Source organism: Pseudomonas triticicola (genome assembly GCF_019145375.1).
In the GTDB taxonomy this organism is placed as follows: Bacteria; Pseudomonadota; Gammaproteobacteria; order Pseudomonadales; family Pseudomonadaceae; genus Aquipseudomonas; species Aquipseudomonas triticicola.
In genome coordinates, this window is the sequence record NZ_JAHSTX010000002.1 from 245,436 (window position 1) to 302,630 (window position 57,195).

51 protein-coding genes (2 of these 51 running past the window's edge) are annotated in these 57,195 nt (G+C 61.8%); 24 read left to right on the top strand and 27 right to left on the bottom strand.

Annotated features, from left to right (window positions below):
* Positions 1-177 carry the start of an endonuclease/exonuclease/phosphatase family protein gene (locus tag KVG85_RS22930; protein WP_056790768.1) on the bottom strand. 621 nt of this gene lie to the left of the window's left edge, so only the first 177 of its 798 coding nucleotides appear in the window; its start codon is at positions 175-177; the stop codon falls past the left edge of the window.
* Positions 174-1,100, bottom strand: coding sequence for a DUF72 domain-containing protein (locus KVG85_RS22935; protein ID WP_217865106.1), 927 nt, complete (start codon positions 1,098-1,100; stop codon positions 174-176). The genes KVG85_RS22930 and KVG85_RS22935 overlap by 4 nt, the downstream gene beginning before the upstream one ends.
* Before the next feature lie 345 nt (positions 1,101-1,445).
* On the opposite strand from KVG85_RS22935, the gene KVG85_RS22940 reads away from it, so the two are divergent.
* Entirely contained in the window at positions 1,446-3,548 is a 2,103-nt protein-coding gene (locus tag KVG85_RS22940; RefSeq protein ID WP_217865107.1) for a mechanosensitive ion channel family protein, read from the top strand.
* Between the two features lie 114 nt (positions 3,549-3,662).
* Here the strand turns inward: KVG85_RS22940 and KVG85_RS22945 are convergent, their stop codons facing one another.
* Positions 3,663-7,949, bottom strand: a complete 4,287-nt coding sequence (locus KVG85_RS22945) for a DEAD/DEAH box helicase (RefSeq protein WP_217865108.1) — start codon at positions 7,947-7,949, stop codon at positions 3,663-3,665.
* Between the two features lie 276 nt (positions 7,950-8,225).
* Here KVG85_RS22945 and KVG85_RS22950 point away from each other — a divergent pair, with 276 nt between their 5' ends.
* On the top strand, positions 8,226-9,110 hold the full coding sequence (locus tag KVG85_RS22950) for a sugar nucleotide-binding protein (RefSeq protein ID WP_039761912.1): 885 nt from the start codon (positions 8,226-8,228) through the stop codon (positions 9,108-9,110).
* The gene (locus KVG85_RS22955; protein WP_217865109.1) at positions 9,103-10,035 is read left to right on the top strand and encodes an NAD-dependent epimerase/dehydratase family protein; all 933 of its coding nucleotides are present in this window, start codon (positions 9,103-9,105) and stop codon (positions 10,033-10,035) included. The genes KVG85_RS22950 and KVG85_RS22955 overlap by 8 nt, the downstream gene beginning before the upstream one ends.
* 358 nt (positions 10,036-10,393) lie before the next feature.
* On the opposite strand, the gene KVG85_RS22960 is transcribed toward KVG85_RS22955, so the two are convergent.
* The 6 genes from KVG85_RS22960 to KVG85_RS22985 all read right to left on the bottom strand — a co-directional run bounded on the left by KVG85_RS22960 (position 10,394) and on the right by KVG85_RS22985 (position 15,276).
* Entirely contained in the window at positions 10,394-11,092 is a 699-nt protein-coding gene (locus KVG85_RS22960) for an OmpW/AlkL family protein (RefSeq protein ID WP_024014503.1), read from the bottom strand.
* Between the two features lie 221 nt (positions 11,093-11,313).
* Positions 11,314-11,832 carry a DUF3299 domain-containing protein gene (locus KVG85_RS22965; RefSeq protein ID WP_217865110.1) on the bottom strand — a complete coding sequence of 173 codons (519 nt, stop codon included), beginning with the start codon at positions 11,830-11,832 and terminating at the stop codon, positions 11,314-11,316.
* 11 nt (positions 11,833-11,843) lie between these two features.
* The gene (locus tag KVG85_RS22970) at positions 11,844-13,109 is read right to left on the bottom strand and encodes an ABC transporter permease (RefSeq protein WP_217865111.1); all 1,266 of its coding nucleotides are present in this window, start codon (positions 13,107-13,109) and stop codon (positions 11,844-11,846) included.
* A gap of 1 nt (position 13,110) precedes the next feature.
* Positions 13,111-13,821 (bottom strand): ABC transporter ATP-binding protein, encoded by a 711-nt coding sequence (locus KVG85_RS22975; protein WP_217865112.1) that lies wholly within the window; start codon positions 13,819-13,821, stop codon positions 13,111-13,113.
* A 139-nt stretch (positions 13,822-13,960) separates the two neighbouring features.
* The gene (locus KVG85_RS22980) at positions 13,961-14,554 is read right to left on the bottom strand and encodes a DUF2796 domain-containing protein (RefSeq protein WP_217865113.1); all 594 of its coding nucleotides are present in this window, start codon (positions 14,552-14,554) and stop codon (positions 13,961-13,963) included.
* A gap of 155 nt (positions 14,555-14,709) precedes the next feature.
* On the bottom strand, positions 14,710-15,276 hold the full coding sequence (locus KVG85_RS22985; RefSeq protein WP_217865114.1) for a hypothetical protein: 567 nt from the start codon (positions 15,274-15,276) through the stop codon (positions 14,710-14,712).
* A 128-nt stretch (positions 15,277-15,404) separates the two neighbouring features.
* On the opposite strand from KVG85_RS22985, the gene KVG85_RS22990 reads away from it, so the two are divergent.
* Entirely contained in the window at positions 15,405-15,764 is a 360-nt protein-coding gene (locus KVG85_RS22990; RefSeq protein WP_217865115.1) for a hypothetical protein, read from the top strand.
* Positions 15,765-15,768: 4 nt separating this feature from the next.
* Here KVG85_RS22990 and trxA read toward each other — a convergent pair whose 3' ends face one another.
* The 3 genes from trxA to KVG85_RS23005 form a co-directional block, all read right to left on the bottom strand.
* Complete coding sequence (gene trxA / locus KVG85_RS22995; RefSeq protein WP_217865116.1) at positions 15,769-16,641, bottom strand: thioredoxin; 873 nt, start codon at positions 16,639-16,641, stop codon at positions 15,769-15,771.
* A gap of 187 nt (positions 16,642-16,828) precedes the next feature.
* Entirely contained in the window at positions 16,829-17,482 is a 654-nt protein-coding gene (locus tag KVG85_RS23000; RefSeq protein WP_217865117.1) for a class I SAM-dependent methyltransferase, read from the bottom strand.
* Positions 17,479-17,943 carry a YbaY family lipoprotein gene (locus KVG85_RS23005; RefSeq protein ID WP_071173724.1) on the bottom strand — a complete coding sequence of 155 codons (465 nt, stop codon included), beginning with the start codon at positions 17,941-17,943 and terminating at the stop codon, positions 17,479-17,481. Before KVG85_RS23005 ends, KVG85_RS23000 begins: the two co-directional genes overlap by 4 nt.
* A 128-nt stretch (positions 17,944-18,071) precedes the next feature.
* Here KVG85_RS23005 and nrdR point away from each other — a divergent pair, with 128 nt between their 5' ends.
* The 12 genes from nrdR (at position 18,072) to KVG85_RS23065 (ending at position 26,787) form a co-directional block, all read left to right on the top strand.
* Positions 18,072-18,536: a transcriptional regulator NrdR gene (nrdR, locus tag KVG85_RS23010; protein WP_007910946.1), complete on the top strand. Its 465-nt coding sequence runs from the start codon at positions 18,072-18,074 to the stop codon at positions 18,534-18,536.
* A complete protein-coding gene (gene ribD / locus KVG85_RS23015) occupies positions 18,533-19,666 on the top strand; it encodes a bifunctional diaminohydroxyphosphoribosylaminopyrimidine deaminase/5-amino-6-(5-phosphoribosylamino)uracil reductase RibD (protein WP_217865118.1) in 1,134 nt (377 codons plus the stop codon). The genes nrdR and ribD overlap by 4 nt, the downstream gene beginning before the upstream one ends.
* Before the next feature lie 47 nt (positions 19,667-19,713).
* A complete protein-coding gene (locus tag KVG85_RS23020) occupies positions 19,714-20,376 on the top strand; it encodes a riboflavin synthase (protein ID WP_217865119.1) in 663 nt (220 codons plus the stop codon).
* Positions 20,377-20,397: 21 nt separating this feature from the next.
* Positions 20,398-21,489, top strand: coding sequence for a bifunctional 3,4-dihydroxy-2-butanone-4-phosphate synthase/GTP cyclohydrolase II (gene ribBA / locus KVG85_RS23025; RefSeq protein WP_039761895.1), 1,092 nt, complete (start codon positions 20,398-20,400; stop codon positions 21,487-21,489).
* Positions 21,490-21,579: 90 nt separating this feature from the next.
* Positions 21,580-22,056: a 6,7-dimethyl-8-ribityllumazine synthase gene (ribH, locus tag KVG85_RS23030; RefSeq protein WP_003228649.1), complete on the top strand. Its 477-nt coding sequence runs from the start codon at positions 21,580-21,582 to the stop codon at positions 22,054-22,056.
* Positions 22,053-22,553 (top strand): transcription antitermination factor NusB, encoded by a 501-nt coding sequence (gene nusB, locus KVG85_RS23035; protein ID WP_024014489.1) that lies wholly within the window; start codon positions 22,053-22,055, stop codon positions 22,551-22,553. The genes ribH and nusB overlap by 4 nt, the downstream gene beginning before the upstream one ends.
* A gap of 27 nt (positions 22,554-22,580) precedes the next feature.
* Entirely contained in the window at positions 22,581-23,546 is a 966-nt protein-coding gene (gene thiL / locus KVG85_RS23040) for a thiamine-phosphate kinase (RefSeq protein ID WP_217865120.1), read from the top strand.
* Positions 23,543-24,046, top strand: a complete 504-nt coding sequence (locus tag KVG85_RS23045; protein ID WP_039761886.1) for a phosphatidylglycerophosphatase A family protein — start codon at positions 23,543-23,545, stop codon at positions 24,044-24,046. Before thiL ends, KVG85_RS23045 begins: the two co-directional genes overlap by 4 nt.
* A gap of 25 nt (positions 24,047-24,071) precedes the next feature.
* On the top strand, positions 24,072-24,809 hold the full coding sequence (locus KVG85_RS23050; RefSeq protein ID WP_217865121.1) for a substrate-binding periplasmic protein: 738 nt from the start codon (positions 24,072-24,074) through the stop codon (positions 24,807-24,809).
* Positions 24,810-24,953: 144 nt separating this feature from the next.
* A complete protein-coding gene (ribA, locus tag KVG85_RS23055; RefSeq protein WP_024014485.1) occupies positions 24,954-25,571 on the top strand; it encodes a GTP cyclohydrolase II in 618 nt (205 codons plus the stop codon).
* On the top strand, positions 25,568-25,987 hold the full coding sequence (locus tag KVG85_RS23060; RefSeq protein ID WP_217865122.1) for an MFS transporter: 420 nt from the start codon (positions 25,568-25,570) through the stop codon (positions 25,985-25,987). Before ribA ends, KVG85_RS23060 begins: the two co-directional genes overlap by 4 nt.
* Entirely contained in the window at positions 25,987-26,787 is an 801-nt protein-coding gene (locus KVG85_RS23065; RefSeq protein WP_217865123.1) for a cobalamin-binding protein, read from the top strand. The genes KVG85_RS23060 and KVG85_RS23065 overlap by 1 nt, the downstream gene beginning before the upstream one ends.
* Before the next feature lie 105 nt (positions 26,788-26,892).
* On the opposite strand, the gene KVG85_RS23070 is transcribed toward KVG85_RS23065, so the two are convergent.
* The 5 genes from KVG85_RS23070 to KVG85_RS23090 all read right to left on the bottom strand — a co-directional run bounded on the left by KVG85_RS23070 (position 26,893) and on the right by KVG85_RS23090 (position 33,275).
* Complete coding sequence (locus KVG85_RS23070) at positions 26,893-28,779, bottom strand: TonB-dependent receptor domain-containing protein (RefSeq protein ID WP_217865124.1); 1,887 nt, start codon at positions 28,777-28,779, stop codon at positions 26,893-26,895.
* 140 nt (positions 28,780-28,919) lie between these two features.
* Positions 28,920-30,818, bottom strand: coding sequence for a 1-deoxy-D-xylulose-5-phosphate synthase (dxs, locus tag KVG85_RS23075; protein WP_217865125.1), 1,899 nt, complete (start codon positions 30,816-30,818; stop codon positions 28,920-28,922).
* 91 nt (positions 30,819-30,909) lie between these two features.
* Complete coding sequence (ispA, locus tag KVG85_RS23080; RefSeq protein ID WP_217865126.1) at positions 30,910-31,797, bottom strand: (2E,6E)-farnesyl diphosphate synthase; 888 nt, start codon at positions 31,795-31,797, stop codon at positions 30,910-30,912.
* Complete coding sequence (locus KVG85_RS23085) at positions 31,794-32,036, bottom strand: exodeoxyribonuclease VII small subunit (protein ID WP_016772991.1); 243 nt, start codon at positions 32,034-32,036, stop codon at positions 31,794-31,796. The genes ispA and KVG85_RS23085 overlap by 4 nt, the downstream gene beginning before the upstream one ends.
* A 105-nt stretch (positions 32,037-32,141) precedes the next feature.
* Entirely contained in the window at positions 32,142-33,275 is a 1,134-nt protein-coding gene (locus KVG85_RS23090; RefSeq protein WP_217865127.1) for a Fic family protein, read from the bottom strand.
* A gap of 278 nt (positions 33,276-33,553) precedes the next feature.
* Here KVG85_RS23090 and KVG85_RS23095 point away from each other — a divergent pair, with 278 nt between their 5' ends.
* The 6 genes from KVG85_RS23095 to KVG85_RS23120 are packed head-to-tail and all read left to right on the top strand — an operon-like array spanning position 33,554 to position 43,736.
* Entirely contained in the window at positions 33,554-34,345 is a 792-nt protein-coding gene (locus KVG85_RS23095; protein WP_217865128.1) for a YfaP family protein, read from the top strand.
* A gap of 35 nt (positions 34,346-34,380) precedes the next feature.
* Positions 34,381-36,093 carry a DUF2138 domain-containing protein gene (locus KVG85_RS23100; protein ID WP_217865129.1) on the top strand — a complete coding sequence of 571 codons (1,713 nt, stop codon included), beginning with the start codon at positions 34,381-34,383 and terminating at the stop codon, positions 36,091-36,093.
* The gene (locus tag KVG85_RS23105; RefSeq protein ID WP_071173713.1) at positions 36,078-36,728 is read left to right on the top strand and encodes a DUF1175 domain-containing protein; all 651 of its coding nucleotides are present in this window, start codon (positions 36,078-36,080) and stop codon (positions 36,726-36,728) included. The genes KVG85_RS23100 and KVG85_RS23105 overlap by 16 nt, the downstream gene beginning before the upstream one ends.
* Entirely contained in the window at positions 36,725-41,299 is a 4,575-nt protein-coding gene (locus KVG85_RS23110) for an alpha-2-macroglobulin family protein (protein ID WP_217865130.1), read from the top strand. Before KVG85_RS23105 ends, KVG85_RS23110 begins: the two co-directional genes overlap by 4 nt.
* Position 41,300: 1 nt before the next feature.
* Positions 41,301-42,920 (top strand): DUF2300 domain-containing protein, encoded by a 1,620-nt coding sequence (locus tag KVG85_RS23115; protein WP_217865131.1) that lies wholly within the window; start codon positions 41,301-41,303, stop codon positions 42,918-42,920.
* A gap of 3 nt (positions 42,921-42,923) precedes the next feature.
* Positions 42,924-43,736, top strand: a complete 813-nt coding sequence (locus tag KVG85_RS23120) for a YfaP family protein (protein ID WP_217865132.1) — start codon at positions 42,924-42,926, stop codon at positions 43,734-43,736.
* 87 nt (positions 43,737-43,823) lie between these two features.
* Here KVG85_RS23120 and KVG85_RS23125 read toward each other — a convergent pair whose 3' ends face one another.
* The 10 genes from KVG85_RS23125 to exaC all read right to left on the bottom strand — a co-directional run bounded on the left by KVG85_RS23125 (position 43,824) and on the right by exaC (position 53,986).
* On the bottom strand, positions 43,824-44,177 hold the full coding sequence (locus KVG85_RS23125) for a hypothetical protein (protein ID WP_225926891.1): 354 nt from the start codon (positions 44,175-44,177) through the stop codon (positions 43,824-43,826).
* A gap of 407 nt (positions 44,178-44,584) precedes the next feature.
* Positions 44,585-45,331: a S24 family peptidase gene (locus KVG85_RS23130; RefSeq protein WP_073475694.1), complete on the bottom strand. Its 747-nt coding sequence runs from the start codon at positions 45,329-45,331 to the stop codon at positions 44,585-44,587.
* Between the two features lie 320 nt (positions 45,332-45,651).
* Positions 45,652-46,179, bottom strand: a complete 528-nt coding sequence (ppa, locus tag KVG85_RS23135) for an inorganic diphosphatase (protein WP_003205933.1) — start codon at positions 46,177-46,179, stop codon at positions 45,652-45,654.
* A 112-nt stretch (positions 46,180-46,291) separates the two neighbouring features.
* The gene (locus KVG85_RS23140; protein WP_217865133.1) at positions 46,292-47,104 is read right to left on the bottom strand and encodes a M90 family metallopeptidase; all 813 of its coding nucleotides are present in this window, start codon (positions 47,102-47,104) and stop codon (positions 46,292-46,294) included.
* Between the two features lie 4 nt (positions 47,105-47,108).
* The gene (locus tag KVG85_RS23145; protein WP_016773001.1) at positions 47,109-47,759 is read right to left on the bottom strand and encodes a DedA family protein; all 651 of its coding nucleotides are present in this window, start codon (positions 47,757-47,759) and stop codon (positions 47,109-47,111) included.
* A 228-nt stretch (positions 47,760-47,987) separates the two neighbouring features.
* Positions 47,988-48,449 (bottom strand): GNAT family N-acetyltransferase, encoded by a 462-nt coding sequence (locus KVG85_RS23150; RefSeq protein ID WP_016773002.1) that lies wholly within the window; start codon positions 48,447-48,449, stop codon positions 47,988-47,990.
* A gap of 115 nt (positions 48,450-48,564) precedes the next feature.
* Positions 48,565-49,389: an ethanolamine ammonia-lyase subunit EutC gene (gene eutC, locus KVG85_RS23155; protein WP_016773003.1), complete on the bottom strand. Its 825-nt coding sequence runs from the start codon at positions 49,387-49,389 to the stop codon at positions 48,565-48,567.
* A 5-nt stretch (positions 49,390-49,394) separates the two neighbouring features.
* Entirely contained in the window at positions 49,395-50,789 is a 1,395-nt protein-coding gene (locus KVG85_RS23160) for an ethanolamine ammonia-lyase subunit EutB (RefSeq protein WP_039761855.1), read from the bottom strand.
* A 52-nt stretch (positions 50,790-50,841) separates the two neighbouring features.
* Positions 50,842-52,293 carry an ethanolamine permease gene (gene eat / locus KVG85_RS23165; protein ID WP_217865134.1) on the bottom strand — a complete coding sequence of 484 codons (1,452 nt, stop codon included), beginning with the start codon at positions 52,291-52,293 and terminating at the stop codon, positions 50,842-50,844.
* A 172-nt stretch (positions 52,294-52,465) separates the two neighbouring features.
* A complete protein-coding gene (gene exaC / locus KVG85_RS23170; RefSeq protein WP_217865135.1) occupies positions 52,466-53,986 on the bottom strand; it encodes an acetaldehyde dehydrogenase ExaC in 1,521 nt (506 codons plus the stop codon).
* Between the two features lie 390 nt (positions 53,987-54,376).
* Between exaC and KVG85_RS23175 the strand changes: the two genes are divergently transcribed.
* Entirely contained in the window at positions 54,377-56,290 is a 1,914-nt protein-coding gene (locus KVG85_RS23175; protein ID WP_217865136.1) for a sigma-54-dependent Fis family transcriptional regulator, read from the top strand.
* A 265-nt stretch (positions 56,291-56,555) separates the two neighbouring features.
* Positions 56,556-57,195 carry the beginning of a UDP-N-acetylmuramate:L-alanyl-gamma-D-glutamyl-meso-diaminopimelate ligase gene (gene mpl, locus KVG85_RS23180; protein WP_217865137.1) on the top strand. Its footprint extends 710 nt past the window's final position, so only the first 640 of its 1,350 coding nucleotides appear in the window; it begins with the start codon at positions 56,556-56,558; the stop codon falls past the right edge of the window.

Consider the following 57,195-nt stretch of genomic DNA (forward strand, 5'->3'; position numbering starts at 1 on the left):
AAACACCACGTCGGCGGCGACGCTGCGCACCGCTTCACGCAGCTCCGGCAGAATGAAACGCCGGTTCAGCGCAGTGAAACCCTTGTGAGTGTTGACCGTCAGTACGGTGAAAGTGCGCACCGAGGGCGCAACCACGGAGCCTTCGTCGGTGAAACCGACCGGTTCGGGAATACTCATGACAGAACTCCTTCTGCGGCAACTTGCCCGGGAGTCGTGGCGAGGTCTCTATCGAGGTCGAAGCGCTGCAAGAGGTTGCGTGCGTCGTAGGGCGCGCGGACTTTGATGTCGTTGTCGAAGTAGCAGAACACTTCGCGGGATTTGCGCGCGCGGGGTTTCAGGCGTGGCGCTATCAGGTGGGCGTCCTCTGGCTGTTTACCGTGATGCCAGGCGTCGATGCGCTCGGCCCAGCGCTTGAGCGCTTGTTCGGAATAACCGCTGGCGTAGAGCTCTTCGGCGCCGTGCAGGCGCAGATAGACAAAGTCGCTGGTGAGGTCTTCGCGGTACGGCCATTTGCCGGCGGTGTCGGCGACCACCAGCGCGGTGTTATGGCGCTTGAGCAGGCGTACGAACTCCGGGTCGATAAAACTCTCGTGACGAATTTCCACGGCATGGCGCAACGGCTTCTTGCTCCAGGCTTTGACGCTGGCGTGGCCGGGCAGATGCGAGTCGTGCTGACGGGCGAGGGCGGCTGCGGCTTGGGTATCGTGGGGCAGTTGCGCGAGAAAGTGATCGAAGCGCTCGGCGTCGAATTTGAAATTCGGCGGAAACTGCCAGAGGATCGGCCCGAGTTTTTCCTTCAGTTCCAGCACACCCGAAGCGAAGAAATTCGCCAACGGTTTTTCGATTTCGCGCAAACGGCGCACGTGGGTGATGAAGCGCGGCGCCTTGACGCTGAACACGAAGTCATCGGGGGTTTCGTCGTACCACTGGGCGTAACGTTCGGGTCGTTGCAGGGCGTAGAACGATCCATTGATTTCAATGCTGTTGACCGCGCGGGAGGCGAACTGCAATTCGCGCTTCTGCGCCAGTCCCTTCGGGTAGAAATCCCCGCGCCACGGGGCGTAGCGCCAGCCTGAAATACCGATGTGAATCGTCGCCATCCCATCCTCCCGTAGAAAGTCCTCGTGTTGCCGATGTTCTGTGATGACTGCGGCGGGGGCGGGAAAGTTTCGGTGGTGTTACGGACGGTCGCGGGTGAAGCGAAGATCAAGAGCTTTCCCCCTCACCCCAACCCTCTCCCCCAAAGGGGGCGAGGGGGAAAGGGAGCAGATCTGCATGGTCTTCAGGACTTGAGTTCGACTCAAGACGTGCAGTTGGTGATTTTGGACATGCAACTCGGTCGGCTCCCTCTCCTGGGGGAGAGGGCTGGGGTGAGGGGGCTCTTGAACTTGCCGCGCAATTACCGATCAGTTCCTTACCAGGGTCAGCCACGGGAGATCGGAGCTTTGCGCAATTTCAGGATCGCCATTCTGCTGGGAGCGCTGCTGTGCTTCGGCGTCAACGCATCGCAAGCCGCCGCGCTACCGGGCGTTCCGGCTGCCGCCGATACGGCGGAAAAACCCGCCGAACCGGAACCGCTGGTGCAGGGTGGTCTGCTCGGGGCGATCAGTACGAGCATCGACGATGTGCAGGAAAAACTCGATCTCAACGAACACCTGGTCGATGCCTGGCGGCTGCGCGCCGACCGCGCGGCGGATGAGGTCGACAGGCTGGTCAAGCAGCCGTCGAACCGCTCGGGCTGGAGCGTGGCCGGGGATTTCCTCACGTTGTCGGGAGTGTGGCTGGGCAGTTTCGCCCTGCTCACCGTGCTCGGCAGTCTGTTGGCCAAGCGTCTGCGTGAGGGCCGCTGGTTGCGCACCCGCCAGCGCAGTCAGGATCTGCTCGGCTACGTGCTGCCGTACACCGTGCCGGCGCTGATCTGCCTGCCGCTGACACTGTACGTCAGCCATTTTCTGCAAGCTTCGGTGGGCCGTGCGCTGGCGCTGTGTCTGGCCTACGCCACCAGCAGCGGCATTTTTTCCACGTCGATGTTGCTGTGCGTAGTGGTGATGTTCAACGTCGGCCACAAGCGCACAGCCGTGCGAATCATCCGTGAATATTGCCCGCGCCCACTGTTCCTGATCGGCTTTCTCGCCGCCCTCAGCGATGCCCTGACCAGCCCGCAGATCGCCCGACAATTGGGCGGCAATATCACCAGCAGCATCGCCGTGTTCACCGGGCTGATCGCCTCGGTGATTTTCGGTTTGCTGGTGATTCGCCTGCGCCGGCCCGTGGCGCATCTGATCCGCAATCGCCCGCTCGCTCAGCGTTTGAAACAACCGTCGCTGCAGGAGTCGCTGCGGATATTTTCCGGGTTGTGGTACTGGCCGATCGTGCTGATGGTGCTGGTCTCGGCAGTCAGCCTGATCGGCATTGGCGAGGACAATCAGAAAGCCCTGCGCTGTGCCTTGTTCACCACCGTGCTGCTGATCGCCACGGTGTTTCTCAGCACGGTGTTGCAGCATCTGTTCAAGTCGCGCAAAGCCGAGGCGATCCAGCGCAGCAGCGCCTACAAGGAACGTTTTCTCAGCCTGTTGCATGCGTTGCTGCGGATCGTCATGGCGATTGTGTTCATCGATATTCTCGGGCGGATCTGGGGCGTGTCGTTGCTCGATTTCGCCCAGAGCAGCACGGTCGGGCGAGCGATCAGCAATGCCTTGAGCAGCATTGGTCTGATCTTCCTGGTGACGTGGCTGCTGTGGGTGGTGCTCGACACGGCGATTCAGGAAGCGCTGAAACCGCCGCTGAGCAAACGCGCGGCACGCCAGCCGAGCACGCGGGTGAAAACCATCCTGCCGCTGCTGCGCAATGCGATCAAAATCATCCTCGTGGTGATCTGCGCGATTACCACCATGGCCAACCTCGGCATCAACGTCGCGCCGCTATTGGCCGGTGCCGGTGTGGTCGGCCTGGCGATCGGTTTCGGTTCGCAGCAATTGGTGCAGGACGTCATCACCGGGCTGTTCATCATCATCGAAGACACCCTGTCGATCGGCGACTGGGTGGTGCTCGATTCCGGCCACGCCGGCACCGTGGAAGGCCTGACCATTCGCACCTTGCGCCTGCGTGACGGCAAGGGTTTTGTGCACTCGGTGCCGTTCGGCCAGATCAAGGCTGTGACCAACCAATCACGCCAGTTCGCCTTCGCGTTTTTCTCGGTGCAGTTCACTTACGACACCGATGTCGACAGAGCCATCGAGCTGATCCGCGAGGCCGGCGATTCGATCCGCGAAGACCCGTTCCTCAAGTACAACCTGCAAGGGCCGCTGGATGTGTTCGGCGTGGACAAAATGGACTTGAACGGGGTGGTGTTGACAGCGCAATTCCGCACGGTGTCCGGTGGGCAATATGCGGTGAGCCGCGCGTTCAACCAGCGCTTGAAGAAGCTTGTGGATAACACACCGAATGTGCATTTTGCGCAGACTTATCCACAGCAGGTGTTATTGCCGAAGCGGCAGGAGGAGCGGGCGGTGGTTGCGGGTGAGGTGCCGCAGGAGTCGCGGACCTGAAGCATGATTTTGGGGTGGAGGGCCGGCCATTCGCGAGCAGGCTCGCTCCCACAGGGGAAACGGGAGTGGACTGTGGGAGCGAGCCTGCTCGCGAAGACGCCGGTGCGAACACTCTCAATGCCGGATCAGCTTGGCATGCAGTTGTCCCATGGCTATCGGATCCAGCTCCACCCAAACCTGCTGCTTGCCGGCAATCACCGCCGCCACTGGCACCCCATCGCGATACACCAGCCGATTGCTCACCAGCGCCGGCACTTTCACCCCGGGCAACAAGGTCCCGGCCAGATTCAGCGGATCAACCCCACACACCGCCACCAGGCTGCCGTCCTGCGGGCGTCGGCGTACTTCGCGCAGCAAGGGAATAGCTTCGGGCAAGGCAAACTGCTCGCCAGCCAGACCACTGACAAACCGCCCGCCACGAATCTCGCCCCGCGCTTCCAGACGATGAAAGGTGCGCAGCAATTCCCGCCAGCTCGGCAACCAGTCCGCTTCGCGTTCCAGCAGACGCCAGAACACCACGCCGTAGCGGCGCAGCAGGGTCATGGCTACATGTTCGAGCGTCTCGGCGGCATCGGCTGACGAACCCCGGCGCAGCAATGCCCAGCGCCCGGCATCGTCCATGCCGCCGATAAACGCCCCGCGTCCGCGTCGACTGCTGCGCTGCTGGCGCTTGCTTGCAGGAGTGATTAGCGCACGCAAGCCGGCGAAGCTGTCGGCGTTCACCAAACCTGCGGCAACCAGTTCCTGCAAGGCGATTTCCAGTTCGCTGCGCAGCAGGCGCGCTTCATGAATCAACTCATCGAAAAACAGCGCACCATGCTGACTCAGCGCCTCGAAGACTTTCTGTGTTTTCGGCGATAACTCACTAACTGGCGTCTGTTCAGCCAACGCACTCCACAAACCCACCTGGCTACGCGGCAGCAGCACAATCGGCGTACTGCGCAATGCCGAGCCGCTGACCTTCTGCCGCGCATTGATGCGCGTCCACACCAGTTTGCCGTTGCGGCACAGTTCGTCCAGCCAGCTCGGCGAATAGTCCTTGAGGCGTGCCGGCAGGATGTCGCTGTCCCACGCCGAAGCTGCCGCCGGGTAGCCTTCGAACTGGCCGACAATCGCCGGCAGCACCGCGCTGCCCTGGCCTTGGGTGGCCGGCGTCAGATGCTGCCAGTCGAACAGAAAACGCATGAAGTCCTGCAATGCCACCGGTTCGATTTCCCGGCGCAGGCGCTTGACCGTGTAGCGATGGATGCGCGCCAGCAGATGCCGTTCGCACCATTCTTCAATCGCGCCGTTCGGCGTGAACTGGCCGCGCAGCACATAACCTTCGCGTTCCAGTTGCGCGAGAGCCTGATTGACTTGCGCGGCTGGCAGGGCGAGCGGCTCGGCGATGGCGGGCAACGGGATTGGCCCAAAGGCGCCGAGGCGGGCGCGGATCACTTCGACCAGAGCCTCATCGAATGCCCACGTGTCGTCGAAGCCGGGCAGCGCCACCGCCTCAGTCAGCAACGTGGCCTGTGGATAAAGTGCTTGCAGGCAACTCAAGCGTTCGCGGGCCAGCCATAACTGATGCTCGGCGTCGATCTGCAACAGGCAGGCGCGGCCGCTGGCCATCAGCGTTTGCAGCCAGTCCGGCCAACCCGCGTTGGCGCGGGCTTCGGCGTCGCTGATGCAGGCGAGGCTCATCAGCGCTTCATGCATTTCATCCAGGGAGTTGGGCGACGGCCAAGCTTCTTCGCGCACTGCCGTGATCGCATCGGCATCGAGCGCGCCGAGATCATCGGTCGACTGCGGATCGCTCCAGCGTCGATTGATCACCGCTTGCGTGCGGCGTTCCTCCAGCGGCGCGTCGTCGAGAAACGTGTACGGTCGGGCGCTGAGAATTTCTGCCGCCAGCGGCGACGGCGCCGGTAAATCCCGAGCGATCAGGCGCACCTCGCCACGCTCCATGCGCCGCAGCAGGGTCAGCCAGCCTTCGCTGTCCATCGCTTCGTGCAGGCAATCGTCGAGGGTCTGTTCCACCAGCGGATGTTCGGGGACTTCACGCTCGCCGGCGAGGTTTTCCAGGCAGGCGATCTGGTCGGGGAAGACGCTGGCGATGAGGTCTTCGCTTTTCATCCGTTGCAGTTGCGGAGCGACTTTGCGCCCGCCGGTGAAGCGCGGCAACGCCAGCGCCACCCCGGCATTCCAGCGCCAGCGCACGCCGAACAATGGCGCATCAAGCACGGCTTGAATGAGCGTGTGTTCAGCGCTGTTGCTGTGCAGGTAACGCCAGACTTCGTCGAGCTCGAAGCTGTGGCTGGTGGACAGCGACAGCACGATCGCGTCTTCGCTGGCGGCGGCCTGCAACTCGAAGTTGAAGGTGCGGCAGAAACGCTTGCGCAAGGCCAGGCCCCAGGCGCGGTTGATGCGGCTGCCGAACGGCGTGTGAATGATCAGTTGGGTGCCGCCGGACTCGTCGAAAAACCGCTCCATCAACAGCGTGTCCTGCGAGGGCAGGGCGCCAAGGGTTTGCCGTGCGCGCGCCAGATATTCGACCAATTGCTCGGCGCTGGCGAGGTTGAGGCCGAGTATGGTGGTCAGCCAGTCGAGCGCCGGTTGCAGATTACCGGGGCTGGCGCTGAGCAATTCGTCCAACTGCGCTTGCAGGCGCGCGACGGCCGCCGACAGTTCATCACTGCGCCCCGGCGCTTCGCCGAGCCAGAACGGAATGGTCGGCGGCATCCCCTGCGCATCCTCGACGCGCACTTTGCCGCTTTCTACCCGCAGGATGCGATACGAGGTATTGCCAAGCTGGAACACGTCGCCAGCGATACTTTCCACGGCGAAATCTTCGTTGACGCTGCCGATGTTCAAACCTTGCGGTTCGAGCAGCACGCTGTAGTCGGCATTGTCCGGGATGGTGCCGCCGCTGGTCACGGCGGTCAGCTGCGCACCACGCCGGCCACGCAAGGTGCGACTGACGGCGTCGCGGTGCAGGTAGGCGCTGCGGATGCCTTGGCGGCCGTTGTAACCCTCGGCGAGCATGCTCAGCAGGGCCTGATAGTGTTTTTCGTCGAGATCGCGATAGGGCCAGGCACGGCGGAACATCGCCAGCAAGGCGTCCTCCGACCATTCCTGGCAACTGACCTCGGCAATGATCTGCTGCGCCAGCACGTCCAGCGGCTTTTCCGGAATCTGCAGCGTATCCAGCTCGCCCCGGCGCACGCAGTCGAGCAGGGCGGCGCACTCGATCAGATCGTCGCGGGTAGTGGCGAACAAACGCCCCTTGGGCGTGCCGCCGACCTGGTGTCCGGAACGGCCAACCCTTTGCAGAAACGCGGCGATCGAACGCGGTGAACTGATCTGGCAGACCAGGTCGACTTCACCGATATCGATGCCCAGTTCCAGTGATGCCGTGGCGATCAGCACTTGCAACTCGCCGCGCTTGAGCCGTTGTTCGGCATCGAGGCGAAACTCCTTGGCCAGGCTGCCGTGGTGCGCAGCCACGGCCTGCTTGCCGAGGCGTTCGCTCAGATGCCGGCTGAGGCGCTCGGCAAGGCGTCGGGTGTTGACGAAAATCAGTGTGGTGCGATGCTCGCGAGCGAGTTCGGCGAGGCGCTCGTACACCAGTTCCCAGACATCATTGGCCATCACCGCCGACAGCGGCACCGGCGGCACTTCGATGCCCAGATCCCGAGGGCGGGCGTGGCCTATGTCGACGATTTCGCAGGGGCGATCGTGACCGACCAGGAATTGCGCCACGGCTTCTACCGGTTTCTGCGTCGCGGACAGGCCGATGCGGGTCAGCGGTTCGGCGCACAACGCTTGCAGTCGTTCAAGGCTCAAGGACAGATGACTGCCACGCTTGCCGGCGGCCATGGCGTGGATTTCGTCAATGATCACCGTGCGCGTGGTGCCGAGCATCTTGCGCCCGGATTCCGAGCCAAGCAGCACGTACAGCGATTCCGGGGTGGTGACCAGAATGTGCGGCGCGGTCTTGCGCATGGCGGCGCGGTCTTTCTGCGGCGTGTCGCCAGTGCGTACGGCGGTGGTGATGGTCAGCTCCGGCAGGCCCATTTCGCGCAATTGCGCAGTGATGCCGGCGAGCGGATTCTGCAGATTGATCTGAATGTCGTTGGACAGTGCCTTCAGCGGCGAGACATAGACCACCAGGGTTTCGGCGGGCAGACCATCGGGGTGTACCAGACCGCGATGGACAAGCTCATCGAGCACGGCGAGAAACGCGGTCAGGGTTTTGCCGGAGCCAGTGGGCGCGGCGATCAGCGTCGACCGGCGCTGGCGGATCAACGGCCACGCACGGGCCTGAGCGGCGGTGACCGCCGGGAAAGTCTTGCTGAACCAGGCGCTGACGGCGGGGTGAAAACCGGCCAGAGCGCTGTCGGCGGGGAGGGGCAGATTCATGACTGAAGTTATGCGGGCGGGGGCGGGAAGATGCAAGTACCGTTCGGACGCCTTCGCGAGCAGGCTCGCTCCCACCTTGGAATGCGGTCCCCTGTGGGAGCGAGCCTGCTCGCGAAGGGGCCGGTCCGGACGGCGCAAATCCGCGGATCTACACTTTACGGATGACGGTTGCGCACTAAACCCGCAAAATGCAACGATTCCGGCAATTATCGACGACGGTTCCACGAGGACCGTCGCCAAAGCCATCGTTCCAATCAGACTGGGCCTGCTGACTCTATGCGAATGCGCCTTATGTTACTGGGCGGCGGAAATGCCCTTGGGCAGGCGCTGATTCGCCTCGGTGCGGAAGAAGACATCGGTTTCCTCGCCCCCCGCCCACCCGAAAACGGCTGGGATGCCGCGAGCCTCACCCAATTGCTCGACGACACTCGTCCCGATGCGTTGATCAACCTCGCCTACTATTTCGACTGGTTCCAGGCCGAAAGTGTCAGCGAAAGCCGCATGACCGGCCAGGAACGCGCCATCGAGCGTCTGGCCGAACTGTGCCAGCACCACAACATTGTCCTCGTGCAGCCGTCGAGCTATCGCGTGTTCGACGGTTCACGTGCTACGGCCTACAGCGAAAAAGACGAACCGGTGCCGCTGGGCCTCCGCGGTCAGGCCTTGTGGCGCATCGAGCAAAGTGTGCGCGCGACCTGCCCGCAGCATGTGCTGCTGCGTTTCGGCTGGCTGCTCGATGACAGCGCGGACGGCACCCTCGGGCGCTTCCTCGCCCGTGCGGAAAAACCCGAAGAGTTATTGCTGGCCGATGATCGTCGCGGTAATCCGACTCCGGTCGATGACGCCGCACGGGTGATCATCTCCGTGCTCAAGCAACTCGACTGCGCCGCGCCGCTGTGGGGCACTTACCATTACGCCGGCCATGAAGCGACCACACCGCTGGCGCTGGGCCAGGCTATTCTCACCGAAGCACGCAGCCTGCATCCGCTAGCGATCGAAGCACCGACCGCGCAGGCCCACGCCGCGCGCCCGGACGCCGCCGAAGAACCGCAGCACGCGGTGCTGGCCTGCAAGAAAATTCTCCACACTTTCGGGATCAAACCGCGCGCCTGGCGTGCCGCACTCCCGGGTCTACTGGACAGGTTTTACCGACATGGCTGAAGGAACAGTTTTAATCACCGGCGGAGCAGGATTCATCGGCTCGCATTTGACCGACGCGTTGCTCACCAAGGGCTATGCGGTGCGTGTGCTCGACGATCTGTCGACCGGCAAGCGCAGCAACCTGCCGCTGGACAATCCCAAAGTCGAACTGGTGGTCGGCGATGTCGCTGATGCCGGCCTGGTCGCCCGCACCATGCAAGGATGCAACGCTGTCGCGCATCTGGCGGCCGTGGCCTCGGTGCAGGCCTCGGTGGACGATCCGGTGAAAACCCACCAGAGCAATTTCATCGGCACCCTGAATGTCTGCGAAGCCATGCGCCTGACCGGGGTCAAACGTGTGGTGTATGCCTCCAGCGCGGCGGTGTACGGCAACAATGGCGAGGGCGAGTCGATTGATGAAGACACGCCAAAAGCGCCGCTGACACCCTATGCCTCGGACAAACTGGCCGGTGAGCAGTACTTCGATTTCTACCGTCGCCAGCATGGCCTGGAACCGGCAATTTTTCGCTTCTTCAACATCTTCGGCCCACGCCAGGATCCGTCCTCGCCGTATTCCGGGGTGATCAGCATTTTCAGCGAACGCGCCTCGAAGGGTTTGCCGATCACCGTGTTTGGCGATGGTGAGCAGACTCGCGATTTCCTCTATGTCGGTGATCTGGTCGATTTGCTGGTGCAGGCGCTGGAAAAGCCTGATGTACAGGAAGGCGCGGTCAATGTTGGCTGGAATCAGGCGATGAGCCTGAAGCAGATGCTCGAAGCGTTGAAATCGGTAATCGGTGAGTTGCCGCCCGTGAGTTACGGGCCGGCGCGTTCGGGTGATATCCGCCATTCGCGAGCCGATAACCGACGCTTGCTGCAGCGCTTCGAAATGCCGCCGCAGACGCCGATGAGTGTCGGGTTGGCGCGCTTGCTCGGGCGCTCCTGAGAAGCCCCTCACCCTAGCCCTCTCCCAGGGGGAGAGGGAACTGACTGAGGTGTTTGTGAGAAGTACGCCGACTTGCGATACCCAGTCGAACTCAGGTTTTGAACAACACACAAATCGGCTCCCTCTCCCCCGGGAGAGGGCTGGGGTGAGGGGTCCTGGCCTCCAACGCCCCACATGACTCAGCACCAAATGAAAAAGGCGCCCTTCATCAGGCGCCTTTTTCACGGCCGGAATATCGCTATCCCTGTGGCGAGGGAATGTTATCCCCCGATCAACTGCGTACGGTCGTCGTCAGGTCTGTGCCTGCCCGCCACCAAGCCTCATTCACCACCACGTGAACGTTCAGTAAAAAATCGACTTAGAACTTATAGCCCAAACCGACCATGTAGATGAACGGATCGACATCCACATTCACCCGTGCACGGGTGCCCGGCGCGACGGCGTTGTTCTCGACGGTCGCGCGGGTATCGATATCGATGTAGCGCACCTGGGCATTGAGCATGATGTTGTCGGTGATCATGTAGTCGGCGCCGACCTGCCAGGCCAGGCCCCAGGAGTTTTTCGCCTTGAAGTTGCTGAAACCGTTGGCGCTGGCTTCGCTGCCGACGTGTTCGTCGTAGATCCAGGTGTAGTTGATGCCACCACCCACATACGGTTGGAATGCCGATTTCGAATCCAGCGGGTAGTAGACGACGCTGAGGGTCGGCGGCAGGTGTTTCAGGGTGCCGAGCTTGCCGTTGGCGGCGGGCAGGGCGGTGCCCTTGAGCTTGACGTCATGCTCGAACGGCGTGGCTGCCAGCAGCTCGATACCGATGTTGTTGGTGAGCATGTAGGCGAAGTTCAGGCCCAGTTGGGTGTCGCTGCTCATGGTCGCCTTGCCGCCCAGATTGGTGCCGCTCAGCGGACCTTGGTCGACCTTGACGCTGGAGCTGTCGGCCTTCGGGTTGACGGTGATCGCACCGGCGCGCACGAGGATGTCACCGGCTTCGTGGGCGTGGGCGAGCGGGGCTGCGAGCGCGAGGGCAAACAGCGGGGCGCTGAGCAAGGACTTGTTCATGGGGGCTCCGAAAGGACATAAAAATTCGATGTCCTAGGGTACGAAGCCGTCTGATACGGTGTTTTGACTCAGCTCAATGAAACAGTGAAGGGGCGGGGGTTTTGTGGAACCTTTGAGGGCCTATTCGCGAGCAGGCTCGCTCCCACCTTGGAATGTGATCACCTGTGGGAGCGAGCCTGCTCGCGAAGACGATAGACCAGCCAATACAAAACTACCGGGACTCACTCCGGCAGCTCATACGCATAAATCTTCTCCGCTTCCATCTGATACCCGGCATCGGCCAGTTCACTGCTCGAGGCTTTCACCTGCAACGTTCCTTCAACCCAATACGGCTGATACAGCTCATCAAGCTTCACGCCCAGTTCGCTTTTCACATGGACGATCTGGTTCGACGGCGGTGGCGGTACGTGGATGCAGGCGCCGAAATACGGCACCAGCAAAAAGTCGGTAGTGCGCCCCTCTTCACTGACTTCCAGCGGCACGATGTAACCGGGCAGGCGAATGTTCTGTCCGTCGAGGCTCTTCACTACCGGTGCATTGGGCATGTCCTGCTTGGCCGCCGGCGCGGACTCGGCGGAGAGTGCGTCGCCCATCTTCGACAGGTCGTGCAGCGGGGTCATGTTGGGTACTTCCGGCGCGGCGTCCGGTGGGATCATTTCCGACCAGGTCAGGTCTTTCGGCGCCGCCGCCCACACGGGCAGGGCGACCAGCATCAGCAGCGCAAGCAGGGCGCGGGGCATGGTGAACATCCTCATAAACGGATCGACAGGCCATCGGCCAGGGATTGGCGATACGCGCGCCAGGCCGGCACGCTGCCCATCAGCAGCGCGGCCGCCAGAATGCCACCGAGCAGCGTCCATTCATACTCGCTCGGCCATGCCAGTGGCAGGTACAAACCGTAATTGGCCTGCACGTAGCCTTGCGCAGCAGCGATGCCGATGTACAGCAACGCCAGCCCGGCAATCACCCCGGTCAGCGCCAACGCAAAGGCTTCCAGCACCAGCAGACTCGCGATGTGCCAAGGGCGCGCGCCCACCGAACGCAGAATCGCCATCTCGCGGCGACGTTCGTTGAGGCTGGTGAGAATCGCCGTGAGCATGCCGATCAGCCCTGTCAGCACAACGAACAGCGAGACCACGAACAAGGCTTTCTCGGCCGTACTCATCAGGCTCCACAATTCCTGCAAGGCCACGCCCGGCAGAATCGCCAGCATCGGTTCGCCACGGTATTCGTTGATCTCGCGCTGCAAGGCAAAGGTGGAAATCTTGCTGTTGAGGCCGAGCATGAACGCGGTGATCGCTTGTGGCGTCAGGTCCATGTTGCGCGCCTGATCAGCGCTGATCCTGCCGTTGCCGCGCGCCGGCACGCCGTTGTGCCAGTCGATGTGGATCGCCTCCATGCCGCCGAGGCTGATGTGCAACGTGCGGTCCACCGGGGTGCCGGTACGCTGGAGGATGCCGACCACGGTGAAGGGTTTGTCGTCGTGCTTGACCAGGCTGATCGCCGCCACGCCGTGGGCCAGTACCAGTTTGTCGCCGAGCTTGTAGTGCAGCGCTTCGGCGACTTCGGCACCGAGCACCACTTCGAAAGGATCGGTGGCAAACGTGCGACCGTCGGCCAGCGCCAAGTGTTGCTGGCGCCCGTACTGGTAGTGCTCGAAGTAGGCTTCGGTGGTGCCCATCACGCGATAGCCGCGATGGGAATCGCCGAGGGACATGGGTATTGCCCACTTCACTTTCGGGTTGTTGGCGAAGTGTTCAAAGCTGTCCCAACGGATGTTGTTGGTAGCGTTGCCGATGCGGAACACCGAATACAGCAGCAGGTTCACCGAGCCCGAACGAGCACCGACGATCAGGTCAGTACCGCTGATGGTGCTGGCGAAACTGGCCTTGGCTTCGGTGCGCACGCGCTCGACGGCGAGCAGCAGGCACACCGAAAGAGCAATGGCGAAAGCAGTGAGCAATGCGGTGAAACGGCGATTGGCCAGGCTGGCCATGGCCAGACGAAACAGATACATCTCAGACCTCGGCGGACGTGGCGGCGCGGTTAAGCTCGGCCAGGGACAGGTGACGGTCGAACAGCGGCGCCAGGCTCTGGTCGTGGCTGACGAACAACAGACTCGATCCGGCCTCGCGGCACTCGGCAAACAACAGACGAATGAAGCTCTCGCGGGCGTCGTAATCCAGCGCCGAGGTCGGTTCGTCGGCGATCACCAGCTCCGGTTGGCCGATCAACGCGCGGGCGGCAGCGACCCGTTGTTGCTGGCCGATGGACAGCGAGTCGGCGCGGCGGCTGAGGATGCTTTCGTCTTTCAGACCCAAGTGCGCGAGCAACGTGGCGGCGGCTTGATCGACGCTGCCGTGGCGCTGTTTCGCCCGTTGCGCACGCAGTTTCGAGAAATGGCACGGCAACTCAACGTTCTCGCGCACCGAGAGAAACGGCAGCAGGTTGAATTGCTGGAAAATGTAGCCGGTGTGATCGACACGAAACGTATCGCGCTTGCCGGCAGACAGTTCGGTCAGCTCCTGGCCGAGCAGTCGAATGCTGCCCCGATTGGGCTTCTGCACCCCGCCGAGCAGGCCGAGCAGGGTGGTCTTGCCGCTGCCGCTGGGGCCTTTGAGAAACAGGGTTTCGCCGGCTTCCAGACGAAACGCCGGGATGTCCAGCAGCGGCGGGTGACCGGGCCAGTTGAAGCCAAGGTCGGAAAGTTCGATGAGTGCTTGGGTCATGGCACCGATTTTCATGAAGTGAACACATAACCCTGTGGGAGCGAGCCTGCTCGCGAAAGCGCTGTGTCAGACATCCACATGTCAGCTGACACGCCGCCTTCGCGAGCAGGCTCGCTCCCACAGGGGATTTCGGTGGATCCTAGAATTTCAGCGCAGCCGATTTCGCCGTCACTTCGGTACCTTGCTGGCCGCTGGCGCTGATCAGTTGTACCTGAATCTTCTGCGTCGCCGGGAAGGTCTTGAAGATGTTTGCCAGATTCAGCGTGTTCAGCGCGCCCGGTGTGGCGCAGCTGAATTGGTAATGCGCATGGATTTCGCTGTGGTCGTGGTGATGCTCGTGACCGTCCTTGTCCGCCTCATCTTCGTCGTGATCATCGGCGTCCGGCTTGTCGCCGAACAGCGGGCTTTCCAATTCCTGGCTGACCACCTTGCAACCGGCCGCAGCGGGCAGGCTGAACAGAGCCAATGGTTTTTCCAGCTGCGCCCGAGCGGCAGCGACTTTGGCCTTGTCGGCATTGGACGTGGCGGCGTGTTCAAAACCGACCAGATTCATCGCCGGGCTTTCCAGCTCCAGCTCCAGGGTCTGACCATCAAGCGCGGCGTTCAGCCGGCCCACGCCATGTTCGTGAGCGCCGAGGCTGCCGTGCTCATGATCGTGATCGTGCTCATCAACCGCATGGGCAGCGGCCAGCGGCAACAGGGCAAACGGCAAAGCGAGCAGCAAACGACGCATGACGGACTCCGAGAAAAATGAAAAGTTTGTTATGTAATCTTATAACGAAAGTCCGCAGAGTGTGCCCGTGCGCTTGAGATTGCGCAAGACATGGCTAAGCACCGCCCGGGATGAGTTCGCGGGCGGTGCTGGGATTGGATGTCATGCTTGCAGAATCAGAAGCCTGCGCCGGGATAATCGAACCAATAGTGTCCCGAAAGAACATCGTTGATCATATTTGCGTCGAGCACGCTCGGGGCATCGCGACTGAAACGCTGTCGCCAAGCCGGAAGCCACCAGTAGTTGATGGCTGTTCCGCGCGGAAATACCACCAGAGTCAGCACCTCCTTATCCATTTTGCCCTGCGTGTAGAGTTGATGACTGCGATCCATCAGGGCCATGTACTGGTCGATTGGCAGTCTGAACATAAGTGCCATGGTGAAGATTTTTTCACTCTGACTGAACGCCGAACTCTGCAGTACCCGCAATGCTTCGCAAGTGTGTGAATTCGGTTGACTCGCTATGCTCTGGCCTTCGGGGGTTGAAAGTATGTCGAAACGATCATCCATGTCTCGCCAGTCGGTCCGGCTATTGCGCTCAAAGTAATCACGAATAACAAGGGTCAGTGGACCTGCAGTTTCGCCGTCAGCGGGACAAGCCGAAAGATCGGCAGGCAACCAGATGCGCCATGCCACGATGAGCAAGAGTGGGGTCATCAATAGGGCGTAGTAACTTCGTTTCATTACAGGGTGCTGTGAGAAAAAGGACACTGTAGATGAATGCTCGATAACCGCCACACTGGACAACGTCGCTTGGCGTTGCACAAGTCCCATGGGAGCATGCAGGTCAGAATAATGCAGGAGCGAACTTGATGTTGCGGATACGCGGAACGGTCGGCGAGGTGCCGGTGGATTTGACGGTGGAGCTGGATGACAGCGATTGGGCCAGGCTGGGTTCGGCGCTGAGCGGGCAGGCGCCGATTGCGCAGTCTGAGGCGGTTGCGCCCGCTCCGGCGGCGAAGCCGGTGAATCAGGATGATGCGCTGTGGCAGGTGGCCAAAGACTTGTTGCGCAACGCCGGGCAACTTAGCGGGCCGGATCTGCTCGATCAGTTGGAGGTGCTGACCGGCAGTGCGGCAGCGGGCAAGCGTTTGCTCGTGCGTCTGCGCCACAGTGCCGATGTGAAAGTGGCGAGCGGCGGTGATACGCCGCTCTATAGCTGGATCGGGTAAGGCCTTAATACAGCGCCGCAAACACTTTGCGACGGTAAGCCGTCACCAACGGATGATCATTGCCCAGCAGCTCGAACACCTGCAGCAAGGTCTTGTGCGGCAAGCCTTCGCCGTAGCTGCGGTTGCGGATGAACAGTTTGAGCAAGGCGTCCAGCGCCGCTTCGTATTGCTGGCGCGCCAGTTGCTGGATCGCCAGTTGGTACACCGCTTCATCGTCCTGTGGATTTTGCGCCAGGCGGCTTTTCAGGTCGGCGGCGTCCGGCAGGTCGCGGGCGAGGCCGAGGAACTGGATCTGCGCCTTGGCCCCAGCGAGTGCGGCTTTGTGCTCATCGCTCTTGACCGCGTCGAGCACAGTTTGCGCTTCGCCCAGCTCACCGCGCTCGGTCAGGCAGCGCGCGTAAAGGATCAGCGCTTTGGCGTTGGTATTGTCTTCTTTGAGCAGGGTCACCAGCACCGCTTCCGCCTCGGCGAAGTGACCTTCGTCGAACATCGCCTGAGCCTGTTCGAACGGGTCGGCAGCGGCCGGTGGCGGCATCTGCACATGCGGTTCCAGCAGGGCGCGTACGGCGGATTCCGGTTGTGCGCCAGCAAAGCCGTCGACCGGCTGACCGTCCTTGAACAGCACCACGGTCGGCAGGCTGCGAATGCCGAAGCGGGCGACGATGTCCTGCTCGATGTCGCAGTTGACCTTGGCCAGCAGCAACTCGCCCTGATAGCTCTCGGCAATGCCTTGCAACATCGGCATCAACGCCTTGCACGGCGCACACCATTCGGCCCAGAAATCCACCAGCACCGGTTTGTTGAAGGAGGCTTCGATCACCGACTGGTCGAAATCGGCAGTCGTGGCGTCGAAGATGTACGGCGTTTGCTGACTCATGGGGGATCTCGTCGAAGAAGCTTGGAATGGGGCAACTATACGGCTTGGTGGGGGGTGGCCGGAAGCGGGGCGGGTTCGAGAGCTGTGTTGCATGGGCGGACGCCTTCGCGAGCAGGCTCGCTCCCACAGGGGATTTATGAACGACATAGATCCAGTGTGGGAGCGGGCTTGCCCGCGATGCTTTCAGCTAGCGCCGTGCATGGTAGAGGCTGACATGTCTGAATTCCTCAGGCTCGGCCAGATCCGGCAAGGTCATCGCCTCGAGCACTTCAATTCGCTCATACAACGGATGACGAAAATCCCGCACCCGTGAATCCGCCACCAGCGCTTCGCGTCCGCGAGTGAGAAACGCGTCGAGCAGCGGCAGATTGGCGCGGTCGTACAGCACGTCGGCGACCAGAATCAGATCGAAGCGATCGGCCTCGGCAAAGAAATCCGTCGAGTAGCTCATCTGCACATTGTTGAGCTCGGCGTTCGCCTTGCACGCGGCGATCGCCAACGGATCGAGATCGCAGGCCACCACTTCCAGCGCCCCGGCCTTGACCGCTGCGATGCCGGCGATTCCGGATCCGGCGCCGAAATCCAGCACGCGCTTGCCGCGCACCCACTCTGGAAACTGTGCCAGATAACGCGCCACCGCCAAGCCGCTGGCCCAGCAAAAGCTCCAATAGGGCGGTTCATGCAGGATCCGCTGGGTTTCTTCCTGGCTGAATTCGCGGGCCATGTTGTCTCCGTCGATCAGCCACAGCTGCAAATCAGTGCCCGGCAACGCACAGGCTTTCAGTCTGGCGTCGCCGAGCAATTCCCCCAAGGCCTGTTGCAGGTCGAGCGGTGCTGTCATGGCGCTTTGACGAATTGCAGCTGGCCCAAAGCCTGAGTGGTCGGTTGAGTGATGGTCTGCGACGGCAGGTGCAGGATCAGTTGTCCGGACTGGCTGGCGCGACCGCGCAGCTCAACCCGTGCGCCGGCCGGAAATGCCTCGGGGTTGAAGCGCAGGTGAAACGGCAGGATCTGGTTGTTGCCGATCAGGCTGGAACTGGCGAGCAATTGTTGCGGGCGATCCTTTTCATCGATCACCAGCAGCGCCAATTCGACTTCGGCGCCGGTTGGCACGCCTTGCAGGGTGCCGCTCAATTCGCGCTGATGGGCTGGCAGCGGGCCGAGTTCGGCGGCCTCTTTGGCTTTTTTCTGCGCCTGTTGCGGCGCGGGGCCCGGCGTCGGCGGTTGCGGCTTGGGTGCGTCGCTGCCACAGGCCACCAGCAGGCTGAAAAGACTGAGCAGAACGAGCGGACGTAACGGCATTGGAGGCTCCGGCAGAATGAATTCCATGGATCAGACGATCATGCCGTTCTGTATACCGCAAAGCCTATGGCTTGTCTTGCCACGGGGATGCGCTACCATGGCCCTCCCATTTTTTGTTGCCAGCCACCATGCACTGTCCCTTCTGCGGTGCCAACGACACCAAGGTCATCGACTCGCGTCTGGTCGCCGAGGGCGAACAGGTGCGCCGCCGGCGTGAATGCCTGGCCTGCGGCGAACGTTTCACGACGTTCGAGACGGCCGAACTGGTGTTGCCGCGCCTGATCAAAACCGACGGCAGCCGCCAACCGTTCGACGAAGAAAAACTCCGCGCCGGCATGCAACGCGCGCTGGAGAAACGTCCGGTCAGCGTCGAGCGCCTCGAATCCTCTCTGGTCCATATCAAGCACAAGCTGCGCGCCACCGGCGAACGCGAGGTCAAATCCCTCGTGGTCGGCGAGCTGGTGATGGCCGAGCTGCAAAAGCTTGATGAAGTCGCCTATATCCGTTTTGCCTCGGTGTACAAGCGCTTCCAGGACCTCAATGAATTCCGCGAAGAGATCGACCGCCTCGCCCGCGAACCGGTGAAAGAATGACCACCGCCGCCGAGCAGGCGATCCTCGACGCGCATTTCATGGCCCGCGCACTGGAACTGGCGCGCAAGGGGCACTACACCACCCATCCCAATCCGCGAGTCGGTTGCGTGGTGGTGCGTGACGGGCAGATTGTCGGCGAAGGCTGGCATGAGCGCGCCGGCCAACCCCATGCCGAAGTCCACGCCCTGCGCGCCGCCGGCGAGCGGGCCCGGGGCGCGACGGCGTATGTGACCCTCGAACCTTGCAGTCATCACGGACGCACGCCGCCGTGCGCCGACGCCTTGGTGACCGCTGGCGTTGCCCGGGTCGTGGCGGCGATGCGTGATCCCAATCCACAAGTTGCCGGGCGCGGTTTGCAGCGCTTGGCCGAGGCCGGTATCGCCACTGAAAGCGGGGTGCTGGAAGCAGAGGCACGCAAGCTCAATCAAGGTTTTCTGAAACGCATGGAACATGGCTTGCCATTCGTGCGGGTCAAGCTGGCCATGAGCCTCGACGGGCGCACGGCGATGGAAAGCGGCGAGAGTCAGTGGATCACCGGCCCGGCGGCGCGTTCGGCGGTGCAGCGTTTGCGCGCTGAGGCGGCGGTGGTGCTGACCGGCGCCGATACGGTGCTGGCCGATGGCGCACGCTTGACCGTGCGCGCGGACGAACTCGGTCTGGACAGCGAGCAAACCGCGCTGGCCATGAGTCGCCCGCCATTGCGCGTGTTGATCGATGGCCGCCTGCGAGTGCCGCTGGATGCGCCGTTCTTCAAGGCCGGGCCGGCGCTGGTCGCCACCTGTGTAGCGGTCGAGGAGCAATACGCCAACGGCCCGGAATGCCTGATCGTGCCGGGTGACGACGGCCAAGTCGATTTGCATCAGTTGCTTATCCAACTGGCCGACCGTGGCACCAACGAGGTGCTGGTCGAGGCCGGGCCGCGTCTGGCCGGTGCCTTTGCGCAACTGGGGCTGGTCGACGAGTTCGTGATCTTCATTGCCGGCAAATTCCTTGGCTCCACGGCGCGTCCGCTGCTCGACTGGCCGCTGGCGCAGATGAAAGATGCGCCGGAACTGAAAATCACTGAAATCCGCGCGGTGGGCGATGACTGGCGAGTCACTGCGATCCCTGTCCCTGCAGCCCGCGTATAATTCCCGGCCATCGCGTTAGCGCTGGCCTCGTTCTCAAGGAGAACCCCATGTTCACCGGCATCATCGAATCCATCGGCAGTATCCGCGCACTGGCCCCAAAGGGCGGTGATGTGCGGGTGCACGTCGCAACCGGCAAGCTCGATCTGAGTGACGTCAAACTCGGCGACAGCATCGCGGTCAACGGCGTTTGCCTGACCGCCGTCGAGTTGCCGGGCGACGGCTTTGCCGCCGACGTCAGCCGCGAAACCCTCGATTGCACCGCCATGAATGACCTGAAAAGCGGCAGCCCGGTCAATCTGGAAAAAGCCCTGACCCCGACCACTCGCCTCGGCGGGCATCTGGTCAGCGGCCACGTCGATGGTGTCGGCGAAGTGGTATCGCGCAGCGACAATGCCCGCGCCGTGGAATTTCGCATCCGCGCGCCGAAAGAGCTGGCCAAGTACATCGCCCACAAAGGCTCGATCACCGTCGACGGCACCAGCCTGACCGTGAACGAAGTCGATGGCGCCGAGTTCATGCTGACGATCATTCCGCACACCCTCAGCGAAACCATCATGGCCTCATACAAGCCGGGCCGCCGGGTGAATCTGGAAGTCGACCTGCTGGCGCGTTATCTGGAGCGTCTGCTGCTGGGCGACAAGGCCGCCGAGAAGACCGCCGGCAGCACCATCACCGAAAGCTTTCTGGCCCAAAACGGCTACCTCAAATAATTCAAAAGAAGGGGGTGCCTTGTGGCGCTCAATAGCATCGAAGAACTGGTTGAAGACATCCGCCAAGGCAAGATGGTCATCCTCATGGATGACGAAGACCGCGAGAACGAAGGCGACCTGATCATGGCCGCCGAATGCTGCCAGGCCGAACACATCAACTTCATGGCCAAGCACGCCCGTGGCCTGATCTGCATGCCGATGAGCCGCGAGCGCTGCGAACTGTTGAAGCTGCCGCTGATGGCGCCGCGCAACGGTTCCGGTTTCGGCACCAAGTTCACCGTTTCGATCGAAGCTGCCGAAGGCGTGACCACCGGCATCTCCGCCGCTGACCGTGCGCGCACCGTGCAAGCGGCTGCCGCCAAAGACGCCAAGGCTGAAGATATCGTCAGTCCGGGCCACATCTTCCCGCTGATGGCCCAGGCCGGCGGCACCCTCGCTCGCGCCGGCCACACCGAAGCCGCCTGCGACCTGGCGCGCATGGCCGGTTTCGAGCCGAGCGGCGTGATCTGCGAAGTGATGAACGACGACGGCACCATGTCCCGTCGCGCCGAACTCGAAGCATTCGCCGCCGAACACAACATCAAGATCGGCACCATCGCCGACCTGATCCACTACCGGATGATCCACGAACGTACCGTTCAGCGGATTGCCGAGCAGCCGCTGGACAGCGAACTGGGCCAATTCAACCTGGTGACCTATCGTGATTCGGTGGAAGGCGACGTGCACATGGCCCTGACGCTGGGCACTGTCTGCGCTGAGGAGCCGACGCTGGTTCGCGTGCACAACATGGACCCGCTGCGCGACCTGCTGATGGTCAAGCAACCGGGCCGTTGGAGCCTGCGCGCCGCCATGGCTGCGGTCGCCGAGGCCGGCAGCGGTGTGGTGCTGCTGCTCGGTCACCCGCTAGATGGCGACGTGCTGCTGGCGCATATCCGTGAAACCGGTGAGCAGGCAGCGCCGAAAAAACCGACCACTTACAGCATTGTCGGTGCCGGTTCGCAGATCCTGCGTGACCTCGGCGTGCGCAAAATGCGCTTGATGTCGGCACCAATGAAGTTCAATGCGATATCCGGTTTCGATCTGGAAGTTGTAGAATACGTGCCCTCCGAATAATGACCGGCTGTTTCCGGACTCCGATTCGCGGCAAATAATCACTGAGGGACGCGTAGCAGACGCGTCCCGGCTCTTTAAGAGAACTGACGAATGACCCTGAAGACCATCGAAGGTACCTTCATCGCCCCTAAAGGCCGCTACGCTCTGGTAGTGGGCCGCTTCAACAGCTTCGTGGTTGAAAGCCTGGTCAGCGGTGCCGTTGATGCCCTGGTTCGCCACGGCGTGAGCGAAAGCGACATCACCATCATCCGCGCACCGGGCGCCTTCGAAATCCCGCTGGTTGCGCAGAAAGTCGCCCAGAAAGGCGAGTTCGCAGCCATCATCGCCCTTGGCGCGGTCATTCGTGGCGGTACTCCGCACTTCGAATACGTGGCTGGCGAGTGCACCAAAGGCCTGGCCCAGGTCTCCATGGAATTCGGCGTACCGGTCGCCTTCGGCGTGCTGACCGTTGACTCCATCGAGCAAGCCATCGAACGTTCCGGCACCAAGGCCGGTAACAAAGGTGCCGAAGCTGCCCTGTCCGCTCTGGAAATGGTCAGCCTGCTGGCGCAGTTGGAGGCCAAGTGATTAGCGACGAAAGCGATCGTTTCAACCCGCGCGATCCGAAACCTGCGGATGCCGGCAAGCCGTCGAAGAGCGCCAAGCGTCGCGAAGCCCGTCAGCTCGCGACCCAGGCGCTGTACCAGTGGCACATGGCCCGGCAATCGCTGAACGAGATCGAAGCGCAGTTTCGCGTTGATAACGATTTCACCGATGTCGACGGTGCCTACTTCCGTGAAATCCTTCACGGGGTTCCGCAGTTCAAGACCGAAATCGACACTGCCTTGACGCCTTGCCTGGATCTGGCGATCGAAGAGCTGGACCCGGTTGAACTGGCGGTTCTGCGCCTGTCGACCTGGGAACTGCTCAAGCGCGTCGACGTGCCGTATCGCGTTGTGATCAACGAAGGTATCGAGCTGGCCAAGGTGTTTGGTTCGACCGACGGCCACAAGTTCGTCAACGGCGTGCTCGACAAGCTGGCCCCGCGCCTGCGTGAAGCTGAAGTGAAGGCGTTCAAGCGCTGATCGGCGCTTGAATAATTTTTCTCGGCCATGGGCGAGTTTGAGCTGATCCGCAATTTCTTCGCCGCCGCGCCTTGTGCGCAGGGCGGCGAAGGCGTTGCTCTGGGGATCGGCGACGACTGCGCCTTGCTGGCGGTTCCCGCTGGGGAACAGCTGGCGGTTTCTACCGATACGCTGGTGGCCGGTGTGCATTTCGCCGACCCCTGCGATCCGTTTCTGCTCGGTCAGCGCTCGCTGGCCGTCGCGGTCAGTGACCTGGCCGCCATGGGCGCCGCGCCCGTTGCCTTTACCCTTGCCCTGACCTTGCCGACGGTGACTGCCGATTGGCTGCAAGCCTATGCCCGTGGTTTGAACCGCATGGCGCAAAGCTGCGGCGTGGCGCTGGTCGGCGGCGATACCACGCGCGGACCGTTGAGCCTGACGGTCACCGTGTTCGGCCGCGTACCCGCTGGCCAGGGACTGACCCGCAGCGGTGCGCAGGCCGGTGATCTGCTCTGCGTCGGCGGCGAACTGGGCAATGCCGCCGGCGCCTTGCCGCTGGTATTGGCCCAACGTGATGCCGAAGCGCATATCGCGCAGCCGCTGCTCGAGCATTACTGGTCGCCACAACCGCAACTGGCCCTCGGTCAGGCGCTGCGCGGCAAGGCCACGGCGGCGCTGGACATCTCCGACGGCCTGCTCGCCGATTGCGGACATATCGCGCTGGCGTCGAAGGTACGACTTGAGATTGAACGCGAGCGTGTACCGTTGTCGGATGCTTTAGTCGCGTTTCTCGGTCAGCGCGGTGCCGAGCGCGCGGCATTGAGCGGTGGTGATGATTACGTATTGGCCTTCACCTTGCCGCCCGCCGAGTTGCCGGCACTGCTGGCCGACGGCTGGCCGATTCATGTGATCGGCCGTGTGCTGCCGGGCCAGGGCGTGCTGCTGCTGGACCGCGACGGGCGCGACATCACTCCGCAGATTCGCGGCTACCAACATTTTCAGGAGACACCGTGACAGATCACCCGAAACAGGTCCCTGCCGAATTCGTGCCTCCTTCGGTCTGGCGCAATCCGTGGCATTTCCTCGCGTTCGGCTTCGGCTCCGGCACCTTGCCAAAAGCGCCGGGCACGTGGGGCTCGCTGGTGGCGCTGCCGTTCATTCCGCTGTGGCAGATGCTGCCCGACTGGGGCTACTGGCTGATGCTCGGCATCACCATGCTGTTCGGCTTCTGGCTGTGCGGCAAAGTCGCTGACGATTTGCGCGTGCACGACCACGAAGGCATCGTCTGGGACGAAATGGTCGGCATGTGGATCACCCTGTGGCTGGTGCCGGAAGGCTGGTACTGGTTGCTCGCGGGTTTTCTGGTGTTCCGCTTCTTCGATATTCTCAAGCCGTGGCCGATCCGCTGGATCGACAAGCATGTGCATGGCGGCGTCGGCATCATGCTCGACGACGTGCTGGCCGGTGTGTTTGCCTGGCTGGCGATGCAAGGGCTGGTCTGGGTTTTCGCCTGATTCGACTCACGTGAGGAAACACGCAATGCTGCGACGCGGGTTGGCGCTGCTGCTTCTGGCTCTGCTGGGCACGTTCGCCCATGCGCAGGCCGCCGTGCCTGTGCCTACGGTGATCCATCTGGCCAGCGAAGACTGGGAGGATTACACCGCCGCCGATGGCCATGGTCTGGCCTGGGACGTGTTGCGCAAAGTGTTCGAGCCGGCCGGTGTGAAGCTGGATATCCGCACGGTGCCGTACACCCGTTCGATCGGGCTGGTGCAGTTGAAGGAGGTCGACGCATTGGTCGGCTCCTACCGCGACGAAGCCGAGCACGTGCTGTACCCGCAATCGAAGTTCGATTCTGATCACATCTACGCGCTGGGCCTGTCCAGCAGCCCGCCGCCGACCCAGGCGACCCTGGGCAAATATCGTCTGGCCTGGGTGCGCGGCTACCGCTACGAAAACTACTTGCCGAACATCCAGCGTTTCAACCAGATCGAACGACGTACCGGCATTCTGCTGATGCTCAAGCAGGGCCGGGCGGATTACTACATCGATGCGCTGACCGAGATTGAAGCGGTCGTGCGCGATGCCGCGGATCCAGCGCAGTATCGCTATTCGCATCTGGCTGAGTTGCCGCTGTTTCTCGGTTTCGCCGATACCCCACAGGCTCGCGCGTTGATGGCGCTGTATGACCGGCGCATGGCGGAACTGGTCAAGAGCGGAGAGTTGAAGCCGGTCTTCGAGAAGTGGCAGCAGCCGTATCCGTTTGATCCAAAATGATCACAATATCCTGTGGGAGCGCATGGCAGCTGTCATCAAACTTTTTGATGGTTATGCCCGATAATTCAGCCTAAGCGTCTGTAGGAACCTGCTGTTACAATGCCCGCCTGCGAATTTTCAGTCTTCTAGATCAGGAGCACATCGGTGCCTGTCGTCTTCGTCGCCGCTTCCAAGCTGCCAACGCCTTTTGCGCAATTCACCATGCACGGCTTTCTCGATGAGAGCACCGGGCGTGAGCACGTCGTGCTGAGCCTCGGTGAAATTGCCGATGGCGCCCCGGTACTCGGTCGCCTGCATTCCGAATGCCTGACCGGCGATGCCTTGTTCAGCCAGCGTTGCGACTGCGGCTCGCAATTAGAGGCAGCTTTGCAGGCGATTGCGCGCGAAGGCCGTGGCGTGCTGCTGTATCTGCGTCAGGAAGGGCGCGGCATCGGTCTGCTGAACAAGATCCGCGCCTATGAATTGCAAGACGGCGGCGCCGATACCGTGGAAGCCAACGAGCGTCTGGGCTTTGCCGCCGATCAGCGCGACTACGCCATGTGCCTGCCGATGCTTGAGCATCTGGGCGTGAAATCCCTGCGCCTGATGACCAACAACCCGCGCAAGGTCAAAGCGCTGACCGACATGGGCATCGTCGTCGCCGAGCGTGTGCCGCTGCACACCGGGCACAATCCGCACAACAAACTCTACCTGGCGACCAAGGCCAGCAAGCTCGACCACATGATGGGCAACGAGCATCAGGGCGAGGTCGACCGCGCGTGACCCGCGGCCAGGTACGGCGGCGGTTGGCGGTGGCCTGGTGGCAATACCTGGCGCTGGCGCTGTTGCCGCTGTTCGTGCTCAACGCGCTGTTCGGTGAAGGCCAGGGCCTGTTGCCAGTGATGGCAATGCCTTTGTTCATCGCTGGCGTCGCCTCGATGTTTGTCAGCCTGAAGTATTTCGCCCGCTACAAACATGCCCTGATCGCCACGCAAAAAGCCCTCGATACCGCCGAAGAACCCGCCGCCTGGATTGCCCTTGCGGCGCGTCGGCGTGCGGCGTTGCTGGTGGCGTCTTTGCCGGCCTGGATCGGCGCACTGGCGGTATTCGTCGGCCTCGAAGCCGTGCCGTTGATGTTGCTGGCGCTGTCCACCGCCGTGCTGTTCTACCTCTATCGTATTCCGCGTCAACTCGGTTGATGCCTCGCCTGTGGCTGGCGGTTGTGCTGCTCGTTCTGAGCAGCCCGGTGCTGGCTGCAATGCGGGTGGTCAGCCTCGCCCCCTCGCTGTCTGAAATCGTCGTTGAACTGGACTCTGCCGACCTGTTAGTCGGCGTGCTGGATGCGGGCGAGCGGCCGGCGGCGATTGCCGATGTTCCATCAGTGGGTCGCTACGGCCAGCTCGACATGGAGCGCTTGCTCAGCCTGAAACCGGATTTGCTGCTGCTCTGGCCCGGCAGTGTTGGCGCGGGGCAGCGTGATCAGCTCAAGCGCCTGAACATTCCGACCTTCGTCGCCGAGCCGCACACGTTGACGCAACTCGCGGCGCAGATCGAAGCCATTGCCGAACAGCTCGGGCGTCCTGAGCGCGGGGCGCAACGAGCGGCCGAATTGCGTAAACAACTGGATGACCTTCGTCAGCGTTATCGTCGTGATGTGCCGCTGCGGGTGTTTTATCAGGTCTGGGACAAGCCGCTTTACACCGTGGGGGGCGGGCAGATCATCAGCGATGCGCTTGAGGTGTGCGGCGCGCGCAATGTCTTCGCCGAGCTGAATCTGCCGGCACCGCAGGTGAGTATCGAGGCTGTGTTGCAGCGTGATCCGGAAGTGATTGTCGCCGGTGATCAGGCCCAGCTAGGAGCGTGGAAGACCTGGCCGCAGGTGGCAGCAGTCAGGCAGGGGAGACTGCTATTGGTCACTGACAAAGGCCTCGAGCGACCAAGCGGGCAGATGATTAGCGCCACCGCCAAACTCTGCCAGTTGATCGCGCCGGACATGTAGGAGCTGCCGAAGGCTGCGATCTTTTGATCTTGATCTTCAGCGCTCTTGGCACCTTCAAAAGCAAGGTCAAAAGATCGCAGCCTTCGGCAGCTCCTACATTGGATCTCAGCGAATTTCCGGGGTCCATGTCACCCCAAACATCCATGCCCGACCTTCCTCGCGATAGCCATACTGCGCGCCGTCATAGCTGTAGTTCGCCCGGCTGTAGCCCTTGTCCAGCAAGTTGTCCACCTTCAGATCCAGCTTGATCTCACGGTTCAGCGCCCAACTGCTGCGCAGCCCGAGCGTGCCGTAGCCGCCCAGCGACTGGGTGTTGTTCAAGTCGTCGTAACTGCCGCTGACCAATTGCCAACTGGCGCCGAGTCCCAAGCGATCAAACTGCCGATCCACATCCCAACTGGCCGTGCGCCGCGCCCGTCGCGCCAGCGTATGCCCGGTATCGCGATCTCGCGGATCAATGATCGCCACGCCGAGATTGCTCTGCCAGCCAAACAGCTCCTGCTTCAACGCTGCTTCAAAACCGTTGATGCGCGCTGACGCAACGTTCTGTGGGCGTGAGTTGCTGCCGAAGATGATCGCGTCTTCCAGGTCGGTACGGTAAATCGAGGCTTCCAGCCGCGCGCTGTCGCTCAACTGGCTGCGCCATTGCAGTTCGTAGCTTTTCGAAGTTTCCGGTTTCAGGTCGGGATTGCTGAAATCCGGGTAGTACAGGTCGTTGAAGGTCGGCGCGCGGAAACCTTCGCTGTAGCTCAGCAGCACGTCGTTGTCCGGGTTCAGCGGCAGGGTGAAGGTGCCGCTCCAGGTGTTCTGGCTGCCGAACTGCTGGTTGTCGTCGTGGCGCAGGCCGATCTCGGTAGAGAAGCTGTCGGCCTGGTAGCGATGCTGGATGAACGCGGCGCGATTCCAGCGGCTGTCCTCGTCAAACGCAGTGCTGCTCTTGACCCGGTCTTCATACCAGTCGCCGCCCAGAATCAGGCTGTTGCGCGCGTTCAGCGTCAGGTCGTTCTGCCAGTTCACCGAGTCGCGATAGGTGTTGAACACCGTGCGCTCGTCACTGAGCTTGTCGAAAGTCTTCTCGCGGTTTTCGCTGTGGCCGAATTCAATGCGGGTTTTCCAGGTTTCGTTGACCCGCGCATCGACGTAACTGCTGACGCTGCTGACATTGAAATCACTGTATGGCTGCTGTTGCACCGACTCGAAAGTGTCCATGTCGAAGCGGCCGAACGGGTTGTCGAATTCGCTCCTGCCACGGTTATCCAGCAGATTGGCGCCGACTTCGACGTCATCGGTCAGCGCGTGGCTGAGGCTCAGGCTCAGGGATTTGTTGCGGTAGGCGTCATGGTCGCTGTCGCTTGGATACGACTCGTGGGTACGGTCGAGCCCGGCCGTTTCGTCGAGGCTGGCGCCAAGGTTGAAGCGGGTTTTGTCGTCGCCGCCGGACAAGCCGAGGCTGCGTTCCCATGTCTGCTGACTGCCAAAGCCCAGATGCAGGCGTGGCTGCAAGCCTTGCTCGGTGCCGCGCCGGGTGAAGATCTGGATCACCCCGCCAATCGCGTCGCTGCCGTAAATCACCGAGCGCGAACCGCGCAGCACTTCGACGCGCTCGATCTGCTCGATGTTCAGATGCTGCAGGTTGCTGTCGCCGGAAGTCGAGTTACCGATGCGCTGGCCATCGACCAGCACCAGGCTCTGCGCCGATTGCGTGCCGCGAATGTAGATCCCCGGCAGACTGCCGCGCCCGCCAGTCTGCGCCACTTGCACGCCGGGCACGCGCCGCAGCAGATCGGGCACGTCGCTTGGTTGCAGGCGATCAATGTCTTCGCGGGTGAACACGGTGTTGGCGGCGCTGCTGTCGTTGCGCGCCTCGACCTGACGATTGGCGCTGATCAGCGTGTCCGGCAGCTTCAGCGCCTGATCGCGTTCGAATGTATCGGCAAGGACGCTGGCGGTTGGCAGCAGGAGGAAGGGCAGGGCGAGGCGCGAGAGGTTCATGGACAGTCCAACGGGAGTTTCAGGTGTACACAAATCAAATGTGGGAGCGAGCCTGCTCGCGAAGGCGGTGTATCAGTCAGCACATCGTTGACTGACAGTCCGCTTTCGCGAGCAGGCTCGCTCCCACAAGGGTATTGCGTTTATTGGGCGAGCAATGCCAGCCGCTGGCGAATCGACGCTTCGATCCCGGCCTCATCCAGCCCGCACTCGGCAAGCATCTGCGCCGGTTTCGCATGCTCGACGTAAATGTCCGGCAAGCCCAGATGCAGCATCGACTTGAGGATGTTTTCGCGGGCGAGAAATTCGCTGACCGCGCCGCCGGCGCCGCCCATGATTGCGTTCTCTTCGATGGTCACCAGCAACTCGTGGCTAGCGGCGATCTCGCGTACCAGCGCTTCATCCAGCGGTTTGACGAAGCGCATGTCGACCACGGTGGCGTCGAGTTTCTCGGCGACTTTCAAGGCTTCGCTCAGTTGCACGCCGAACACCAGCATGGCGACCTTGCTGCCCTGACGACGGACGATGCCCTTGCCGATTTCGATCGCTTCGAGATCTTTTTCGATGATTGCATTCGGGCCGCTGCCGCGTGGGTAACGCACCGCCGCCGGGCCGTTGTAGAGGTGGCCGGTGGTGAGCATCTTGCGCAGTTCGTTTTCATCGCTCGGGGTCATGATGACCATGCCCGGGATGCAGCGCAGGTACGACAGGTCGTAGCTGCCAGCGTGGGTCGGGCCGTCTTCGCCGACCAGGCCGGCACGGTCGATGGCGAACAGCACGTCGAGGTTCTGCACGGCGACGTCGTGTACCAGTTGGTCGTAACCGCGTTGCAGGAATGTCGAATAGATCGCCACCACCGGTTTCGCGCCTTCGCAGGCCATGCCGGCAGCGAAAGTGACCGCGTGCTGCTCGGCAATCGCCACGTCGAAATAACGCTCGGGGAAGCGCTCGCTGAACGCCACCAGATCCGAGCCTTCCTTCATCGCCGGGGTAATTCCGACCAGACGAGCGTCAGCCGCCGCCATGTCACACAGCCACTCGCCAAACACCGCCGAATACTTCGGCCCGCTGACGGCTTTCGGCGCAGCGGCGGGGGCGTCCAAAGGTTCGAGTTTGGTGATGGCGTGGTAACCGATCGGGTCGACTTCCGCCGGGGCGAAGCCTTTGCCTTTCTTGGTGACGATGTGCAGGAACTGCGGGCCTTTGAGATCGCGCATGTTGCGCAGCGTGGCGATCAAGGTGGGCAGATCGTGGCCGTCGATCGGGCCGATGTAATTCCAGCCCAGCTCTTCGAACAGGGTGCCAGGGACCAGCATGCCCTTGGCATATTCTTCGGTGCGACGGGCGATTTCCCAGGCGCCGGGCAGGCGCGAAAGGACTTTCTTGCTGCCCTCGCGCATGCTCGCGTAGGTGCGGCTGGAAAGGATCTTCGCCAGATAATTCGACAACCCGCCGACGTTGCGCGAGATCGACATATCGTTGTCGTTGAGGATCACCAGCATGTTGGCGTTGACTTCAGGCGCATGGTTGAGCGCCTCGAAAGCCATGCCGGCGGTCAGCGCGCCGTCGCCGATCACGGCGATGGCCTTGCGATCGCTGTCCTGCAGGCGGGCGGCAATGGCCATGCCCAGCGCGGCGCTGATCGAAGTGCTGGAGTGGCCGACGCCAAAGGTGTCGTACTCGCTCTCGGAGCGGCGCGGGAATGCGGCAATGCCGTCCTTTTGACGCAGGCTGGCCATGCGCTCGCGGCGACCGGTGAGGATCTTGTGCGGATACGCCTGATGCCCGACGTCCCACAGCAGACGGTCGTCCGGGGTGTCGAAGACGTAATGCAGCGCGATGGTCAGCTCGATCACGCCCAGGCCGGCACCGAAATGCCCACCGGTCTGGCCGACCGTGTAGAGCAATTCCAGGCGCAACTCATCGGCCAGGGTTTCCAGCTCGGCTTCGCCTAACCGGCGCAGGCCGTCCGGCGTGTTCGCGCGGTCGAGCAGGGGCGTGGTCGGGCGCTTGCGGGGAATCTCATGAAACGTCGTGGGCATCAGGCGAATCGTTATAGGTATAAAAGATGCGGCAGTTTACCTGATGCATCGCCCCCTGCCCACGCGTTGGTCTTTTTTGGCCGATACGCCGTCAGTTGCGTCGCTCGACGATATACCGCGCCAGCTCGCGCAACGGCTCGGCGGCCGCGTCAAACGGTCGCAGCGCCTGCAGAGCCTGATCGCGCAGTTCCAGAGCGTAGGCCTTGGCGGCGTCGAGGCCGAGCAGCGCCGGGTAGGTTGGCTTGTCGCGGGCAATGTCGGCGCCCTGCCGTTTGCCGAGGGTCGCGGTATCGCTTTCCACGTCGAGGATGTCGTCCTGCACCTGAAAGGCCAGGCCGATGGCCTGTGCATAAGTCTGCAATGCCTGCAGCTGATCAGGCTGGGCGCGGCCGCTGGCCAGGGCACCAAGCTTGACGCTGACCTCAATCAGCGCGCCGGTCTTGTGCCGGTGCATCTGCTCGAGGGCTGTTTGATCGAGTTTGAGACCGACCGAACCGAGATCGATGGCTTGGCCGCCGACCATGCCCGCCGGACCGGCTGCATGGGCCAGCGCATTGACCATCTGCAGACGGATGTCGCTGCTGCAATCGCTCAGGCGCGGGTCGAGCAGGGCGCTGAAGGCCAGGCTCTGCAAGCCGTCACCGGCGAGGATCGCGCAGGCTTCGTCGAATTTCTTGTGGGTCGTCGGCTGGCCGCGACGCAGATCGTCATCGTCCATCGCCGGCAAATCGTCATGCACCAGCGAGTAGGCGTGGATCAACTCGACCGCACACGCCGCGCCGCTGGCCTGTTCAGCCTTTGCGCCGAGGGCTTCGCACGCCGCGTAAGCCAGCAACGGGCGCACGCGCTTGCCGCCGTTCATCACGCTGTAGCGCATCGCTTCGTAGAGCCGCGCCAGTTCCGGCAGCGGCGCGTTGAACAGCGTTTCCAGCGCCGCGTTGACCCGGGCCTGACTGCTCGCCGAATACGCCGCGATCATTCTGGCTCATCCGCGTCGAAGGGTTCCTCGGCGAGCTCGCCATCGCGCTCCAGCAGCACCTGCACTTTCTGCTCGGCCTGGGCCAGCGCCGCCTGGCAGTCACGGGTCAGGCCGATGCCCTGCTCGAAAGCGGTCAGCGAGTCTTCCAGCGACAATTCACCGTTCTCCAGACGCTCGACCAGTGTTTGCAGGTCGGCGAGGGATTGTTCGAAATCCAGTGCAGCTTTTTTGCGGGCCATGGCGGCAAATTCCGGTAGACGTTAAACCGGCGCGACACTAGCAGATAGGGGGGGTATGGGCAAATGAGCGGGCCGTCGCCAAGCCTCTCCATAACGGTCGGCGAGTCAATCCGGATAGTTGATTTTGTAACGCGTACTGCGTCCGCCGCCCGGCAGGCGTTGCAGGCAGCCCTTGTCCAGCAACTCCGCCAGATGCCGCGTCGCGGTGGCTTTGGAAACTTTCGCAACCGCTTGATATTGCCCTGCGCTGAGGCCCTGTTCGAAACCGCGCTCACCGCCATCGAGCAAGCGATTGAGCACTTTGATCTGCTCCGCTGAAAGGTCGGATTCGCGGTGCGCCTGCCAGAAGCGAGTCTTGCCCAACACCGAATCTATCCGGGTGATGGCTTGCTGCAGGCTGCGCAGCAGTGTCTGCAAAAACCAGGTCAGCCATTCGGTGATATCGAGCGTGGCCTTTTGGCTCGACTCCAGAATCCGGTAATAACCGGCGCGATCCTCGAGAATGCTTGCGGACATCGCGTAGAAGCGGATCGCCTGCGCTTCGCCTTGAGCCAGCGCCAGATCGGTGATGGTGCGGGTCAGACGACCGTTGCCATCGTCGAAAGGGTGCAGAGTGACAAACCAGAAATGCGCGATGCCAGCGCGTAACAGCGGATCCAGCGAAACCTGATCGCGGCTGGCTTCGAACCAGCTCAAAAAACGCTCAATTTGCTGTTCCAGCCCTTGGCGCGGTGGCGCCTCAAAGTGAACCGTTGGCCGGTCGAGTCGTCCGGACACCACCTGCATCGGTTCGTCGCCGCGCAAGGTACCGACGAGTATTGGCCGCGCGCTGAACATCGCTTCCTCGGCGGGGAAAAGCCAGGTGTGCCATTCCAGCAATCGGGCCAGAGTCAGCGGCTCGTCGAAGCCATGGGTGGCATCGAGCATCAATTGCGCCAAGCCCTCGCTACGCTGGCTGACGCTATCGCGATCAATCCATTCCAGACCCAGGCGCCGGGCCAGAGAAGAACGCACGGAGCCGACATTCAGTTGCTCACCTTCGATGGCGGAGGAGGTGACGATGTTCTGAAGCAACGCATCGAGCTCGCTCTGTGCGCTCATCGAATCGCCCACTGAGCCGGCCATTCCCAAGAGTCGGCCCTGCGTCTGCACGCACTCGCGCAGCAGCGGGGCGAGGCGCTCGGCTTGCCAATTGAAGTCGGGCCAATCCGGTTGTTGCCAGATCCAATGTGCGGTCATTGATCACCTGTCGTAGAAGCGTGAGCCGAATAAAAACGTTATTCGGCTCATTTGGTGAGCCGAATATGCCGGCTATTCGGCTCATCGTCTACCCGGATGGCGCGATTCCTACAGCAATCACACATGTATCCGATTGTTAAAAAACTGCCGAATCGCTACTCTTCGCCGCTTCTACGGCCTCGACAGTTGCGGGGCATTCAGACGAAACGCAGTTCACCGCTGTGAAGTACCGAGGATCGGGTGCAAGGTTTCGTTCAAGGCATGGCAGGAGGCGTCACATGCGTTCATTTCTTTTGCTGCTGATCGGCCTCGCCTGCGCGCCTGCGCTGTGGGCGGCGCCGACTGCAGATTTGTCCGAGCCGGTCGGCGGCTGGCGTTATCACGGCTTGCTCGATCGCTCGGAAAATCCGCAGGTCGCCTACCCGACGCCGCCGATCGATCGCGGCATCCAGCGCAATCGCACGATGATCCAGGGCCAGCTCAAAGCCCTCGGGCACATGCGTCCGCCGCACAGCCTCGCAGTCAACGGCAATCCATTGAATCTGTACACCGACGATCAGGGGCGTTTTGCCCGGCCTTACGCCTTCGGCGCCGGCTCCAACAGCGTCGAAGTGATCAGCGCCGAGGGCCAGTCGCTCAAGCGCGTGCAATTTTATGAAGCAAATAATCTGCGCACGCCGGCGAAGATTCGTCTTGTCTTGGGATGGGACGACCCGAAAGCCGAGCTGGATCTGCATATTGTCACCCCCGACGGTCAGCATGCCTTTTGGGCACGGCCGGCGCTGAGCAATGGCGGCGGCCTCGACCCGGATGGTGTCGACGGCCCGGGCCCGGAAATGTTCACCATGACCGCGCCGCTGCACGGCACCTATCTGGTCTACGTCAACTATTGGGGCAACTACGGCGATGGTGGCTATAACTTCGAGGAAACCAGTAATCAGAACGAGGTGATCACCTCGCAGATCACCCTGGTGCTCAACGAAAACACCGTCGACGAAAAACGCGAAACCTTCATCGTGCCCCTGCGAGCGATCGGTGATCTGCTGTTGGTCAAGACTTTCAACTATTAAGCATCCCGCCACGGATGAACTCGGATGTTGTGAACATGAGCGATAACACTGTGACTCCAGCTGCCGCGACACCGGCGGCCAAACCTTCGCGGCGCTGGCCGCTGGTCGTGCTCGGCCTGTGCCTGGTGGCCGGTGTGGCGGGCGGTTTCGGCTGGCTGCTGCTCAAGCCCAAAGCGCCGCCGGCGACACTTGCCAGTGACAAGCTCGGCCTCGGCCGTCCAGACGCCTTGCTCGAAACCCGTTCACTGAGCCAATTGCCCAAGGACCTCCTGACGGTGCCGTTTCTCAAGGCCACGCTCACCGAGGATTTCGTCTTCTATTACGAAACTCACGCCGACCGCCTCGGCCTGATCGGCAGCCTGCGGCGGATCATTTACGAGCATGACCTGAAGTTGCAGGACAGCCTGATCGAGCAGCTTTTCGATCAACCGGCCGATGTTGCGCTGTGGCGTGGCGCCGATGGCCGCTTGAAGGATTTCCTGCTGGTGATGGATCGCGGCGGATTGGCCAAGCTGCTCGAGCCGTTGGCGAAAGTGGCGCTGGATGACACTCAGCTCAGCATCTTCGGCACTCTCAAAGTCGGCGGCGATGACGTGCCGCTGTATCAACTCAGCTACAACGCCAGCAGATCACTGCTGTTCGCGTCGCGCGGCGACAAACTGGTGGTGTTGTCCAATCCAGCCAAGTACTACGACCCCGAGAGCGGTGTCTCGGAAGAGTCGGGCCGCGTTTCCGCGCAAGCGCTGGCGGCGTTGCTCAACGGTGAAAAACTCTTCCCCGAAGCGTTCGGCTTGCCAGCGAAAAACCCGGAAACCAAGCAGCGTCTGTCGGTCAATTCCAGCGTGCTCGCGATGGGCTATCAGCGCTTCATCCCGAATTTCGCCGGGCTGCGTTTCGACATGGACGACAAGGGCTGGCACAGCTATCTGGCCATGGATGAACTGGAAAACCAGCCGGACTTCGATTTCAAACCGGTCTGGCAGGCGATGCCGTTGGGGGCGAGCGCTTGCGTGACCCTGCCGGTGGCGGCCGAGCCGCAGAAACCGATATTGATGAAACTCGGTGCCGATGAAACTGTTGCGCAAACGCTGACCGAACACGTCGCTGGCGCGGCCGGCCTGTGCTGGTACGCCGATTCGCGGTTGTACACACCGCTGCTGGTCGCCAGCCTAAAAGACGAGGACAGCAGCAAGCTTGACGGTGATCTGGGCAAATTGTTCGGCTCAATGGTCGGCGCGTTCGAAGCGAATGTCGCCGAAAGCGTATTCCCGGTGATCGACAAGCAGGAAGGCCAGAGCCACGTCTGGCAGCGTCAGGTCAGTTCCAGTTTCGGTCCGTACGCGGCGAAGACCGCTGAAAACCCGGAGGCGATTTCCGGCAAGGCGTTCATGAAAGTCAGCCTCGCCCGTCATGGCTCGACGCTGCTGTTCTCCCTCGACGACAAACTCGTCGACAAAGCCCTCGGCACCCTCGACAAGCGCTTCCCGCCGATGGCCGACGTGCTGCCAAAAGACGTATTGATGCCGATCTACTTCGGCCCGGATGCGATGGCGCAACTGATGCAGCGCGAAACCCTCGACAGCCTGCCGCAGGACATGGAACCGGTGTTTTATAACGCTGCGCAAACCTACCTGATGCCGAAACTGCGCACCCTCGGGGGCTACGGCAAATATGCCCTGACCCTGCCTGAAGGCAGCGAGCCTGACGGCCACTGGCAATGGCTGCCGCTGGAATGGAAAGCGCTGTGAGCGCACTGATCCGCAGCCTCGGCTTGCTCGCGTTGCTGCTGAGCGCAGGCGCCCGTGCGGTTGAAGCTCCAGCGCTCGATCCGGCGCAATCCCAGGTATTCCGCGCCTGGTTTGTGCGTATTGCTCAAGAGCAATTGAGCCAGGGGCCGAGCCCGCGCTGGTATCAGCAGGACTGCGCCGGGCTGGTGCGCTTTGCCGCCAACGAAGCGCTGAAAGTCCATGACGACAAATGGCTGCGCAGCAATGGTCTGTCCAATCGCTATCTGCCGCCGGAACTGGCGCTGAGCGACGCGCAACGCAAGCTCGCGCAACAGTGGCAGCAGGGCGGCGGCAAGGTCGGGCCGTACGTCAACGCGATCAAACTGATTCAGTTCAACAGCCATCTGGTCGGCCGCGATGTGTCGCAGGCGCGGCCCGGTGACCTGATGTTTTTCGATCAGGGCGACGACCAGCACCTGATGATCTGGATGGGCCGCTACATCGCCTATCACACCGGCACCACCACCCCCACTGACAACGGCATGCGTTCGGCAAGCCTGCAGCAACTCATGACATGGAAGGACACCCGATGGATACCCGACGCAGCCAACCCCAACTTCATCGGCGTCTATCGACTGAACTTTCTCTCCCAATGACCGGTGCCCGCATGTTGCGTATCTGTTCACGAATTTTCTTGCTGTTGGCGTTGTTGCTGCCGTTTACCTGGGTCAACGCCGAAGACTCGGTGGAGCCGAGCAATTACACGCCGGTGGCCGGTGAGAGTTTCTTTTTGCTTGCCGACAGCAGTTTTGCCAGCGACGAGCCGGCGATGGTCCGCCTCGAGGCCCCGGGTCGTGACTACCGGCGTTTTCGCATGGAGCCGTACGGCGGCGCCGACATTCGCGTATACCGCATCGACAAGCCGCTGGATTTCCTCAAGCGCCAGAAGAACCTGCATCGCGTCGTCAGCGACGGCCAGTTCAAGGGCGAAGGTCTGTCCAACACTCTCGCCTATCTGTGGGACAACTGGTATCGCAAATCCCGGCGGGTGATGCAGCGTGCGTTCTCCTACGAGTCGCGCAAGCAGGTCACCGAAGAAGTGCCGGAGCTGAAAATGGGCGAGGCCATGGCCGCGCCGACGCCGTACGAAGCGCAGCCGCAATTCGCGCTGATCCCGGGTCTGCCGGTGGTCAGCCAGTTCCGTTATCCGCTGTGGCAGGCCAAGCCTATCCAACCGCCGGCCGGGGTCAATCTGGCCGGCTCGTCCAGTGACTTCGTCAGCGTCACGCCGGGCAACGTTTACATCCCGTTGGGTAACCTGAAGCCGGGGCTGTATCTGGTTGAAGCGCTGATCGGCAAGTACCGCGCGACCACCATGGTTTTCGTCTCCAACACCGTCGCGGTGAGCAAGATTGCCGGTGATGAACTGCTGGTCTGGGCCGCGCGCAAACACGAAGGCAGCTCGGTGCCGAAGGTCAATGTGCTGTGGACCGATGGCCTCGGCGTGATGAGCAGCGGTGCTACCGATGCCGACGGTTTGCTGCGCCTGAAACACGTCAGCCCGGAGCGCTCGTTCGTCATCGGCGAGGACGAAGAGGGCGGCGTGTTCGTCTCGGAAAACTTCTACTACGACAGCGAAATCTACGACACCAAACTTTACGCCTTCACCGACCGGCCGCTGTATCGTCCGGGCGATTGGGTGTCGTTGAAAATCGTCGGTCGCGAGTTCAAGAATGCCCGTGATTCGGTGCTGCCGGGCGCGGCGGATGTCAGTGTCAGCGTGCTTGATGCCACGGGGACCGAATTGCAAACCCTCGATCTGAAACTGGATTCCAAGGCCGGTACTCAGGGCCGTTTCCAGTTGCCGGATAACGCCGTGGCCGGTGGTTACGAGATCCGTTTCAACTACAAGGATCAGGCCTATAGCAGTGCTTTCCGTGTGGCTGAATACATCAAGCCGCACTTCGAAATCTCGCTGAATCTGGCCAAGCAGGATTACCGCACCGGTGAGCCGGTGAAAGGCAGTCTGGTGTTGCTCTACCCGGACGGCAAACCGGTGGCCAACGCCAAATTGAGCCTGAGCCTGCGCGCCCAGCAACTGTCGATGGTCGACAACGAGCTGCAATACCTCGGGCAATTCCCGGTGGAGCTGACCAGCACCGAACTGACCACCGACAGCAAGGGCAACGCGACCCTCGATTTGCCGGCAGCCGATAAACCGAGCCGCTACATGCTCACCGTGTTCGCCAGCGACGGCGCGGCTTATCGGGTCAAGACCACCAAGGAAATCCTCATCGACCGTGGCGCGGCGAGTTTCCGCTTGAGCGCGCCGCAGCGTTTCAGCGCGGTCGGTGACAAGGTTGCCTTCAGCTACGTGAATGAGGGTGGCACCGAACAGAGCAAAGCCGTGACGCCGAGCAGCTACGCCTGGGTGCGCCTGGAAGACCAGAGCACCGGCGAAGGCAAACTCGCCGCAACGGATAAAGGTTTCAGCCTCGCTTTTGAACGTCCGGGCACCTACAACCTGACGCTGAAGGATCAACACGGTCGCGTCCTCGGCGCCACCGGCCATTCGGTCACCGGCGACGGTGTGAAAGCGGTGCCGGGCACAGTGGAAATCGTCCTCGACAAACCCGAGTACAAGGCGGGCGAAGAAGCGCTGGCGCTGATCACCTTCCCTGAGCCGGTCAGCGATGCATTGCTGTCGCTGGAGCGCGATAAGGTCGAAGCGACCGCGCTGCTGGCCAAAGGCAGCGACTGGCTGAAGCTGGAAAAACTCAGCGACACTCAGTACCGCGCGCGGATCCCGGTTAAGGACAACTTCGCGCCGAATCTGACCTTCTCCGTGCTCTACACCAAGGGCGGTCAGTACAGCTTCCAGAACGCCGGGATCAAAGTGGCCGCGCCGCAAATCGACGTGGCGATCAGCACCGACAAGGCAATCTACTTGCCGGGCGATACGGTCACGGTCGACCTGACCACGCAGTTCGCCGGCAAAGCGGTGCCGGCGCATCTGACGGTCAGCGTCGTCGACGAAATGGTTTATGCGTTGCAACCGGAAGTCGCGCCGAGCATCGACCAGTTCTTCTATCACCCGCGGCGCAACAACGTGCGCACCAGTGCCAGCCTGTCATTCATAAGCTACGACGTGGCATTGCCGGGCAGCCCCGGCGCACCGGGCAAGGCCAATCGCAGCGAACGCGGCGTGAAGGTGCTTGAGCGTCCGCGCCGTGAAGACGTCGACACCGCTGCATGGCAGCCGGAGTTGTTGACCGGTGCTGACGGCAAAACCCGCTTCACCTTCAAGATGCCGGACTCGCTGACCCGCTGGCGCATCACCGCGCGGGCGATTGCCGATGACGGTCAGGTCGGGCAGAAGAAGCAGTTCGTCCGTTCGGAAAAGCCGCTGTACCTGAAGTGGAGCGGGCCGAGCAAATTCCGCAAGGGCGATCAGCCGCAACTGGGCGTGTTCGCTTTCAGTCAGGCAGAGAAACCGGTCAAGGCGGAACTGGTGACTCACTATGCCGGTACCGAACAACGTCTGCCGGTGACTTTGAACCGCGGCATCAATTACCTGCCACTGCCGGCGTTCGCTTTGGCCTCTGGCGAGTGGACGGCGGAGCTGGTGCAGGATGGCAAAGTCGCCGATGCCCTGGCTGTGCGCTTGAGTGCCACCGGTGAAGGCTGGCAGGTCACCCAGACACAAAGCCTCGACGTGGTCAGCGGCGATACGCCGTTGAGTTTGCCGGCGGATGCCACGGATATCCGCCTGCGTCTGGATGACAGTCCGCAAGCGCTGTTCCGTTCCGCCCTCGATGATCTGCTGAGCTACCCGTACGGCGGCGTCGAGCAGACGGCCAGTCGCTTGCTGCCGCTAAGCATCGCTTATCCATCGCTGGCCTCGAATCCGCAGATTCGCGATCGCTTGCGCCTGATCATGCAGAACAGCCGCCTGCGTCTGGTGCAAATGGCCGGGCCGTCGGCGAGCTTTACCTGGTGGGGCTACGACGGCGAGCCCGATGCCTTTCTCACCGCCTATGCCTATTACGCCGACTGGAATGCCAGCCGCGTACTCGACCTGACCCTGCCGCCGGAGCACTGGCAGCGGGTGCTGGAGGTTTATGCCAAGCAAGCGCCGAATACGCCATTGCTGCAACGGGCGCTGATTCTGTCGTTCGCCAAACAGATGCAACTGCCAGTGAACACGCTGCTCAGCGGTTTGATCGACGATCTGGCCAAGGCCGGTGAAGGCGCTGCCGAAACCTTGCTCGACGACGGCCAGGACAGTCTGGTGATGAACGACCCGGATTCGGCGCTCGGTATGGCGGCGGCGCGGGTACTCACTGCATCGTTGGCGACGCAGGCGAAAGTTGCTTTGCCGGAGGCATTCAATCGTCAACTGGGCGCAGCGCAACAACGTCTGGCGGCCAGCTCGCAGCCCTTCGTCGAAGCGCTGAACCTGTCGCTGCAACCGTTTGATCAGGCCCGTGCGACGGCGTTGTTGCAACGCCTGTTGCCGCAGCAATCGACGCTGGAACGTGCGCTGGCGCTGACCTGGCTGCAACGCAGCATCGCTCAGGCCTCGCCGACCATCGCGCTGATGCCGGGTGAAGGCTGGAAGAAAAACTACGGGGCCAGCGGCGAGATGTACTGGACATGGCAAGGCGCGGCGCCGCTGCCGAGCGTGCTGAGCGTGTCCGGCACGCAAGAGCGGCCGCTGCGTGCAGCACTGAGCTTCCAGACGCAACAGCCGCAGGTCGATCCGATGGGCGTGACCATCACCCGGCGCCTGTCGCGTTTGGTGCCGGGCGACGAAGCGTTCACCTTCAAACTCGAGCCGGTCGGCACTAAGCCGCTGTCCAGCGACAGCCTGTACCTGGACGAGGTGATCCTCACCAGCAAGGCAGCGAAACCGCTGCGCTACGGCATGCTTGAAGTGCCGCTGCCACCGGGCGCGGATGTCGAGCGCACGACGTGGGGCATCAAGTTGCAGGGCAAGGACGGCACCGAACCGACCGCGCTGGAGAAGGCGCGTTTCGAACCGGGCCAACTGGCTTACGCGGTGCCGGTCGACGCGCTGAGTGGCGAGTTGCGCCTGCGTCATCTGGTGCGCTTCTCGCAGAAGGGCCAGTTCAACCTGCCGCCGGTACGCTTCAAGCAAGTGTATGCACCGCAGCATCAGGCCCAGGAGGCGAAAGCCGCCCTCGGTCAGGTCACGGTCAACTGACATGCGCCGGCCGCTGTTGTGGCTGCTGATGGGTGTGATGCCTGCGCTGGCGACAGCGCAGGACGAGCCGTTGCGCGTGGCCTATCAGGGCGAGTTGTTGTCGTTGAGTCAGACGCAACTGATCAAGCGCGAACCGTTGCCAGCGTCGCTGGATGCGCCGCTGGGCAGTCTGTGGAAGTTGTTCGTCTACGCGTGGCTGGTGGATACCGGTGCCCGGGAACCGGCTTATGAATGTCGCGGGCAGTCCAGAGAAGAAGTTTATTGCTGCTCGGCGGGCGGCAAGATCGAGCGGGATCAGGCACTGGTAAAGTCCTGCGGTCTGTATTTCGAACCGGCGCGGTTGGGCATTGCAGCGACGGATTGGCGAGCGTATTGGCAGGCGCGGCAAGCGCCGACGTGGTTGCTGGATTTGCCAGCTGTGCAACCGGCAACAAGGGTTTCGGTTGCCGAGTTATTGAGCGTTCTGGCGTTGCTGCCAGCGCAGGAACAGATGCGCCGCGTGCTGCTCGATGTCGTACTGAACGCGGCGGACGGCAATGTCGCCGGCGAGTTGGGCGGACGCCTGCGGGTGAAAACCTGGAGCTGGCTCGGCGACCAGGATGCACAATCGCGGCAAGGTGGATTCGCCGGCTGGAGCGCCGACGGCGCGCCGATCTGGGCGGGTGGACGCGGTACCAGTCAAATGGTTCTGCGTCATTACGCTCAGGCGCTGGCCAGCGTGTTGCCGACGGCGTGGCCAGCGGACACGGGGCGTTGTGTGGAAGTCGGGCTGTTCTCGAAATATCCAGTTTCCAAGGTTCTGGTCGGGGATCGTGTCGCTACGTCCGGGCCATTGCGCGGCGACTACCGCGTCGAATTCGCCAACGGCAATGCGCTGGACATCCACAGCGATGGCGAACTGTTTCTGCTCAACGACAAACTCGTCGCAAGGCTTGATCGCGAAGAATATGTCGCCCGCGTCCTTGAGCGCGAAGCCAAACCGCAACCCGCCGAAGCCGCCAGGGCGCTGGCCGTAGCGATCCGCACTTATCTGCTGCAAAACGCCACGCGCAACGGCGATTGCCTGAGCATCGACGACAGCAGCAATCGCCAGCGCGTCGCCCCGCGTCCAGCCTCGGCCGAATCACGCAACATCACGGCGTGGACGGCGGATCTGGTACTGGCCGGCAGCACCGTCACCTATCACTCCGACCAGCCCGGCCCGGACAGACTCGCCTGGCAGCAAGCCGTCGAGCAAGCGAACGCTGGGCAGCGCTACGACGCGATTCTTCTGAACGCCTATCCACGCGCCAGCCTCAGCCGTTGGGACAACCCGGTCGCCTCCTGCGAAGCATTGCCCGCCGCGCAAGACTGGCTGCAGAAGCAGCGGCGCGGCTGGCGTCCGAGGCTTGAAAGCGAAACCGGCTACAACGAAGTCAGCACTTTCGCCGTATGCAAACTCGCCTTCGGCCGGCCCTTCGTCGACCGTGAGCGTCAGCGCATTTATGTGCGCGGCGTGCTGACCCTGCAGGATCGCCTCGATCTTACCCACGAATATCTGCACCTGGCCTTCGAAGCACACCCCAACGGCCAGGATGAAACCTACATCGAAGGGCTCGCCCGTCACCTTTTGCTGGAATAGACCATGACACTCCGTTATCCACAGGTCTTGCTGCTGCTCTGTGCCCTCAACGTACTGCCGCAAGCGTTCGCCGCCGATGGCGTCAAACTCGACACCCCGGTGGGCGGCTGGCGCAGCGGCGCTCCGCAAGGCGAGGGCGAGAGCTTTCGCCAGACCGTCAACTACCCGGCCTCGTCGGTCAACACACCGCTTGGCCAGGCCAATACCGCCAGAATCAGCGGCCAGATCAAAGCCGTGCCGAAGAACAACGAACCCGGCCGCCTGATCGTCAACGGCGTCAGCATGCCGCTGAAAATCGACCCATCCGGCGGCTTTGATCGCCCGTTCTCCTTCCCCAATGGCAGCAACAGCGTCGAAGTGCGCAGCGCCGACGGCCAGCAACGCCACCGCACGCAATTCCTCAACGCCCGCGGCGGCGCCACCCCGGCCAAACTGCGCGTGCTGCTGGCCTGGGACAGCGACGGCACCGACCTCGACCTGCACCTGATCACCCCCGATGGCGCCCACATCTGGTACGGCAACCGCGTCGCACCCAACGGCGCCGCCCTCGACGTCGACGTCACCACCGGCTACGGCCCGGAAATCGCCGCCATGCCCGCGCCGATCAAGGGGCAGTATCTGGTCTATGTGAATTATTACGGCGGCGGGTATCGCGGAGATGACGAAGGTGGGGATGAAGCGGTGCAGGCGCTGACCACGGCGCAGGTGACGGTGATTACTGAAGAAGGCACGCCGAGCGAGAAGATGGAGACATTTGTAGTGCCGATGCGGACGGCGGGGGAGCTGACGTTGGTGAAGTCGTTCAGTTATCCGTGAATCCGGCTAATCAGGAAAAACGCCGCAAAGCGCGTTGCCCTGATAACCATGCACAATCGGCCCCAGCATCATGAACGGGCCGCAGGCTTAGAACGGCGACGGCACCGTTTGTTTTGAATAGAGCAAAACAATTTCATTGCCGGACTCGTCACTGCCAAAGGACTGCTCGGAATACGACGTACACACGGGCAATTTCAGCGGAACAGGAATGATCAACGCCCAAACCGTGATGCCACACCATTCACGGGTAGGCGCTGATTGCGCGGTTCGGGTAATCGCTGGCGTGAGCGAACGAGCACTTAGAGCTTTGTACTCGTCAGTTCTGAGTGTGGTTTTCTCAGGCAAAGCCACGATGGCACCGACGCAGCCTGAGAGATAAAAACTCATCGCAGCGATCAGGATGACCGGTCCAAGCAGTGTGAAACGAGGGGCGAATCGCACGTTTTAACTTCCTTGTGAAGCGTTTCGGAACAGTGGTGCCCAGCTTGTTCGATTCCTTCCAAGCGAGAGGCGTAGCCTTTTTGCAGGCATTAAAAAGCCGGCTTGTGGCCGGCTTCTCGGGGACTGGCTTGGTATATTTTTGGTAAACCGCGCCAGCCTTCAAAACGTACATCCGGATCTGCGTCCGGCTGTGGGACTTGGTCAGACGTTGGTCTGCCGCGTCAGGCGTCATCCGAGCCGCTGGGCGGGTCGATGCGCGAATGTGGGGCGCAGGATACTGAGTTTTGCTTTGGATTCCCAGCCTCAAGTGCGGTTTAGAGCGACTGAAGCGGTACAAACTCGGGATTTGTACCGGTTGTCAGGGCCTCTTCGCGGGCAAGCCCGCTCCCACAGGTTCTGGCAAACAGTCATAGAAACGGCACCACCGGCCGGCGCTTTCCCAGTGTCGACCACCAGAATACCCAGCCAAGAATGTGAATCCGCTGCTCTTCGATCTGCGCCGGCCGGAAAACCTCGTCGGGGTATTCGGCGCTGTTGTGGCTGCGCATGCGCAGGCCGTTGCCGGGCATGCGGTGCAGGTATTTGATGCGCAGCATGCCGTCGTGTTCTACGGCGTAGATTTCGCCGTCGACGACCTGGGTCAGACCGCGGTCGATGGCGACGATGGAGCCGTCTTCGATGCGATCGGCCATGCTGTTGCCGATCATGTGCGCGCAGATGGCGTTGGCGTGCTGGATGTCGAGTTGATCGAGGTGGGCGCGGGGCAGGCGCAGGGATTGGTCGGGGTCGAGGATGACGTGGGTTTTGCCGTCGCCGTTGGCGATCGGGGTTTCCTTGAAAAATGCCAGGTCAATGTCGCTGGGGTTGATGACGGTGTAGACGCCGCAGATGGACTGGGCATCGAACGTGTCGCCGTTGCTGGCGGGTGGGTGCAGGCGCGCGACCTCCTTGACGCCTTCCCCGGTTTTCAGCCATTCACTATTGACCGACAACAGGCGTGAGACTTCTTCCATGCGATACGCCGGGACGCCCCGGGTGTACCAGTTATGAACGTTTTGGGCTTCCGTGCCCCAGAACCTTGCGAAATCCGTGGTGCTGATGTTCGCTGCTTCCAGGAGTGCCTTGAATCGTGGACCGCTAGTGTTCTTTCTCATAAACACGGAGTCTACGGCCGGACTAGAGCGGTTTGAATAAACCGGGCGTTCAAAAAAAGCCTGTATTTTGCGACGGGATGTAAGACGTACTTGTGGGAAATTAAACAGATTAAAACTGCATGTAGGAATTTAAACGGTTTGTTTAGTCGGGCTTTTTCAAGAGCCCCTCACCCCAACCCTCTCCCGGAGGGATAGGGGGCCGACCAAGGTGTATTTCGAGTTACATCGACCTGAACAACCGAGTCGATTATGCAGACGCCAATAACAAAAAACCCCGGAAATCCGGGGTTTTTTTCAAGCGTCACGCAAAGCGCAATGGCTTAGCCCTTGTAGGCGGCAACCGACTTGGTGATCGCTTCGCGGGCGGCGTCTGCACCGGCCCAGCCTTCGATCTTGACCCACTTGCCCTTCTCGAGATCCTTGTAGTTCGCGAAGAAGTGCTCGATCTGCTGGATCAGCAGTGGCGGCAGGTCGGTGTATTCCTTCACGTCGACGTACAGCTGCGACAGCTTGTCGTGGGGCACTGCGATGACTTTGGCATCGCCGCCGCCGTCGTCGGTCATGTTCAGGATGCCGACCGGACGGGCGCGGATTACCGAGCCTGGCGCTACCGGATAAGGAGTCACGACCAGCACGTCGAGGGGATCACCGTCGTCAGCCAGGGTGTTCGGGATGTAACCGTAGTTGGCCGGGTAGAACATTGGGGTGGCCATGAAACGGTCAACGAACAGGCAATCGCTGTCTTTGTCGATTTCGTATTTGATCGGCGCGTGGTTGGCCGGGATCTCGATCGCGACGTAGATGTCGTTCGGCAGGTCTTTGCCAGCCGGAATCTTGCTGTAGCTCATTGGGCGTTGCCCCCGTAGTTGACCAAAAACACTTGGCCGGATTGACCAAAAAGTGGCGGCGATTATAGGCACATTCCTACGCCGACGCCACGTACCAGAAGTCGTGCAGAGCTTAGTCGTGCGCCTGATAGACCGGGTCTGTGGCCTGAAGTTGCCGCAGTCTGCCCAACGGATCCTGCCGGTAGAAAAGCTGCAGTTGCAAGTAGACCTGTGGATAAGCCTCGTGGAGCAGATCCGGGGCGCTGAAGAAGTATTCGCTGGTGACGGCGAAGAACTCCGCCGGGTTCTCGGCGGCGTAGGGATCGATGGCGGTTTCAGCGTCGGGATCGTGGTCGAGCTGGCGGTTGAGGTCGTCGTAGGCGGCTTGCATCACCGTGGCCCAGTCGCTGACGCGCATGTCGGCATGCAGCGGCGGCAGGCCGTTGGCGTCGCCATTGAGCATGTCGAGCTTGTGCGCCAGTTCGTGGATCACCAGGTTGTAGCCTTCCCAGCCACCGCTGGCCTGTACGCCGGGCCAGGCGAGAATCACCGGCCCCTGTTGCCAGGCTTCGCCGCTGTGTTCGCCGTCCCACTCATGCTCGACGCCGCTGGCATCGCGATGACGTTGCGGGCTGAGGAAGTCATCCGGGTACAGCACGATCTCGTGGAAACCCTGGTACCAATTCAGATCACCGAGATGCAGCAACGGCAACTGCGCTTGGGCGGCGAGCAGCAGGCGCTGTTCCTGATGCAGTTCGACGCCGGGCAGGGCGGTCAGGTGTTTGTCGTCGAGAAACAGCACGCAGGCTTCGCGCAGCCACTGGTCTTCAGTCGCGCTGATGCCATCGAGGAAGGAGAGTTGATGGCGCACCCGTTGCCACAGGTCGTCGGCAATCGGGTGCCTGGCCAGGAGGCGCCGGCGTCGCCAGGCGCTCAGTGACCACATCGGATCAGTGCGATTGCACTTTGGTGCCGCCGAACCGGCTGCGCACCACGCCGATGATCATCGGCACCAGCGACAGCAGGATGATTGCCACCACCAGCAGCGAGAGGTTTTTCTTGATGAACGGCACGTTGCCGAAGAAATAACCCAGGGTGACCAGACCGCCGACCCAGAGGATGGTACCGAGCACGCTGAAGCCGAAGAAACGCGGGTACGGCATCCGCGCCACGCCCGCGACGAACGGCGCGAAGGTGCGGATGATCGGCAGGAAACGCGCCATGGTCACGGTTTTGCCGCCATGCTTGTCGTAGAAGTCGTGGGTTTTTTGCAGGTAGTCGCGACGGAAGATTTTCGAGTTCGGGTTGCTGAACAGCTTCTCCCCGGCCGTGCGTCCGATCACGTAGTTGGTACTGTCGCCCATGATCGCCGCCAGCATCAGCAGGCCACCGAGCAGCACCGGATCCATGCCGCCGCCGGCCGCCACTGCGCCAGCGATGAACAGCAGCGAGTCACCCGGCAGGAACGGCATCACCACCAGACCGGTTTCACAGAAGATCACCAGAAACAGGATGGCGTAGATCCATGGCCCATAGTTGTTCACCAGCAAATCGAGATACACATCGAGATGCAGGATAAGGTCGAGCGGGTTGAAATCCATGGGGGCACCTGTATGACGGCCCGACTCGGCAGGCCTGTGCGGATGACTTCGTGTAAGCCTACAGCGGGGTGTAGTTTTTCTTACAAGCCGGAAAGATCGGAATTATACGGTCTGACCGCTGAAAAGCGCGCCGGTTTTGTAGCGGGGAGTGTCGCGAAGTGAGCAATTGTCAGGGAAGGGGCGGCCGTGGCGAGGGAGCGAACTCCCTCATCACCGAAGCCGTTGGAGTCAGAGCTCGTCGCTGATCGGCAGTACGTAGTTCTTGAACTCGGTGTCTTCCTTGAAGCCGATCGATTCGTAGGTTTTCTGCGCCACTTCGTTGTTCGCGCTGGTCGAGACGCGCATGCGCACGGCCTGGGTTTCCTTGGCCATTTTCTTCGCAGTGCGGATCAGGTTGTCGGCCACCAGTTGCCGGCGCGCGTCTTCAGCAACGTAGATATCGTTGAGAATCCACACGCGTTTGAGTGATAGCGAAGAGAAGCTCGGATAGAGCTGGCAGAAACCCATGAGTTTCTTGTCGTCATCGTCGGCCAGGGCCAGATAGATCACCGACTCTTTGCGGCGCAAGCGCTTTTCGAGGAACGCGCGGGAGGAATCCGGGTAAGGCAGGGAGCCGTAGAACTCGCGATATTTGACGAACAAAGGAGTCAGCAAATCCAGATGTTCGAGGGTCGCTTGAATAATCCGCATGATAGGTCTCGTCTTCAAGTGGCTGTCTTCAACTGCTCTGACGGCGATGGGAAACCCGGGCGGCCGTGCGTCGATCCTGCCTGAAAGCAGCGCAGAAAGGCAATGCGGAAACGGTTCAGGCTGGCGGTGGATCGAGCAGGAAGTTGCCTTTCATGTCGACAGCGTCGTCCGCCTCCAATGTGTGCAACTGAGCTTCATCCTTCAGATTGACGCCCGACAGCTGCCGCCGACAGGCCTCGCGCATCAGATACAGCAAGCGATGCGCCGCCATGCCGTAGCTCAAACCTTCAAGCCGAACATTGGAAATGCAATTGCGATAGGCGTCGGTGAGGCCGACCTTCGGCGCATAGGTGAAATACAGCCCGAGGCTGTCCGGCGAACTCAGGCCCGGACGCTCGCCGATCAGCATCACCACCATTTTCGCCCCGAGCAACTGGCCGATCTCATCACCGATGGCGACGCGGCCCTGTTCCACCAGCACCACCGGCGCCACGGACCAGCCGTCGCCGCTCATCTGCTCTTCAAGGCGCGTCAGGAACGGCAGGGTGTGGCGATGCACCGCCAGTGCCGACAGGCCATCAGCGACGACCATCACCAGATCGACCCCGCCCGGATGTTGGCTGGCGTAGTCGCGCAAGGTCTGCGCCGATTCATCGCTGAGCTTGCGCCCCAGGTCCGGGCGTTGCAGATAGGTGTGTCGGTCCGGCGCGGCGCTTTGCAGCGCCAGGGTTTCCCGCCCGCGCTCGCTCAGTTGTGCGCTGATTTCGCTGTGATCGAAGGCCAGATGCACGGCATCACGGGCCTGGGCGTGGGCAAACTGAAAATCCAGCTGCGCCCGCGTCGGCAGGCTGGTGCCGGTGCGGCCCAGGGCAATCCGCGCCGGGGTCAGGCGGCGCAGTTCCAGCCAGGGGTTTTGCGGATCGACCGGTGGTTTTTCCATAAGACTCATCCCAAGTGCGCCAAGGCCTGGCGGAAGGCCGGCGGCAGATTGTTGCCGAAGCGAACCTTGCCGTCCGCCTGGGTGAAGATGCCCATGTTGGCCAGCCATTGTTCGAACTCCGGCGCCGGTTTCAGGCCCAGGGTCTGGCGGGCGTACAAAGCGTCGTGAAACGAAGTGGTCTGGTAATTGAGCATGATGTCGTCGGAGCCGGGGATGCCCATGATGAAGTTGATCCCGGCGACGCCGAGCAACGTCAGCAGGGTATCCATGTCGTCCTGGTCGGCTTCGGCGTGGTTGGTGTAGCAGATGTCGCAGCCCATCGGCACGCCGAGCAGCTTGCCGCAGAAGTGATCTTCAAGGCCGGCGCGGATGATCTGCTTGCCGTTGTAGAGGTACTCCGGGCCGATAAATCCTACGACGGTGTTCACCAGGAACGGCTTGAAATGTCGCGCCACGGCGTAGGCCCTTGTCTCGCAGGTCTGTTGATCGACGCCGTGGTGGGCGTTGGCCGACAGCGCGCTGCCCTGACCGGTTTCGAAATACATCAGGTTCTGCCCGAGAGTGCCGCGCTTGAGACTGAGCCCGGCGTCGTAGCCTTCCTGCAGCACGTTGAGGTTGATGCCGAAACTGGCATTGGCAGCCTCAGTGCCGGCAATCGACTGGAACACCAGATCCAGCGGCACGCCACGGTTGATCGCCTCGATCGAAGTGGTGACGTGGGTCAGCACGCAGGCTTGGGTCGGGATGTCGTAGCGCTGGATGATCGCGTCGAGCATTTCCAGCATTGCGCAGATCGAAGCGATGCTGTCGGTGGCCGGGTTGACCCCGATCATTGCATCGCCGTTGCCGTAGAGCAGGCCGTCGAGAATGCTCGCGGCAATGCCGGACGGCTCGTCGGTCGGGTGGTTGGGTTGCAGGCGGGTCGACAGGCGCCCGCGCAAACCGAGGGTGCCGCGAAATTGGGTGACCACGCGGATTTTCTGCGCGACCAGCACCAGATCCTGCACGCGCATGATCTTCGACACGGCGGCGACCATTTCCGGGGTCAGGCCGGGGGCGAGGGCGCGCAGGCTGGTTTCGTCCGCCGCATCACTGAGCAGCCAGTCGCGAAAGCCGCCAACGGTGAGGTGGCTGACCACAGCGAAGGCTTGTTTGTCGTGGGTGTCGATGATCAGTCGAGTGACTTCATCGGCTTCGTAGGGAATCAGCGCTTCTTGCAGGAAGTGGGTGAGCGGGATGTCCGCCAGGGCCATTTGCGCGGCCACCCGTTCGCCGTCGTTGAGCGCGGCGATCTCGGCGAGAAAATCCCCCGAGCGGGCGGGGCTGGCCTTGGCCATGACATCTTTGAGGCTGTCGAAGCGGTAAGTCTGCGCGCCGACCGTGTGAGCAAAACTGGCCATTCAGCGTTCTCCGTGACGGCGCAGAATGCGTCTGCGCCGTGGTTTTCGACAATCAGTGCAAGGCTTGTTCAGCTTTTTGAATCGCCGCGAATTCTTCTTCCGGCGTGCCCGCTACCAAGTGATGCCGACTGTAGAAAGCAAAGTAAGCAATTAACACTCCATAGATGATCGCCGCGCCGATCACCACCCGTGGATCGACGAGGAAGCCCGCCACCACGGCGATGCACGCCAATACCAGCGCCACACCCGAGGTGAAAATGCCGCCCGGCGTGCGGTACGGCCGGTCCATTTTGGGGCGACGGATGCGCAGGGTGATATGCGCGGCCATCATCAGCACATAGGAAATGGTAGCGCCGAACACCGCGACCAGAATCAGCAAATCGCCCTGGCCGGTCAGCGACAGACCAAAGCCGATGATGCCGGGAATCACCAGGGCAAGCACCGGCGCCTTGCTCTTGTTGGTCTGCGACAGTTTGCGCGGCAGGTAACCGGCCCGCGACAGCGCGAAGATCTGCCGCGAGTAGGCGTAGATGATCGAGAAGAAGCTGGCGATCAGCCCGGCCAGACCGACGAGATTGACGAAGCTGCCCATCCACGTCGAGCCACCGTAGGCCTTGCTCAGTGCTTCGACCAGCGGGTTACCGGAGGTCAGCAGCGAATTCGCACCGGCGCCGCCGGGGCCGACGATCAGAATCAGCAGGGCGAACATCAGCAGCATCAGCATCGCCCCGATCAGACCGCGCGGCAGGTCGCGCTTGGGGTTTTTGGTTTCTTCGGCGGCCAATGGCACGCCTTCAACGGCGAGGAAAAACCAGATCGCATAGGGAATCGCCGCCCATACGCCGACATAGCCGAACGGCAGAAACGCACTGGCGCCGACCGCAGTGGTCACCGGGATGTCGAGCAGATTGGCGACGTCGAAGTGCGGCACCATCGCCACCAGAAACACGCCCAGCGCCAGGGCGGCGACGGCGGTGATGATGAACATCAGTTTGAGCGCTTCACCGACGCCGAAAATATGGATGGCGATGAAGATGATGTAGAACGCCAGATAGATCATCCAGCCGCCAATGCCGAACAGCGACTCGCAGTAGGCGCCGATGAACACCGCGATGGCAGCGGGGGCGATGGCGTACTCGATGAGGATCGCGGTGCCGGTGAGAAACCCGCCCCACGGCCCGAACGCACTGCGGGCGAATCCGTAGCCGCCGCCGGCGGTGGGGATCATCGAGGACAATTCGGCCAGGGAAAAACACATGCACAGGTACATCGTCGCCATCAGCAGCGTGGCGAGAAACATCCCGCCCCAGCCACCCTGGGCGAGGCCGAAGTTCCAGCCGGCGTAGTCGCCGGAAATCACATAAGCGACGCCGAGGCCCACCAGCAGCACCCAGCCGGCGGCGCCTTTTTTCAGTTCGCGTTGTTGGAAATAATCAGAGCCGACTTTTTCGAAGTCGACGGAGGAGCCGGTCGCCGGAGCGCCAGCCGGGGATTCGCTTGGCATAGGGTTCACCATTTTTATTGTTTTATTGGCCCGGCTACAGCCAGGAACCTGATCGTTCCCACGCTCTGCGTGGGAATGCAGCCCGGGACGCTCCGCGTCCCTTCGAAACCGAACGCGGAGCGTCCGTTGAGGCATTCCCACGCGGAGCGTGGGAACGATCAGCATCGCAGGATCAGAAGAATCCCAACGGATTGATGTCGTAGCTCACCAGCAGGTTCTTGGTCTGCTGGTAATGGTCGAGCATCATTTTGTGGGTTTCACGCCCGACGCCGGACTTCTTGTAACCGCCGAATGCGGCATGCGCCGGATAGAGGTGGTAGCAGTTGGTCCACACGCGACCGGCCTTGATCGCCCGGCCCATGCGGTAGGCGCGGTTGATGTCGCGGGTCCACAGGCCGGCGCCGAGGCCGAACTCGGTGTCGTTGGCAATCGCCAGGGCTTCGGCTTCGTCCTTGAAGGTGGTGATGCTCACCACCGGGCCGAAGATTTCTTCCTGGAACACGCGCATCTTGTTGGTGCCCTTGAGCAGGGTCGGCTGGATGTAATAACCGGTGGCCAGGCTGCCCTCGAGTTTTTCCACCTTGCCGCCGGTCAGCAGTTCCGCGCCTTCGCCCTTGGCGATTTCCAGGTACGAGAGGATCTTGTCGAATTGCTGTTCCGACGCTTGGGCGCCGACCATGGTGTCGGTGTCCAGCGGGTCGCCGCGTTTGATCTGGCTGACTTTCTTCATCACTGCCTGCATGAATTCGTCATAGATCGATTCCTGCACCAGCGCGCGGGAAGGGCAGGTGCACACTTCGCCCTGGTTGAAGAACGCCAGCACCAGACCTTCAGCGGCTTTTTCGATGAAGCTCGGCTCGGCCTGCATGATGTCTTCGAAGAAGATGTTCGGCGACTTGCCGCCCAGTTCAACGGTCGACGGAATGATGTTTTCCGCTGCGCATTTCATGATGTGCGAGCCGACCGGGGTCGAGCCGGTGAAGGCAATCTTGGCGATGCGCTTGCTGGTCGCCAAGGCTTCGCCGGCTTCTTTGCCGAAGCCTTGCACGACGTTGAGCACGCCCGGCGGCAGCAGGTCGCCGATCAGTTCCATCAGCACGCAGATGCCCAGCGGGGTTTGCTCGGCAGGCTTGAGCACCACGCAGTTACCGGCGGCCAGCGCTGGCGCGAGTTTCCACGCAGCCATCAGCAGCGGGAAGTTCCACGGAATGATCTGGCCGACCACGCCCAGCGGTTCATGAATGTGGTAAGCCACGGTGTTGCCGTCGATTTCCGCAGCGCTGCCTTCCTGAGCGCGCAGGCAACCGGCGAAATAACGGAAATGGTCAGCGGCGAGCGGGATGTCGGCGTTGAGGGTTTCACGGATGGCTTTGCCGTTGTCCCAGGTTTCGGTGATCGCCAGCAGTTCGAGGTGTTCTTCGATGCGGTCGGCAATTTTCAGCAGGATCAGCGAGCGCGCCTGCACCGAAGTGGCGCCCCACGCATCGGCGGCGGCGTGGGCAGCGTCCAGCGCCTTGTCGATGTCTTCGGCGGTGGAGCGGGGGAATTCGGCAATTGGCTGGCCATTGACTGGCGAGGTATTGGTGAAGTACTGACCTTTGACCGGCGCGACGAACTCGCCGCCGATGTAGTTGCCGTACTTGCTCTTGAACGAGACTTTGGCGCCGTCAGTACCGGGGTGGGCGTAACGCATGATGATGTTCTCCTTGGCTTTGTACTTATTAGAGAAACGCGCAAGTGCGCTTGCTATAAGCGTAGAGCAAGGCTCGGGCCACTGCCGTGCAGGTCAGGCAAATCAAGGGCTTGGCCGGTTTGTCTCGGACGAATGGAGTGGCGCTGTGACGGTTTCGGTACAGCACGGGTGACAGTTTGTACCGCTTGCGGCACAGCCCGTGACCGGACAGTCTTGCCGGCATTGCAATGCGCTGTTGGCTGAGGGATCCTCAGCCAACAGCAATACCTGTAGGAGCTGCCGAAGGCTGCGATCTTTTGATTTTGTTTTTCAAGATCAAGATCAAGAGATCGCAGCCTGCGGCAACTCCTACATGGGATTGCGTCGACCTCTCGGGGAGAACAATAAGAAATGCACGACAACCATTTGAGTCGCCATGCCCGCCAGGTTCTCACCGTCACCCAGGGCAAACCGCACCTGCACGGCCCCGGCGCCGATCCATCGATCGCCCGTTCGTGGCTGCGTTGCCTTGAGGACTATCACCTCGATCCTTCTGTGACCATGGCGCCGACCGTGCTTGAGCATGGCCGGGTGCTGGAAAGTCGCGAACGTCTGCAACAAGTGCTGCAAATCGCCGGCACCGAGATGAGCAGCCTGCATCAGCAACTGTCCGGCGCCGGCCATGCGGTGCTGCTGACTGATGCGCGCGGTGTGATCCTCAACTGCGTCACCGCGCCGGCCGAGCGCAAGATTTTCGAACGCGCCGGGCTCTGGCTCGGCGCCGACTGGAGCGAAGCCTGCGAAGGCACCAACGGCATCGGCACCTGCCTGGTCGAGCGCCAGGCGCTGACCATTCATCAAGACGAACACTTTCGCGGCCGCCACACCGGCCTGACCTGCTCGGCGAGCCCGGTGTTCGACCCGCATGGCGAATTGCTCGCTGTGCTTGATGTGTCTTCGGCGCGCCATGACGTTTCGCGCCAGAGCCAGTTCCACACCATGGCGCTGGTCAATCTGTCGGCGAAGATGATCGAGAGTTGCTACTTCCTGCGCTGCTTCGATAACCAATGGTTGCTGCGTTTTCATCTGCAGGCCGAGTCGGTCGGGCTGTTCAGCGAAGGCTTGCTGGCGTTTGACGGGGAAGGGCGGATCAGCGCAGTCAACCAGAGCGCGTTGAACCTGCTCGGGCATATTCGCGGTGGTTTGCTCGGTAAACCGGTAGAAGCGTTTTTCGATTGTTCGCTGGATGACCTGCTAGGGCGGGCGAGTGCCAACGCCAGCGCCAGTTGGCCGCTGCGCACCCGTGATGGCCGGCATCTGTTCGCGGTGTTGCGCGGCGAATCGCGCAAGCCGACAGCCATTGTTCCAACGCCAATCGCTGCTCCAGCGCCACGCCTGTCCGGCATCTGCCTCGGCGATGAAGCGTTGCAGGCGGAATTTCGCAAAGCCCTGCGCGTGTTCGAGCGCGACGTGCCGCTGTTGATCAACGGCGAAACCGGCTCGGGCAAGGAGGCGTTCGCCAAGGCTGTGCACCAGGCGAGCCAGCGCTCCGGTAACGCCTTCGTCGCGCTCAATTGCGCGGCCATTCCGGAAAGCCTGATCGAGAGCGAACTGTTCGGCTATCGCGGCGGCAGCTTCACCGGCGCGCGCAAGGACGGCATGCGCGGCAAGCTGCAACAGGCCGATGGCGGCACCTTGTTCCTCGACGAAATTGGCGACATGCCACTGGCGTTGCAAACGCGCTTGCTGCGAGTGCTGGAAGATCGGCAAGTGGTGCCGATTGGCGGCGAGCCGCAAGCGGTGGACGTGCGGATCATCAGTGCGACGCACCGCAATTTGCTCGAACGAGTCGCGGACGGCAGTTTCCGTGAAGACCTGTATTACCGCTTGAACGGGCTGGAAGTGGCGTTGCCGGCATTGCGTGAGCGCAGCGATAAATCGCAGTTGCTGGATTTTCTCCTGGCCGAGGAGGCCGGAGGCGAAACGATTCTGATCGACGAACCGGCGCGGCAGGCGCTGCTGGCGTTCAATTGGCCGGGAAATGTTCGGCAGTTGCGCAATGTCCTGCGCACGCTGGCGGCGTTGTGTGATGGCGGGCGGGTCGGCGTTGAGGATTTGCCGGTGATGATTCGGCAGGCGCGACCGGCGGCTGCGCCTGCGCAGATTGCCGCGCAGCCATTGGACGACGCCGAGCGTGTCGCATTGCTCAATGCGCTTGAGCAGACGCGCTGGCATATGACCCATACCGCGCAGCAACTTGGCGTAAGCCGCAACACCCTTTATAGAAAACTGCGTAAACACGGAATTGAGCGGCGTGTCAGCTGAAAGCCCTCACCCTAACCCTCTCCCAGAGGGAGAGGGGACTGACCGAGGTGTTTTGGCGATTTACGCCGACCTGAAATATCGAGCCGAACTCAGGATTTGAAGCGACCGAGATCGGCTCCCTCTCCCCCGGGAGAGGGCTGGGGTGAGGGGCTGCGGTCTAAAGCCGTGCGCAGATGTAGCCGCCAACCCGTCTCCATCCTTCAGCTAAAGAGTGCCATTTCCCCCTCCCTACGCTAACCTGCGGCCATGTTTTACGAGGTCGACTATGCACATTCATATTCTGGGTATCTGCGGGACTTTCATGGGCTCGATGGCGGTGTTGGCCAAAGAGCTGGGCCATCACGTGACGGGCTCCGACGCCAACGTCTATCCGCCGATGAGCACGCAGCTCGAGGCCCAGGGCATTCAGCTGACGCAGGGTTATGACCCGGCACAGCTCGATCCGGCGCCGGATCTGGTGGTGATCGGTAATGCCATGTCCCGTGGCAACCCGGCGGTGGAATATGTGTTGAACAAAGGCCTGCCGTACGTCTCCGGCCCGCAGTGGCTGGCTGACCACGTGCTGCAAGGTCGCTGGGTATTGGCCGTGGCCGGTACGCATGGCAAAACCACCACCAGCAGCATGCTTGCCTGGGTGCTGGAACATGCCGGCATGAGCCCGGGTTTCCTGATTGGCGGCGTGCCGCAGAATTTCTCGGTGTCGGCACGCCTGGGCGATACGCCGTTCTTTGTGATCGAGGCTGACGAATACGACAGCGCGTTCTTCGACAAGCGCTCGAAGTTCGTCCACTACCGTCCGCGCACTGCGATCCTCAACAACCTTGAGTTCGACCACGCCGACATCTTCCCTGATCTACCAGCAATCGAGCGTCAGTTTCATCACTTGGTGCGCACCATTCCGAGCG

Excerpts from the sequence above, each read along its gene's own strand:
- KVG85_RS23085 (WP_016772991.1), bottom strand. The coding sequence starts at position 32,036 with ATGGCCCGCAAAAAAGCTGCACTGGATTTCGAACAATCCCTCGCCGAC.
- KVG85_RS23000 (WP_217865117.1), bottom strand. The coding sequence starts at position 17,482 with ATGACAGCACCGCTCGACCTGCAACAGGCCTTGGGGGAATTGCTCGGC.
- KVG85_RS23120 (WP_217865132.1), top strand. The coding sequence starts at position 42,924 with ATGACACTCCGTTATCCACAGGTCTTGCTGCTGCTCTGTGCCCTCAAC.
- KVG85_RS23100 (WP_217865129.1), top strand. The coding sequence starts at position 34,381 with ATGAGCGATAACACTGTGACTCCAGCTGCCGCGACACCGGCGGCCAAA.
- KVG85_RS23020 (WP_217865119.1), top strand. The coding sequence starts at position 19,714 with ATGTTCACCGGCATCATCGAATCCATCGGCAGTATCCGCGCACTGGCC.
- KVG85_RS23160 (WP_039761855.1), bottom strand. The coding sequence starts at position 50,789 with ATGGCCAGTTTTGCTCACACGGTCGGCGCGCAGACTTACCGCTTCGAC.
- dxs (WP_217865125.1), bottom strand. The coding sequence starts at position 30,818 with ATGCCCACGACGTTTCATGAGATTCCCCGCAAGCGCCCGACCACGCCC.
- thiL (WP_217865120.1), top strand. The coding sequence starts at position 22,581 with ATGGGCGAGTTTGAGCTGATCCGCAATTTCTTCGCCGCCGCGCCTTGT.
- KVG85_RS22935 (WP_217865106.1), bottom strand. The coding sequence starts at position 1,100 with ATGGCGACGATTCACATCGGTATTTCAGGCTGGCGCTACGCCCCGTGG.
- ppa (WP_003205933.1), bottom strand. The coding sequence starts at position 46,179 with ATGAGCTACAGCAAGATTCCGGCTGGCAAAGACCTGCCGAACGACATC.
- eutC (WP_016773003.1), bottom strand. The coding sequence starts at position 49,389 with ATGGAAAAACCACCGGTCGATCCGCAAAACCCCTGGCTGGAACTGCGC.
- KVG85_RS23150 (WP_016773002.1), bottom strand. The coding sequence starts at position 48,449 with ATGCGGATTATTCAAGCGACCCTCGAACATCTGGATTTGCTGACTCCT.
- KVG85_RS23145 (WP_016773001.1), bottom strand. The coding sequence starts at position 47,759 with ATGGATTTCAACCCGCTCGACCTTATCCTGCATCTCGATGTGTATCTC.
- KVG85_RS22985 (WP_217865114.1), bottom strand. The coding sequence starts at position 15,276 with ATGAAACGAAGTTACTACGCCCTATTGATGACCCCACTCTTGCTCATC.
- KVG85_RS22965 (WP_217865110.1), bottom strand. The coding sequence starts at position 11,832 with ATGCCCCGCGCCCTGCTTGCGCTGCTGATGCTGGTCGCCCTGCCCGTG.
- ispA (WP_217865126.1), bottom strand. The coding sequence starts at position 31,797 with ATGATCGCGGCGTATTCGGCGAGCAGTCAGGCCCGGGTCAACGCGGCG.
- KVG85_RS22990 (WP_217865115.1), top strand. The coding sequence starts at position 15,405 with ATGTTGCGGATACGCGGAACGGTCGGCGAGGTGCCGGTGGATTTGACG.
- KVG85_RS23105 (WP_071173713.1), top strand. The coding sequence starts at position 36,078 with ATGGAAAGCGCTGTGAGCGCACTGATCCGCAGCCTCGGCTTGCTCGCG.
- trxA (WP_217865116.1), bottom strand. The coding sequence starts at position 16,641 with ATGAGTCAGCAAACGCCGTACATCTTCGACGCCACGACTGCCGATTTC.
- KVG85_RS22970 (WP_217865111.1), bottom strand. The coding sequence starts at position 13,109 with ATGTATCTGTTTCGTCTGGCCATGGCCAGCCTGGCCAATCGCCGTTTC.
- nrdR (WP_007910946.1), top strand. The coding sequence starts at position 18,072 with ATGCACTGTCCCTTCTGCGGTGCCAACGACACCAAGGTCATCGACTCG.
- KVG85_RS23050 (WP_217865121.1), top strand. The coding sequence starts at position 24,072 with ATGCTGCGACGCGGGTTGGCGCTGCTGCTTCTGGCTCTGCTGGGCACG.
- KVG85_RS22955 (WP_217865109.1), top strand. The coding sequence starts at position 9,103 with ATGGCTGAAGGAACAGTTTTAATCACCGGCGGAGCAGGATTCATCGGC.
- KVG85_RS23115 (WP_217865131.1), top strand. The coding sequence starts at position 41,301 with ATGCGCCGGCCGCTGTTGTGGCTGCTGATGGGTGTGATGCCTGCGCTG.
- KVG85_RS23140 (WP_217865133.1), bottom strand. The coding sequence starts at position 47,104 with ATGTGGTCACTGAGCGCCTGGCGACGCCGGCGCCTCCTGGCCAGGCAC.
- KVG85_RS23070 (WP_217865124.1), bottom strand. The coding sequence starts at position 28,779 with ATGAACCTCTCGCGCCTCGCCCTGCCCTTCCTCCTGCTGCCAACCGCC.
- ribD (WP_217865118.1), top strand. The coding sequence starts at position 18,533 with ATGACCACCGCCGCCGAGCAGGCGATCCTCGACGCGCATTTCATGGCC.
- KVG85_RS23065 (WP_217865123.1), top strand. The coding sequence starts at position 25,987 with ATGCCTCGCCTGTGGCTGGCGGTTGTGCTGCTCGTTCTGAGCAGCCCG.
- KVG85_RS23110 (WP_217865130.1), top strand. The coding sequence starts at position 36,725 with ATGACCGGTGCCCGCATGTTGCGTATCTGTTCACGAATTTTCTTGCTG.
- ribH (WP_003228649.1), top strand. The coding sequence starts at position 21,580 with ATGACCCTGAAGACCATCGAAGGTACCTTCATCGCCCCTAAAGGCCGC.
- KVG85_RS22950 (WP_039761912.1), top strand. The coding sequence starts at position 8,226 with ATGCGAATGCGCCTTATGTTACTGGGCGGCGGAAATGCCCTTGGGCAG.
- KVG85_RS23095 (WP_217865128.1), top strand. The coding sequence starts at position 33,554 with ATGCGTTCATTTCTTTTGCTGCTGATCGGCCTCGCCTGCGCGCCTGCG.
- KVG85_RS22975 (WP_217865112.1), bottom strand. The coding sequence starts at position 13,821 with ATGACCCAAGCACTCATCGAACTTTCCGACCTTGGCTTCAACTGGCCC.
- KVG85_RS22980 (WP_217865113.1), bottom strand. The coding sequence starts at position 14,554 with ATGCGTCGTTTGCTGCTCGCTTTGCCGTTTGCCCTGTTGCCGCTGGCC.
- KVG85_RS23130 (WP_073475694.1), bottom strand. The coding sequence starts at position 45,331 with ATGAGAAAGAACACTAGCGGTCCACGATTCAAGGCACTCCTGGAAGCA.
- KVG85_RS23175 (WP_217865136.1), top strand. The coding sequence starts at position 54,377 with ATGCACGACAACCATTTGAGTCGCCATGCCCGCCAGGTTCTCACCGTC.
- KVG85_RS23090 (WP_217865127.1), bottom strand. The coding sequence starts at position 33,275 with ATGACCGCACATTGGATCTGGCAACAACCGGATTGGCCCGACTTCAAT.
- KVG85_RS22960 (WP_024014503.1), bottom strand. The coding sequence starts at position 11,092 with ATGAACAAGTCCTTGCTCAGCGCCCCGCTGTTTGCCCTCGCGCTCGCA.
- eat (WP_217865134.1), bottom strand. The coding sequence starts at position 52,293 with ATGCCAAGCGAATCCCCGGCTGGCGCTCCGGCGACCGGCTCCTCCGTC.
- exaC (WP_217865135.1), bottom strand. The coding sequence starts at position 53,986 with ATGCGTTACGCCCACCCCGGTACTGACGGCGCCAAAGTCTCGTTCAAG.
- KVG85_RS23005 (WP_071173724.1), bottom strand. The coding sequence starts at position 17,943 with ATGCCGTTACGTCCGCTCGTTCTGCTCAGTCTTTTCAGCCTGCTGGTG.
- KVG85_RS22945 (WP_217865108.1), bottom strand. The coding sequence starts at position 7,949 with ATGAATCTGCCCCTCCCCGCCGACAGCGCTCTGGCCGGTTTTCACCCC.